The organism is Campylobacter sp. MIT 12-5580, from assembly GCF_005406235.1.
Lineage (GTDB): Bacteria > Campylobacterota > Campylobacteria > Campylobacterales > Campylobacteraceae > Campylobacter_D.
The window spans coordinates 55934-112585 of record NZ_NXLK01000002.1; the positions used below are offsets into that span (position 1 = coordinate 55934).

At 34.9% G+C, this 56652-nt stretch carries 58 protein-coding genes, 2 tRNA genes and 1 pseudogene (2 of these 61 only partly in view); 38 read left to right on the plus strand and 23 right to left on the minus strand.

All coding sequences use genetic code 11. The features are described 5' to 3' along the window. Window positions 1-359 carry the start of a DNA methyltransferase gene (locus CQA38_RS02180; protein WP_249355151.1) on the minus strand. It extends 1237 nt beyond the left edge of the window, so 359 of the gene's 1596 nt are visible here — the first part of the coding sequence; it begins with the start codon at window positions 357-359; its stop codon lies off the left edge, out of view. A 225-nt stretch (window positions 360-584) separates the two neighbouring features. Between CQA38_RS02180 and CQA38_RS02185 the strand changes: the two genes are divergently transcribed. The 7 genes from CQA38_RS02185 (at window position 585) to CQA38_RS02215 (ending at window position 6178) form a co-directional block, all read left to right on the plus strand. Beyond that, window positions 585-1505, plus strand: a complete 921-nt coding sequence (locus CQA38_RS02185) for an aldo/keto reductase (RefSeq protein ID WP_212741807.1) — start codon at window positions 585-587, stop codon at window positions 1503-1505. Window positions 1506-1587: 82 nt separating this feature from the next. Then, entirely contained in the window at window positions 1588-2064 is a 477-nt protein-coding gene (locus CQA38_RS02190; RefSeq protein ID WP_137632366.1) for a MerR family transcriptional regulator, read from the plus strand. A gap of 14 nt (window positions 2065-2078) precedes the next feature. After that, a complete protein-coding gene (locus CQA38_RS02195; RefSeq protein ID WP_137632367.1) occupies window positions 2079-2528 on the plus strand; it encodes a MerR family transcriptional regulator in 450 nt (149 codons plus the stop codon). Further along, window positions 2529-3428, plus strand: coding sequence for an AraC family transcriptional regulator (locus CQA38_RS02200; protein WP_137632368.1), 900 nt, complete (start codon window positions 2529-2531; stop codon window positions 3426-3428). It begins immediately after the preceding gene. A 148-nt stretch (window positions 3429-3576) separates the two neighbouring features. Next, complete coding sequence (locus tag CQA38_RS02205) at window positions 3577-4440, plus strand: ATP-binding protein (protein ID WP_137632369.1); 864 nt, start codon at window positions 3577-3579, stop codon at window positions 4438-4440. A 217-nt stretch (window positions 4441-4657) separates the two neighbouring features. Continuing rightward, on the plus strand, window positions 4658-5695 hold the full coding sequence (gene argC / locus CQA38_RS02210; RefSeq protein ID WP_137632370.1) for an N-acetyl-gamma-glutamyl-phosphate reductase: 1038 nt from the start codon (window positions 4658-4660) through the stop codon (window positions 5693-5695). Window positions 5696-5704: 9 nt separating this feature from the next. After that, window positions 5705-6178, plus strand: a complete 474-nt coding sequence (locus tag CQA38_RS02215) for an N-acetyltransferase (protein ID WP_137632371.1) — start codon at window positions 5705-5707, stop codon at window positions 6176-6178. Between the two features lie 72 nt (window positions 6179-6250). Here CQA38_RS02215 and fliI read toward each other — a convergent pair whose 3' ends face one another. Together fliI and folE are read right to left on the minus strand one after the other, a co-directional pair. Further along, a complete protein-coding gene (gene fliI, locus CQA38_RS02220) occupies window positions 6251-7627 on the minus strand; it encodes a flagellar protein export ATPase FliI (protein ID WP_137632372.1) in 1377 nt (458 codons plus the stop codon). After that, window positions 7627-8199, minus strand: a complete 573-nt coding sequence (folE, locus tag CQA38_RS02225; protein ID WP_137632373.1) for a GTP cyclohydrolase I FolE — start codon at window positions 8197-8199, stop codon at window positions 7627-7629. The genes fliI and folE overlap by 1 nt, the downstream gene beginning before the upstream one ends. 121 nt (window positions 8200-8320) lie before the next feature. On the opposite strand from folE, the gene tig reads away from it, so the two are divergent. The 6 genes from tig to CQA38_RS02255 all read left to right on the plus strand — a co-directional run bounded on the left by tig (window position 8321) and on the right by CQA38_RS02255 (window position 14634). Beyond that, complete coding sequence (tig, locus tag CQA38_RS02230; protein WP_137632374.1) at window positions 8321-9676, plus strand: trigger factor; 1356 nt, start codon at window positions 8321-8323, stop codon at window positions 9674-9676. Beyond that, on the plus strand, window positions 9676-10260 hold the full coding sequence (gene clpP / locus CQA38_RS02235; protein WP_142931045.1) for an ATP-dependent Clp endopeptidase proteolytic subunit ClpP: 585 nt from the start codon (window positions 9676-9678) through the stop codon (window positions 10258-10260). Before tig ends, clpP begins: the two co-directional genes overlap by 1 nt. Before the next feature lie 11 nt (window positions 10261-10271). Beyond that, the gene (locus CQA38_RS02240; protein WP_137632376.1) at window positions 10272-11297 is read left to right on the plus strand and encodes a diguanylate cyclase; all 1026 of its coding nucleotides are present in this window, start codon (window positions 10272-10274) and stop codon (window positions 11295-11297) included. A gap of 3 nt (window positions 11298-11300) precedes the next feature. Further along, a complete protein-coding gene (gene def / locus CQA38_RS02245; RefSeq protein WP_137632377.1) occupies window positions 11301-11855 on the plus strand; it encodes a peptide deformylase in 555 nt (184 codons plus the stop codon). Next, a complete protein-coding gene (locus CQA38_RS02250) occupies window positions 11827-13332 on the plus strand; it encodes a YifB family Mg chelatase-like AAA ATPase (RefSeq protein WP_137632378.1) in 1506 nt (501 codons plus the stop codon). Before def ends, CQA38_RS02250 begins: the two co-directional genes overlap by 29 nt. Window positions 13333-13470: 138 nt before the next feature. Next, entirely contained in the window at window positions 13471-14634 is a 1164-nt protein-coding gene (locus CQA38_RS02255) for a pyridoxal phosphate-dependent aminotransferase (protein ID WP_137632379.1), read from the plus strand. 38 nt (window positions 14635-14672) lie between these two features. On the opposite strand, the gene CQA38_RS02260 is transcribed toward CQA38_RS02255, so the two are convergent. Further along, window positions 14673-15473, minus strand: coding sequence for a hypothetical protein (locus CQA38_RS02260; protein WP_137632380.1), 801 nt, complete (start codon window positions 15471-15473; stop codon window positions 14673-14675). Between the two features lie 197 nt (window positions 15474-15670). Here CQA38_RS02260 and CQA38_RS02265 point away from each other — a divergent pair, with 197 nt between their 5' ends. The 3 genes from CQA38_RS02265 to CQA38_RS02275 all read left to right on the plus strand — a co-directional run bounded on the left by CQA38_RS02265 (window position 15671) and on the right by CQA38_RS02275 (window position 18022). Next, window positions 15671-16267, plus strand: coding sequence for an outer membrane beta-barrel protein (locus CQA38_RS02265; protein WP_137632381.1), 597 nt, complete (start codon window positions 15671-15673; stop codon window positions 16265-16267). Between the two features lie 244 nt (window positions 16268-16511). Further along, complete coding sequence (msrP, locus tag CQA38_RS02270; RefSeq protein WP_137632382.1) at window positions 16512-17402, plus strand: protein-methionine-sulfoxide reductase catalytic subunit MsrP; 891 nt, start codon at window positions 16512-16514, stop codon at window positions 17400-17402. A gap of 53 nt (window positions 17403-17455) precedes the next feature. Beyond that, complete coding sequence (locus CQA38_RS02275; RefSeq protein ID WP_137632624.1) at window positions 17456-18022, plus strand: sulfite oxidase heme-binding subunit YedZ; 567 nt, start codon at window positions 17456-17458, stop codon at window positions 18020-18022. A 10-nt stretch (window positions 18023-18032) separates the two neighbouring features. On the opposite strand, the gene CQA38_RS02280 is transcribed toward CQA38_RS02275, so the two are convergent. The 6 genes from CQA38_RS02280 to rsmA all read right to left on the minus strand — a co-directional run bounded on the left by CQA38_RS02280 (window position 18033) and on the right by rsmA (window position 25356). Beyond that, window positions 18033-18353 carry a DUF779 domain-containing protein gene (locus tag CQA38_RS02280; protein ID WP_137632383.1) on the minus strand — a complete coding sequence of 107 codons (321 nt, stop codon included), beginning with the start codon at window positions 18351-18353 and terminating at the stop codon, window positions 18033-18035. Between the two features lie 50 nt (window positions 18354-18403). Continuing rightward, on the minus strand, window positions 18404-19912 hold the full coding sequence (locus CQA38_RS02285; RefSeq protein WP_137632384.1) for an aldehyde dehydrogenase family protein: 1509 nt from the start codon (window positions 19910-19912) through the stop codon (window positions 18404-18406). 203 nt (window positions 19913-20115) lie between these two features. After that, complete coding sequence (locus CQA38_RS02290) at window positions 20116-20877, minus strand: pseudouridine synthase (RefSeq protein WP_137632385.1); 762 nt, start codon at window positions 20875-20877, stop codon at window positions 20116-20118. A 3-nt stretch (window positions 20878-20880) separates the two neighbouring features. Continuing rightward, the gene (locus tag CQA38_RS02295) at window positions 20881-22572 is read right to left on the minus strand and encodes a DUF262 domain-containing protein (RefSeq protein ID WP_137632386.1); all 1692 of its coding nucleotides are present in this window, start codon (window positions 22570-22572) and stop codon (window positions 20881-20883) included. Window positions 22573-22594: 22 nt separating this feature from the next. Further along, window positions 22595-24583, minus strand: coding sequence for a ribonuclease J (locus CQA38_RS02300; protein ID WP_137632387.1), 1989 nt, complete (start codon window positions 24581-24583; stop codon window positions 22595-22597). Beyond that, complete coding sequence (rsmA, locus tag CQA38_RS02305; protein ID WP_137632388.1) at window positions 24580-25356, minus strand: 16S rRNA (adenine(1518)-N(6)/adenine(1519)-N(6))-dimethyltransferase RsmA; 777 nt, start codon at window positions 25354-25356, stop codon at window positions 24580-24582. Before rsmA ends, CQA38_RS02300 begins: the two co-directional genes overlap by 4 nt. Before the next feature lie 103 nt (window positions 25357-25459). Between rsmA and CQA38_RS02310 the strand changes: the two genes are divergently transcribed. The 5 genes and pseudogenes from CQA38_RS02310 to traF all read left to right on the plus strand — a co-directional run bounded on the left by CQA38_RS02310 (window position 25460) and on the right by traF (window position 29368). Then, a complete protein-coding gene (locus CQA38_RS02310) occupies window positions 25460-26035 on the plus strand; it encodes a purine-nucleoside phosphorylase (RefSeq protein ID WP_137632625.1) in 576 nt (191 codons plus the stop codon). A gap of 9 nt (window positions 26036-26044) precedes the next feature. Further along, window positions 26045-27157 (plus strand): annotated as a pseudogene (gene rlmN, locus CQA38_RS02315) (23S rRNA (adenine(2503)-C(2))-methyltransferase RlmN); the annotation flags it as partial. A 323-nt stretch (window positions 27158-27480) separates the two neighbouring features. After that, window positions 27481-27579 carry a hypothetical protein gene (locus CQA38_RS09355; protein ID WP_231549678.1) on the plus strand — a complete coding sequence of 33 codons (99 nt, stop codon included), beginning with the start codon at window positions 27481-27483 and terminating at the stop codon, window positions 27577-27579. Between the two features lie 106 nt (window positions 27580-27685). Further along, a complete protein-coding gene (locus CQA38_RS02320; RefSeq protein WP_137632389.1) occupies window positions 27686-28120 on the plus strand; it encodes a trehalose-6-phosphate synthase in 435 nt (144 codons plus the stop codon). A gap of 108 nt (window positions 28121-28228) precedes the next feature. After that, entirely contained in the window at window positions 28229-29368 is a 1140-nt protein-coding gene (gene traF / locus CQA38_RS02325) for a conjugal transfer protein TraF (RefSeq protein WP_137632390.1), read from the plus strand. A gap of 28 nt (window positions 29369-29396) precedes the next feature. Here the strand turns inward: traF and CQA38_RS02330 are convergent, their stop codons facing one another. The 3 genes from CQA38_RS02330 to CQA38_RS02340 all read right to left on the minus strand — a co-directional run bounded on the left by CQA38_RS02330 (window position 29397) and on the right by CQA38_RS02340 (window position 31196). Then, window positions 29397-29684: a hypothetical protein gene (locus tag CQA38_RS02330; RefSeq protein ID WP_137632391.1), complete on the minus strand. Its 288-nt coding sequence runs from the start codon at window positions 29682-29684 to the stop codon at window positions 29397-29399. A 171-nt stretch (window positions 29685-29855) separates the two neighbouring features. Continuing rightward, entirely contained in the window at window positions 29856-30104 is a 249-nt protein-coding gene (locus CQA38_RS02335) for a hypothetical protein (protein ID WP_137632392.1), read from the minus strand. A gap of 168 nt (window positions 30105-30272) precedes the next feature. Beyond that, window positions 30273-31196: an RluA family pseudouridine synthase gene (locus CQA38_RS02340; RefSeq protein WP_137632393.1), complete on the minus strand. Its 924-nt coding sequence runs from the start codon at window positions 31194-31196 to the stop codon at window positions 30273-30275. Between the two features lie 83 nt (window positions 31197-31279). Here CQA38_RS02340 and purB point away from each other — a divergent pair, with 83 nt between their 5' ends. The 4 genes from purB to CQA38_RS02360 are packed head-to-tail and all read left to right on the plus strand — an operon-like array spanning window position 31280 to window position 36179. Beyond that, window positions 31280-32614, plus strand: a complete 1335-nt coding sequence (purB, locus tag CQA38_RS02345; protein WP_137632394.1) for an adenylosuccinate lyase — start codon at window positions 31280-31282, stop codon at window positions 32612-32614. A 24-nt stretch (window positions 32615-32638) separates the two neighbouring features. Beyond that, window positions 32639-35008, plus strand: coding sequence for a ribonucleoside-diphosphate reductase subunit alpha (locus CQA38_RS02350; protein WP_137632395.1), 2370 nt, complete (start codon window positions 32639-32641; stop codon window positions 35006-35008). A 33-nt stretch (window positions 35009-35041) separates the two neighbouring features. After that, window positions 35042-35461: a hypothetical protein gene (locus CQA38_RS02355; protein WP_137632396.1), complete on the plus strand. Its 420-nt coding sequence runs from the start codon at window positions 35042-35044 to the stop codon at window positions 35459-35461. Next, window positions 35433-36179, plus strand: a complete 747-nt coding sequence (locus tag CQA38_RS02360; protein ID WP_137632397.1) for a polysaccharide pyruvyl transferase family protein — start codon at window positions 35433-35435, stop codon at window positions 36177-36179. The genes CQA38_RS02355 and CQA38_RS02360 overlap by 29 nt, the downstream gene beginning before the upstream one ends. Window positions 36180-36182: 3 nt before the next feature. Here CQA38_RS02360 and CQA38_RS02365 read toward each other — a convergent pair whose 3' ends face one another. Next, window positions 36183-36572 carry a response regulator gene (locus tag CQA38_RS02365; RefSeq protein WP_137632398.1) on the minus strand — a complete coding sequence of 130 codons (390 nt, stop codon included), beginning with the start codon at window positions 36570-36572 and terminating at the stop codon, window positions 36183-36185. Between the two features lie 187 nt (window positions 36573-36759). Here CQA38_RS02365 and CQA38_RS02370 point away from each other — a divergent pair. Further along, window positions 36760-36835, plus strand: a tRNA-Ala gene (locus CQA38_RS02370). 14 nt (window positions 36836-36849) lie between these two features. Continuing rightward, window positions 36850-36925: transfer RNA gene (locus tag CQA38_RS02375), tRNA-Val, on the plus strand. A 7-nt stretch (window positions 36926-36932) separates the two neighbouring features. On the opposite strand, the gene CQA38_RS02380 is transcribed toward CQA38_RS02375, so the two are convergent. Next, window positions 36933-37535: a DUF305 domain-containing protein gene (locus CQA38_RS02380; protein ID WP_137632399.1), complete on the minus strand. Its 603-nt coding sequence runs from the start codon at window positions 37533-37535 to the stop codon at window positions 36933-36935. 105 nt (window positions 37536-37640) lie between these two features. On the opposite strand from CQA38_RS02380, the gene CQA38_RS02385 reads away from it, so the two are divergent. After that, window positions 37641-38270 carry a hypothetical protein gene (locus CQA38_RS02385; protein WP_137632400.1) on the plus strand — a complete coding sequence of 210 codons (630 nt, stop codon included), beginning with the start codon at window positions 37641-37643 and terminating at the stop codon, window positions 38268-38270. A gap of 107 nt (window positions 38271-38377) precedes the next feature. Here the strand turns inward: CQA38_RS02385 and ruvC are convergent, their stop codons facing one another. Then, window positions 38378-38857: a crossover junction endodeoxyribonuclease RuvC gene (gene ruvC, locus CQA38_RS02390; protein WP_137632401.1), complete on the minus strand. Its 480-nt coding sequence runs from the start codon at window positions 38855-38857 to the stop codon at window positions 38378-38380. 137 nt (window positions 38858-38994) lie between these two features. Here ruvC and dnaA point away from each other — a divergent pair, with 137 nt between their 5' ends. The 8 genes from dnaA (at window position 38995) to CQA38_RS02430 (ending at window position 48324) form a co-directional block, all read left to right on the plus strand. Next, on the plus strand, window positions 38995-40314 hold the full coding sequence (dnaA, locus tag CQA38_RS02395) for a chromosomal replication initiator protein DnaA (RefSeq protein WP_137632402.1): 1320 nt from the start codon (window positions 38995-38997) through the stop codon (window positions 40312-40314). A 138-nt stretch (window positions 40315-40452) separates the two neighbouring features. Continuing rightward, window positions 40453-41520: a DNA polymerase III subunit beta gene (gene dnaN, locus CQA38_RS02400; protein WP_137632403.1), complete on the plus strand. Its 1068-nt coding sequence runs from the start codon at window positions 40453-40455 to the stop codon at window positions 41518-41520. 9 nt (window positions 41521-41529) lie between these two features. Further along, a complete protein-coding gene (gene gyrB / locus CQA38_RS02405; RefSeq protein WP_137632404.1) occupies window positions 41530-43851 on the plus strand; it encodes a DNA topoisomerase (ATP-hydrolyzing) subunit B in 2322 nt (773 codons plus the stop codon). A gap of 140 nt (window positions 43852-43991) precedes the next feature. Further along, window positions 43992-44609, plus strand: a complete 618-nt coding sequence (gene thyX, locus CQA38_RS02410) for an FAD-dependent thymidylate synthase (RefSeq protein ID WP_137632405.1) — start codon at window positions 43992-43994, stop codon at window positions 44607-44609. Between the two features lie 213 nt (window positions 44610-44822). Further along, complete coding sequence (locus CQA38_RS02415) at window positions 44823-45602, plus strand: toxin (protein ID WP_137632406.1); 780 nt, start codon at window positions 44823-44825, stop codon at window positions 45600-45602. A gap of 2 nt (window positions 45603-45604) precedes the next feature. Next, the gene (locus tag CQA38_RS02420; protein ID WP_137632407.1) at window positions 45605-46405 is read left to right on the plus strand and encodes a cytolethal distending toxin subunit B family protein; all 801 of its coding nucleotides are present in this window, start codon (window positions 45605-45607) and stop codon (window positions 46403-46405) included. A gap of 15 nt (window positions 46406-46420) precedes the next feature. After that, window positions 46421-47050, plus strand: coding sequence for a toxin (locus tag CQA38_RS02425; RefSeq protein ID WP_137632408.1), 630 nt, complete (start codon window positions 46421-46423; stop codon window positions 47048-47050). Window positions 47051-47286: 236 nt separating this feature from the next. Next, window positions 47287-48324 carry an MBL fold metallo-hydrolase gene (locus CQA38_RS02430; RefSeq protein WP_137632409.1) on the plus strand — a complete coding sequence of 346 codons (1038 nt, stop codon included), beginning with the start codon at window positions 47287-47289 and terminating at the stop codon, window positions 48322-48324. Between the two features lie 21 nt (window positions 48325-48345). On the opposite strand, the gene CQA38_RS02435 is transcribed toward CQA38_RS02430, so the two are convergent. Continuing rightward, window positions 48346-48873, minus strand: a complete 528-nt coding sequence (locus CQA38_RS02435; RefSeq protein WP_137632410.1) for a MerR family transcriptional regulator — start codon at window positions 48871-48873, stop codon at window positions 48346-48348. 209 nt (window positions 48874-49082) lie between these two features. Between CQA38_RS02435 and CQA38_RS02440 the strand changes: the two genes are divergently transcribed. Continuing rightward, complete coding sequence (locus CQA38_RS02440) at window positions 49083-50333, plus strand: NAD(P)-dependent alcohol dehydrogenase (RefSeq protein ID WP_137632411.1); 1251 nt, start codon at window positions 49083-49085, stop codon at window positions 50331-50333. Between the two features lie 172 nt (window positions 50334-50505). Here the strand turns inward: CQA38_RS02440 and CQA38_RS02445 are convergent, their stop codons facing one another. The 6 genes from CQA38_RS02445 to CQA38_RS02470 form a co-directional block, all read right to left on the minus strand. After that, on the minus strand, window positions 50506-51648 hold the full coding sequence (locus CQA38_RS02445; protein ID WP_137632412.1) for a PatB family C-S lyase: 1143 nt from the start codon (window positions 51646-51648) through the stop codon (window positions 50506-50508). Then, window positions 51638-52510 (minus strand): DUF3737 family protein, encoded by an 873-nt coding sequence (locus CQA38_RS02450; RefSeq protein ID WP_137632413.1) that lies wholly within the window; start codon window positions 52508-52510, stop codon window positions 51638-51640. Before CQA38_RS02450 ends, CQA38_RS02445 begins: the two co-directional genes overlap by 11 nt. 25 nt (window positions 52511-52535) lie before the next feature. Further along, window positions 52536-53234 (minus strand): NAD(P)H-binding protein, encoded by a 699-nt coding sequence (locus CQA38_RS02455; protein ID WP_212741808.1) that lies wholly within the window; start codon window positions 53232-53234, stop codon window positions 52536-52538. A gap of 114 nt (window positions 53235-53348) precedes the next feature. Then, the gene (locus CQA38_RS02460) at window positions 53349-54203 is read right to left on the minus strand and encodes a carboxymuconolactone decarboxylase family protein (RefSeq protein ID WP_238386897.1); all 855 of its coding nucleotides are present in this window, start codon (window positions 54201-54203) and stop codon (window positions 53349-53351) included. Further along, window positions 54203-54619: a cyclophilin-like fold protein gene (locus CQA38_RS02465; protein WP_137632414.1), complete on the minus strand. Its 417-nt coding sequence runs from the start codon at window positions 54617-54619 to the stop codon at window positions 54203-54205. Before CQA38_RS02465 ends, CQA38_RS02460 begins: the two co-directional genes overlap by 1 nt. Window positions 54620-54630: 11 nt before the next feature. Then, window positions 54631-55752 (minus strand): aldo/keto reductase, encoded by a 1122-nt coding sequence (locus CQA38_RS02470; RefSeq protein WP_249355153.1) that lies wholly within the window; start codon window positions 55750-55752, stop codon window positions 54631-54633. Window positions 55753-55946: 194 nt separating this feature from the next. Here CQA38_RS02470 and CQA38_RS02475 point away from each other — a divergent pair, with 194 nt between their 5' ends. Then, window positions 55947-56652, plus strand: partial view of a DUF4198 domain-containing protein gene (locus CQA38_RS02475; RefSeq protein WP_137632415.1) — the 5' portion only. Its footprint extends 41 nt past the window's final position; only the first 706 of its 747 coding nucleotides appear in the window; its start codon is at window positions 55947-55949; its stop codon lies off the right edge, out of view.

The following is a 56652-nucleotide window of genomic DNA, read 5'->3' on the forward strand; positions in this document are numbered from 1 at the left end:
AGAAAATATTCCACAAGTTGAGGTATAAATTTGCCCTTGTATGGGTGCAAACGATGAATATGTTTTGTTGTCTGTGCCTCTTTGAAATTTGCAAATGAGAGTGGATGGGCTAAGTCCTGCTTTGATTTAATACTTGTATCATAATAAGCTTTTAGCTCGTTTTTATCAATGAGATTTTCTTTAGGATTTGTAGAATGATTGGCTATTTTTCCATAATTTAAAAGATAGATTATATTATTACTTGTAACATTTTTACCCAAATACTCACTTGCAAATGTAGCTGCTTGTTTTGGGGTTAGGAAGTCATTGCAATTTATTTTTTTATTTTTACTAAGATGAGCAACTTGCGTCATTTTCATTCCTAAAAATTTAATTATTTTCAAACAAGCTAAAAAAACAAAATTATACCCCAAACAAACTTATAAAATCGTTATTTATTAGAGTATTTTTTAAAATCCCCTTGACAGATACCAAGTATCATGTCTTATAATTTTATATGCAAAATCTATCATTTAGCAAAAAATGTAAAAATTATAAGGCTAAAAAAATTTTGCAATAATATTTAAAATCAAAAAGGAGTAAAAATGCAAAACAATCGTAGGGCATTTTTAAAAACTAGCCTTAAGGCTGGGGCAGTTTTGGGTTTTGGTGGGCTTTTAAGCGAGCTTGCGGCTCAAAGCTTAGATACAACTTCATCACAAGGAGCAAACATGATCATTTTAAACAATGGCGTGAAAATGCCGCTTTTGGGGCTTGGCACTTATGGGCTTAATGCGGCTGAGTGCGTCAATATCACAAGAGAAGCAGCCAAGCTAGGATATCGCTTGTTTGATACAGCGCAAATGTATGGCAATGAAAATGAGCTTGCCCAAGGCTTGCGTGAAAGTGGGGTGAGCAGAAATGAGCTTTTTATCACGACTAAGCTTTCAAGTGGTATGGATTATGAAAGCACTAAAAGGCATATAGAGCAGACTTTAAAGGATATGAAGCTTGAATACCTTGATCTGCTTTTGCTGCACCGCAATTTTAGCCAAAGAAGTGCTATGTATAAGGCTATGGAGGAGTTTTATGAAGAAGGACGGATCAAGGCTCTTGGGATTTCAAATTTTAGAGAGCAAGCCTATCTTGATTTTATCAAAACTTGCAAGATAGCCCCAGCTGTCAATCAAATGGAAACTCATGTATTTTTACAACACAAAAGCTATCAAGAACTTATGCAAAAAAATGGCAATTGTAAGCTTGAATCTTGGAGTCCTTTTGTATCTGGAAGAAATGGCATTTTTAACAATGAAGTGCTAAAGCAAATCGCTGTAAAACACAACAAAAGCATAGCTCAAGTGGTTTTAAGATGGTTGGTGCAAAGAGAAGTTATAGTCATTCCAAAGACTTCTAAAATAGAACGTCTTAAAGAAAATATAAATATATTTGACTTTAAACTTGATAGCACAGATTTAGCCCAAATTGCTAAGCTTGATACAGGCAAAAGCTCGGTAAGTTGGTGGTAAGCTCAGCTAAAAAAATGATCTTAAAATGTATTTATTTATCAAATTCTTTGTATAATTTACATTATTTTTTTAAGGAGAACTCATGGCTTATACCATAGCCCAAGTGGCAAAGCAAACCGGTATCACGCCCTATACGCTTCGTTTTTGGGTTACAAAGGGGCTTTTTCCTTTTGTAGAACGCGATCATAATGGGGTGAAGTATTTTTCCAAAAAAGATATAGAATGGGTGCTGTGGATAGAGTGTTTGCGTTCTATGGATATGAGTTTAGAGGATATTAAAGCTTATATTTATCTTACTACTAAAGGCGTAGCTTCTGCAAGTGCAAGAAAGAATTTGCTGACAAAGCAAAGAGCTAAGGTTGTTTCTCAGCTAGCAAAGCTTCAAAAAGGCTTGCAAAGGCTAGAAAAAAAGATCGTTGTGTATGAAAATATGGAGCTAACAGGCGAGGATTTGCTCGATCCAAATAACAAGCATTATCAAAGTGTAAGGGATTTTTACACTAGTGAAACTCAAGAAAAACTTGAGCTTAAAGAGCCCAAACAAAAAGCACACGCTTAATAAGGAGAAAAACTATGGCTTATACTATCATAGAGGTTGAAAGACAAACAGGCGTGCCCTCAACTACGCTTAAATTTTGGATCAAAAAGGGGCTTTTTCCAAATTTAGAACGTGATAAAAACAATGTGCGTTATTTTAGCAAAAGCGATGTTGAGTGGGTGAAGTGGATAGAGTATTTTCGCTTTACTAAGATGCCAATTGAACGCATTAAGCATTATATAGAGCTTTATTATAAGGGCGATAGCACCTTTGAAGAGCGTAAGCAAATGATTAAGGATCAAAAGGATTTTATCATCAAAGATATGGCTCAAACTAAGTTTATACTTGAAAAAATCGATGAAAAGCTTAAAATTTATGAAGAAACAAGTGGGAATTTATTTTGTGAGAAAAAAGTTGGCAACAAGATCAAAAAACTTCCTCCTTTTGAGCTTGGTAACAAGGCAAAAAAGCTAAAGATAAAATAAATGTTTTACCTACCAAAAGAGCTTAAAAGCATTCAAGATAAAAAGCAAAGCACTGAACTTAAAAGCGTTTCAAGCTGCGTCTTTGCGCGTTATAAACAAAGTGATAGCTCGCACAAGCTTTTTACTTGTATGCAAGAAAATGTGCTGATTTTTGTTAAAGAGGGCGAGAAAAAAGTGCATTTTCAAGATGAATTTGATGAAAAAGAGCTGATTTTAAAGGAAAATCAGGCTTTGCTTTTACCAGCTGGGGCGTATTTGCTCAGCAATATAGCTAAGCAAAATTATGAAGCCTATCTTTTCTTTTTTAACAACACCCTTTTAGCAAAGCTTGGCTTTAAGCACAAGGACTTATTTTTTACTCAAATGCAAAGGGTGGCTTCGGCGCATTTAACACAAAATACACCTTTAAAAGATGAGAACTTAAGCCAGATAATATCGGCTTTTGCGCCTTATTTTGAGCCAAACTCAGCCCATCTTGATCCTTTGATAGAGCTTAAATTTGAAGAGCTGTTTTTACATCTTGCTTTAAGCAAAAACTCCTTATTTTTAAGCTTTTTAAAAACTATCTTTACCACAAGTCGCTTAAGGCTTGATCAGCTTTTTGCGTATTGTGAGAGTGAGTTTTTAAGCGTAGCTGATATGGCTGAGTTTGCAGGGCTTGATAATGCTAGTTTTTCGCGTGAGTTTAAGCAGTATTTTAAAATTTCTCCTAAAAAATGGCTTGATGAAAAAAGACTTTTAAAGGCTAAATTTTTACTTCAATATGCTGATAAAAATGTAAATGAAATCTGCACTGATTGTGGTTTTAGCTCGCCAGCTTGGTTTATAGCCCGCTTTAAAGAGCAATTCAATCAAACCCCAAAGCAGTATCAAAAGACTTTGCAAAAAACTTCTTTTTAAAGAGCTGATGCTTTATAAAATCTTTCATAAATCAAACATTTTCTAGTAAAATCAAAAAACTTATATTTTTTTCCAAAAAACTTACACAAAAGATTTTTCACTTTTCATATACTTTGCCTTGTAATTTTTAATTTTTAAAGGAGAAAAAATGAAAACAAAGCTTTTCATCAGTGCCATTTTGGCTGTAAGTTTAGCTAATGAGGTGTTCGCAAGCGAGCTTAAACATGTGGATTTAGAAGGTTTTGCAAGTCCAGAAAGTGTATTTGTAGATAATGATTTTATCTATGTAAGCAACATAGGCACAAAGGCTGATCCTTTGGGAAAAGATGGTGATGGTTTTATCAGCAAACTTGATAAAAATGCCAAAGTTATAGATAAAAGTTTTGCTTCAAAGCTCAATGCTCCAAAAGGTATGGCAAGGCTTGATAATAGGCTTTTTGTGGTGGATATTGACACGCTTTATGCCTTTGATGTAAGAAACAAAAAAGAGCTTTTAAAGCTAAATATCAATGGAGCTGTCTTTTTAAATGATATAGCCGTTTTAGATGCAAATACCTTGCTAGTAAGCGACACAGGCACAGGGATAATCCATAGAATCAACCTTAGAAACAATACTATAAGCGAGTTTTATAAGCTTGATTTAAGTCAGTTTGGCGGAGCAAATGGACTAGCAATAGATACAAAAAATAATGCCCTTATCATAGCAGGCTACCACCCAGACGGCGTTAGCGGAGGCAAGGTTATAAGATTAAATTTAACAAATAAAAACATTGAAACCTTGATAGATACAAAAGGGGCATATGATGGCGTGGCTGTGCTTGAAAATGGCGATATTTTGGTAAGTTCATGGGGAGAGAATTTACAAGGCGTGATTTATAAGATAAGCAAAGGCAAGGTAAGCACCCTAGAGCTTCCTTATATGCAAGGACCAGCAGACTTTTTTGTAGATAAAAACACGCTTTATATCCCAAAAATGCTTGAAAATAAAGTGCTTAAGGTTGAGCTTAAGTAGGCTTTTTTAAATTTATCCCCTTGAAAAAAGGGGAAGAAATAGGTGGTTTTTCATCTTTATCGCTAAAGAATTTGATCTTGAAATCAGCGACTTGCTCCCTAAAAAATCCTAAATTTGCCTTAAAATGCCTAAATTTCTGAAATTTTGCTTGATTTTATGATTTTAAAACAAAAATTTGATTATAATCACAAATTTAAAGTAAAACTCTAGGATCATTATGGATAAAATCAAAATCGCCATCTTTGGCTCAAATGGCTACACAGGATACGAGCTTGTGCGTTTATTGCTAAGGCACCCAAAAGCAGAACTTTGCTATCTTGGCTCAAGAGCGTATAAAGATGAGCCTTATTTTAAAGTCTATCCTAACACCTTTAAAAAACTTCATTTGCTCTGCAAAGATGAGGATATCAACGAAGTGGCAAAAGAAGTTGATCTTATCTTTACAGCTACGCCTCAAGGCTTTTGTGCTGGAATGATGAATGAAAGCTTACTGCAACACTGCAAAATTATAGATTTAAGTGCTGATTTTCGCCTTAAAAATGCAAACATATATGAAAAATGGTATAAGCTTGAACACAAGGCAAAAAGCTTTTTAAGCGAGGCTGTGTATGGGCTTAGCGAGCTCAAACGAGAAGAGATTAAAAAAGCACGTCTCATCGCTAATCCGGGCTGTTATACCACGACTTCTATACTCGCACTTTATCCGCTTGTAAAGCATAAGCTTATTGACTTAAACTCTATCATAATAGACGCAAAAAGTGGAGCAAGTGGGGCTGGCAGGGGAGCAAAAGAAGAAAATCTTTTTTGTGAGATTAATGAAAATTTTAAAGCTTATGGCATAGCCACGCACCGCCACACACCAGAGATAGAACAAGAACTAAGTCTTGCAGCAAATGAAAATATCACACTTCAATTCACCCCGCACCTTGTGCCTATGCAAAGGGGGATTTTAGCAAGTATTTATACCAAATTTAAAGGCAAGGCAGATGAGCTAAGAAGTGTGTATGAAAATACTTATAAAGATGAGAATTTTATACGAATTTTACCTGTTGGCATTTTACCTCAAACGCGTTTTGTTAAGGGGACGAATTTTTTAGATATCAATTTTGTTTTTGATGAAAGAACACAAAACCTCATCATCATCGCAGCCCTTGATAATCTTTTAAAAGGAGCAGCCGGACAAGCTGTGCAAAATATGAACTTAGCTTTTGGTTTTGATGAGAGTTTGGGACTTGAAAATTTGGGGCTTTTATAAAGGAAAAAAATGAATATTAGAGCAATGAATGAAAAAGATTATGAAGCTGTTTTTAAACTTTGGTGTGAAATAAAAGGCTTTGGGATACGAAGCGTTGATGATAGTAAAGAAAATATCACAGCTTTTTTAAGGAGAAATGAGGGCTTAAGCGTAGTAGCTGAGCTAGCAGATGAAAAAAATGGCTATGCAAAAGGAAGCATAGTAGGAAGCATACTTTGCGGACATGATGGACGCACAGGAGGCTTTTATCATGTATGCGTGCATCAGGGCTTTAGAAAACTTGGCATAGCACATAAAATGACAGAGTTTTGCTTAGCTGCTTTAAAAAAAGAAAAGATTAACAAAATCGCTCTCATCGCCTTTAAAAATAACGACTTAGGCAATGAATTTTGGAAAAATTACGGCTTTACTCTAAGAGAGGACGCAAATTATTATGATCTTTCTTTAAACGAGCATAATTCTACGCATTTTGTTAAAAAATAAGCTTTTGCTTTAGTTTTTATGCCTAACTCAAATTTAAAGAAAAAAGCCCATTTTTGCACTTTGCATTGTATTTTACTGCGGTAAATTTGGGATTTGTAGGGAATTTGTGCTTTGTTGATTGTTTGGATTTGGAGCTTGCGTTTGGGTGTTGATGAGTTTTAAAATTTCAATTATATTATTAAACTCAAAACTTTCTTCTGGAGTTTGAGTAAGAAAATTTTGCATAAAATCTTTTTTAGCTATAGCCTCATCAAGCTCCTTATCGCTTCCTCTTTGATACGCACCTATGCGTAAAAGCACTTCATTTTCTTTTAAAAGCGAGTTTAAACGTTTAAATTTACGCGCGGCGAGCTTGTGTTCTGGCGTGATGATATCATTCATCACACGAGAGGCTGAGTTTTGGATATTTATAGGTGGATATATACCAAAATCAGTGAGTTCTCTACTTAAAACTATGTGTCCATCAAGTATAGAGCGGCTTTGATCAGCTATAGGATCGCTCATATCATCTCCATCAACAAGCACGGTAAAAAAGGCTGTGATCGTGCCTTTACCCTCTTCTTTTCCTGTGCGTTCCATGAGCTGGGGTAAAAGACTTAAAACACTTGGCGGATAGCCCTTGGTAGTAGGTGGCTCACCAAGAGCCAAGCCTATCTCTCTTTGAGCCATAGCAAAACGCGTTACACTATCCATGATAAAAAGCACATCTTTGCCCTGTTCTTTAAAATACTCAGCCACGCTCATAGCACAAAAAGCACCATATTTGCGCATCAAAGCACTATCATCACTTGTGGCGACGATGATAACTGTATCATCAAGCTTTCCGCCTAAGTTTTTTTCTATAAACTCTGGAATTTCACGCCCTCTTTCGCCTATGAGAGCAACAACTTTTATAGGAGCTTTTGAATTTTTTACTATCATACCCATAAGAGTTGATTTACCCACGCCAGAGCCTGCAAAAATGCCAAGTTTTTGTCCTACTCCACAAGTTAAAAGCCCATCAATAGTCTTTACACCTACTGGAAAAACTTCATTGATAAGTCCTCTTTTCATCGCATCAATAGGCGCACGCATGATGGGCATAAGCTTATCTACCTCAATAGCACCTTTACCATCTTTTGGATTCATAAAAGGATCAACCACGCGTCCTAAAAGGGCATTGCTTACGCCTATATGCATACCAGCATCGCTAAGATAAGCCCTATCGCCTATCTTAAAGCCTTCTATGAAAGAAAAAGGACTAAGATAAGAAAACTCAGCCTTTACTTCAACCACCATAGCTAAAGTTTGCAAGTCTTTGTTTTCATTTGAAATTAAACGCACTATATCGCCAACCCCTGTTTTTAGCCCCTTAATTTCTATGCTTGTAGCTGAAATTTTGGTAATTTCTCCAAAAAGGGATTTTAAATCCTCACTGCCTAGCTTTGCTCTTAACTTTGAAAGACTCATCAAAAACGAACCTGTTTTGAGGAATTAATGAGCGAGAAAAACTCTCTTCTGGTATTGTCATTTTTTAAAAAACAGCCTCTTAGTGCTGAAGTGCTTGTGGTTGAATTTGCCTTTTGCACGCCCCTCATCTCAACACACAAATGCCTTGCTTCTATAACTACGCCAACGCCTTTTGCACCGACATTTTCCATTAAAGCTTCTGCAATTTGCTCGGTAAGTTGCTCTTGAATTTGAAGCCTACGCGCAAAAACCTCAACAAGGCGAGGAATTTTACTTAAGCCAACCACTTTTTTATCAGGGATATAAGCAACATGCACGCGCCCAAAAAAAGGCAAAAGATGATGCTCGCAAAGGCTGTAAAACTCTATATCACGCACCAAAACCATTTCATTGTTTGAGCTGGCAAATAAAGCATCATTTAAGATTTGTTTTGGATCTTGTTTATAACCTTGAGTGAGAAATTCAAAACTTTTTGCTACTCTGGCTGGAGTTTTTAAGAGCCCTTCTCTTTGGGGATTTTCGCCTATTAAATTTAAGATATTTGTAACTGATTTTTCAAATTCTTCTTGCATAATGCTTTTTCCTTGAAATTTAATTTTAGGATTTTATCATAAATAACTTTAATTTTTATCTAACTAAAAGGCAAAATTTGATATAGTGGCGAGTAAAATTTATTTTTTAAGGAAAAATGAAATGGAAGTAAAAGCGACGCAGCTTGATAAAGTCAATGCAAATATAAGCGTAAAAATTGACGCAAAAAGCTTAGAAGATGAAGTGCAAAAGCTTGCTCAAAAAACAGCAAAAACCATAAAAATGGACGGATTTAGACCCGGAAAAGTGCCTGCAAGTGCGGTATTAAAACGATATGGCGAGCAGTTAAAAGCCGATGCACAACAAGAGCTTTTAAAACAAGCGATGAATACCGGTTTAAAAGAGCTTAAAAAAGAAAGCAAAGATATAGTCGGCGAGCCGTATTTTGAAAAATTTGACAACAAAGAAGGTGCGGTAGAAGCTGAGCTGATGATCTCCTTTAAACCAGAAATCAAGCTTGATGGATATGAAGAACTAATCCCAAAACAAAGCACTCCAAAAATCACTAAAAAAGAAATAGAAAGCAAAAAAGAAGAAATACTCAAAAACTTCGCCACTCACGAAGCGATTAAAGAAAAAAGAGGTTTAAAAGAAGGGGATTTTGCGAAATTTGACTTTGAAGGCTTTGTTGATGATAAGGCTTTTGAGGGTGGTAAGGCTGAAAATTTCACTCTTGAGATAGGCTCAAAGCAGTTTATCCCGGGCTTTGAAGAAGCTATGGTGGGTATGAAATCTGGCGAAGAAAAAGATATAAAAGTAACTTTTCCAAAAGATTATGGTGCTTCCAATTTAGCTGGAAAAGAAGCGGTATTTAAGATCAAACTTCATGAAATTTTAAAAGCTGTGCCAGCTAAGATCGATGAAGAGCTTTTGAAAAAACTTTTACCAAATGAAAAAGAATTAAGCGAAGAAAAGCTTGATGAAAAGCTCAAAAAGCAGCTTGAGCAAGAAAAGCTTTATACTCTCATTAACGAGGAGTTAAAACCGGCTCTAGCTGAAGCTTTAGTGAAAAAATATACTTTTGATTTGCCAAAGGGCGTTGTCGAACAAGAAATTGACTTACAACTTAGAAATTCACTCTCAAGCCTCAGTCAAGATGAGATTAAAGCCTTGCAAGAAGATAAAGATAAGCTAAAGGCTAAAAGAGAGGAATTTAAAGATGAGGCTCAAAAAAGTGTCAAACTTACCTTCATCATCAATGAACTTGCCTTGCTTAGAAAGATAGGTGTAAGCGATCAAGAAGTTATGCAAGCTGTGTATTTTGAAGCTTATAGAAGTGGGATTGATCCAAGAGCGCTTTTGCAAAACTATCAGCAACAAGGTATTTTACCAGCCGTAAAAATGGCTTTAGTTGAAGAAAAACTTTTCAACGATATCTTTATGCCAAAAGATGAAAAGAAAGAGCCTAAAAAAGAGAAAAAAGAAAGCAAAAAAGACAAAAGCGAGGGAGAAAAATAATGTATATCCCTTATGTCATCGAGCGCACAAGTAGAGGGGAGCGAAGTTATGATATATACTCCCGTCTTTTAAAAGATCGCATTGTAATGCTAAGTGGCGAGATCAATGATGATGTGGCAGCTTCTGTGGTGGCTCAATTTTTATTTTTAGAGGCTGAGGATCCAGACAAGGACATTTACCTTTATATCAACTCACCCGGTGGGGTTATCACAAGTGGCTTTAGCATTTATGATACGATGAATTATATCAAACCAAGCGTTTGCACTATCTGTATAGGACAAGCTGCTTCTATGGGAGCATTTTTGCTTAGTTGTGGCGAAAAAGGCAAACGTTTTGCTCTGCCAAATTCACGCATTATGATTCATCAGCCCTTAGGTGGAGCTAGAGGACAGGCAACTGATATAGAAATTCAAGCTAAAGAAATTTTAAGACTTAAAAGCATTTTAAATGAAATCTTAGCTGCAAACACAAATCAAAAGCTTACCAAAATCGCAAAAGATACCGAAAGAGACTTTTTCATGAGCGCAAATGAAGCTAAGGAATATGGGCTAATCGACAAGGTTTTGCAAAAAAGCTTTAAATAAAGGACTAGGTTATGGAAGATGATTTTTTAGCTGGTTTTGGTGCAAATTTTGGCTCAAGCTCAGAAAGAGAAACTCAAAAAATTCAAAAAATCAGCGGTGGCGAATTTGATAAATTCTCAAAATCAGTTCTTGAAGCTCTTGTGAAAGATAATGTGCCGCCTATACCAACGAATTATCGAATTTATTTTGAAAAAATGCTTGATTCTCAAACGATGACTTTTAAAAAAAGAATTACCGAGATGATGGAGCTTGACGGCAAGCAAGAAGGTAAGCAAGTCGTGATCGAAAAAAAGGTTAAGAAAAGCTTTTCTGCCTTAAATATCTTGCTTCAAGATATGGCGATGATTTACAAAAACACCGAAGTAATTAAGGAGCTAATCGCAAAAAGAATGTCAGAACTTTCCATAAATTCAGGCAACCTCGCTCTTAATGCTACCTTAGGTGCGATGCAAATAGATATTGATCGATACCTAGCCTTGCTTTCTCGATATACTTATGATATCAAAGAGAAATTCGAAGAGGTAAGCCACACTTATAAAAGCATAGAAGAGCAGAGTGATTTTGATCCTATCTTTGAAATTTATAACAAAAAATTCCTCCTTCACACCCTTGAACTTTGCAAAGAAGGCTATGAAAAGTATAATTATCAAAATACCATAGTTTTGTTTAGGATAAAAGATTCAGTTTTAAGCAAACTTGCAGACACAAAAGACAAAAATATCTTACTTAAAAATATCGCTAAAATTATCAGCAAAAACATAGGCAAAGGCGATATACTCGCACATTATCAAGACGGTATTTTCGTGCTTTTATTACAACACTGCAATATCCAAAACGCTCAAAAAATCATAGAAGGACTAATCGATCGTATCTACAACACAAACTTTTTCATCTCTTCAGTTGAAGTGGATATGAATTTAGAAGTCGTGATGAGCTTAATCAAAGATGATTTAAGCATTGATAAACTGCTTGACAAGATGATTAAGATGCTAAATACTACCGGCAAAGATAGCCAAAATTTCGCTGTTTTGGACTAGGATATGCAAAGAAAGATCATCACTTATCCAAGCAAGAGATTATATCTTAACTCCGAGCCTATACGCAGCTTTAATGAGGACTTGCATACTTTGCTTGATGATATGTATGAAACTATGATATCAGGACAAGGGGTTGGCTTAGCTGCCATTCAAGTTAATGTGCCGGTGCGTGTTTTTTTAGCTAATATACCCGATGAAAATGAGGAGCAAAAAAAAGAAAATTTACTTGAGATTATCAATCCAGAGCTTGAGTTTATAAATGATGAAAAGATACTTTTTACGGAGGGTTGTTTAAGCATACCGGGCTTTTATGAAGAGGTTGAGCGTTATAAAAACGTGGCTTTGCATTATCAAGATCGCTTTGGCAAAAAGTATAGTCTTGAGGCAAGTGATTTTTTAGCTGTGGTGTTTCAGCATGAATTTGATCATCTTAATGGGCATTTATTTATAGAAAAATTATCATATTCTCAAAGGCAGAAATTTCAAAAAGAGTTTAAAGAAGCTCAAAAACTTGCCAAAAAAGTCAAAAATGAAAAAGCTCAAATGTCTAAGCCTTAGTGATGAAATTGATATTATAGAGGTAGAAAGCACTTTTACAAGGGGCTTACCCGGTTTTTCTATAGTAGGGCTAGCTAATACTGCGATCAAAGAAAGCACCGAGCGGATTAAGGCTTGTTTGATGAGTAAAAACTTTGCCTTTCCAGCCCAAAAAATCACCATAAATCTTAGCCCAAGTGGTATCCCTAAACAAGGCTCACACTTTGACTTAGCCATTGCCATCTTAATACTTTTGCAAAAACAAGACTTCAAAGAATGCTTCGTCTTTGGTGAACTTGGACTTGATGGCAGCGTAAAAAGCACAAATGAGCTTTTTTCTTTGCTCTTATTTTTAAGCACCAAACTTGAAAAAGCTGAGGTTTTAGTGCCTTTTAGCCTAGCTGCAAAGGCTTCAATGATACCAAATTTAAAGGTATATGCAGTAAATAATCTTGATGAAGCCTTAGAATTTTTTACAAGCGAGCAAAGAGAAAAATTCCTCTACTCAAGTACCCACCCACTCTTTGCAAATCCTATATTTATCAAAGAAAAAGCCTATATCCAAAACACAGATTTTGCCTTTGATTTTAAGGATATTAAAGGACAAGAAAATGCTAAATTTGCTTGCCTTATCGCCGCTTTAGGCATGCATAATATACTTTTTGAAGGAAGTCCTGGAAGTGGAAAAAGCATGTGTGCAAAAAGACTGGTTTATATCATGCCACCTCAAAGTCTAAATGAAATCCTAGCTGCTAATGCTTATGAGAGCTTAAACTCAAAAGAATGCGAGTTTTCAAGCCAAAGAGCCTTTAGAAATCCTCATCACACAAGCACAAGAGCAAGCATTTTTGGAGGCGGCACAAGAGGAGCTAAGATAGGAGAAGTCGCACTTGCAAATGGGGGAGTGCTCTTTTTTGACGAATTTCCGCATTTTAGTAAAAATGTCATAGAAAGCCTAAGAGAGCCTTTAGAGGATAATCAAATCCTCATCTCAAGGGTAAATTCAAAGGTAAGATATGAAACTAAGTTTATCTTTGTAGCCGCGCAAAATCCTTGTCCTTATGGGAATTTATTTTCTCACAAACTTAATTGTAAATGTAGCGAACTTGAGATCAAACGCTACAAAAACCGCATTTCAGCAGCGATTTTAGATAGAATTGATTTATATGTAGCTATGGATGAAGTAAGAAGCGAGGATAAAAGCTCTTTTAGCTCAAAAGAGCTAAGTGATAGAGTTTTGCAAGGCTTTATCTTTCAAAAACAAAGAGGACAAACTGAGTTTAATGCCAAGCTTAAAGATGAGGATTTAAAACATTTTTGCGTGCTTTCAAAAGAAGCTTCAAACACTCTTGAACTTGCCATAGCTCGTTTTAAACTTTCTCAAAGAGCCATTAATAAAAGCTTAAAGGTAGCTCGAACTTGTGCTGATTTAAAACAAAGTGAAATTATAGAAAAAGAGCATTTACTTGAAGCTTTAAGCTTTAGAATCAAAGCGTAAAAACACATTTTACCAATATAAATTTTTCAATTTGCCAAAACAAAAGAACAAAAGCAATGAATTTGTAAATTTCAAGCCCCTTTTTGTGATATTTTCGATACAATATTTTCAAATTTATCAACAAAAAAGGAAAAAAGTATGCAAGCTTTAAGCCTAAGAACGGCTGATTTTACAGAATCAATCATACGAAAAATGACACGCATTTGTCTTCAGTACAACGCCATCAATCTTTCTCAAGGTTTTCCAGACTTTGATCCACCTATAGAGCTTCAAGAAGCTTTAGCCAAGGTAGCTACCAAAGGACCTCATCAATACGCCATCACAAGTGGAGCGACGAATTTCAAGCAAGCTTTAGCTAGAAAAGCTTCTCATTTTATGGGGCTTGAAATCAATGCTGAAGAAAATGTGCTTGTTACTTGTGGCAGCACTGAAGCGATGATGGCAACTATGCTTGCTTTGGTAAATCCGGGTGAAAAAGTGATCGTGTTTTCGCCTTTTTATGAAAACTATGGAGCTGATGCTATTTTAAGCGGAGCTGAGCCTATTTTTGTGCCTTTAAATCCGCCTGAATTTAACTTTGATAAAGACGCGCTTGAGCAAGCCTTTAAGCAAAAACCAAAGGCAATCATACTTTGCAATCCAAGCAACCCTTGCGGTAAAGTCTTTAGCCTTGAAGAGCTTGAATTTATAGCTGATTTGGCGATTAAATATGATGTGTATGTCATCACTGATGAGGTGTATGAGCATATCATTTTTGCTCCTTTTAAGCACCATTATATGGCTGCACTGCCAAAGATGTTTGAACGCACTATATCATGCTCTAGTCTTTCAAAGACTTATTCTATCACTGGTTGGCGACTTGGGTATTTAATCGCTTCAAAAGAGATTATCCAAAGAGCACATAAGGTGCATGATTTCTTAACCGTTGGAGCAGCTGCACCCTTACAAGAAGCAGCGATTGTAGGATTAAATTTCAATCAAAGCTATTACACAGACTTGCAAAACAAATACACACTGATGAAAGATACTTTTTTAAACGGCTTAAAAGCCTTAGATATAAAACATAGCACGCCTCAAGGGGCGTATTTTGTGCTGGTTGATATCAGCGAATTTGGCTATGAAAGCGATACTGAATTTTGTCAAAAGTTGATCGAAAAGGTTGGCGTTGCGGCGGTGCCGGGTTCAAGCTTTTTTAAAGATGGCACAAATACTTACATACGATTTCATTTTGCCAAAAAACTTGAAACCTTACACGAAGCCTTAAACCGCCTAGAAAAGATGAAAACTCTTATGCGAAAATAAATCCTAGCTCATCATAAAAAGTGATGAGCTAGAAAAGCTCACTGCATATTTGCTTCTAAGCCTTTTTCAGGGGCTTTTATCTCTTTAAATTTAAGCCAAGCGATGATTTCTAAAACCACAGCTACGATAGCGACTAAATACCCTAGCCAAAATAACGCATTTTGTGGAATTTGAAGCAAAGACGCCACAACCAAAGCGATAAAAGCATATATGAAAAAAGGCTCGTTTGTGACATTTGCAAGCATTTTGTAGTAAAAAAACTTTAACACCAAGCCCGCGATGATGAAAAGCACGCCGAGTATAAACATAAACATAACTCCACCAGCGATGGTTCCAAAAGCCAAAGCAAAAAATAAAGCTGTATAAGTATAAGCTACGCCCAAAGCTCCAAAGAAAAGTAAAACAGCCGAAGCGATATAAAAAATAAGGAGTTTTTTATCTTGAGTAAGCTTGCATACTGAAAGTATAGCTAAGATCATAAACACAATGCCAGCGATTGAGAAGAGCCAACCCACAAAAGGTATTACAGAAAAGATCCCACACACTATACCTAAAATCGCACGAAATTTCACTGCATTAATATCATCAGAGCTGATAAAACTGCCATTAATCGCTTTCATATCAAAGTTAGCAAAATCCAAATTCACACCAGCTAAAAGAGCAGATTGTGTGATAAAAATAGCCTTTGCCTCGTCATTTTCGATCTCAAAATCCACAACAGCACCGACAAGCTGTTCCTCGCTCTTGCCATTAAGATTTTTCACTTCCTCAAGTTTGAAACTATATCGCTTGCCATCATCGCCCCTGATAGCACCAGCTCCTAAAATTTTACCTTGCATTGCTTTTTGCTCCTTTGTATTGAAATGCTTTTTCAAAAATTCATATTATATAACAAAATTTGATATTTTCAAACAAACTTAATCTTTTTTTAAAAAAATTCTCATTTTTTTGTAAGTTTTGGAGCTATTTAAGTTTATATTAAGGGGGGGGGGGGGTAGAATATCCATTCTTATTTTATCTTAATGAAAGGTTTAACATGAAAAAAGTTTTAACAAGCTTTGCTCTCGTTTCAGCTCTAGCTTCTTCAGCAGCTTTAGCAGAACAATCAGGTGCTTTTGTCGGTATTGACGGAGGTTATGCTTCACTTACTGTGAAAAATCCCAATAACGAGGGTAATGAAAAAATGAGCGGCTTTAACGGCTTTCGTTATGGTTTAGTTGGTGGTTATAAATACTTCCTTGATGACAATTTAGGTTTTAGAGGTTATGCGAGATTTACTCACGGAACTAAGAACACAAAAGGAAGCAATAACCCACAACTTCAAAGATATGATCTAGGTGTCAATGCTGATGTGCTTTATAACTTCTTACAAAGTGGCGATCTTGAGTATGGTGCTTTTGGTGGTTTAAGCCTTGATTATGCAAATAACAAGATGATCCAAAAAAATAGTGAAGATGGTGATGGAAAAGTAAGTGGTTTTGATCTTGGTATCAATCTTGGTTTAAGAATGAACTATACTCAAACTCATGGTTTTGAGCTTTGGAGTAGATTTGGTGTAGTTGGTCCTAAAAAAGATGATGTAAAAGTTACTCAACCTTACTCTGTAGGACTTCGCTATACTTTCAATTTCTAAAACAAGCTTTTTATAAACTTGTTTGAAAACTTTCAAAGTGTGATATACAAAACTTAACTTTCTAAAATCTCCTAAAACTACCCTAGCTTAATTGATCTAGGGTAGTTTATGCTGATAGTAGCTTTTAATCAAAAGCGGGCTAAAAATTTAAATAAAAGAGAAAAAATCATAACAGATAATTTTTATTTATTAGCTTTTTTATGCTTAAATTTGTTCTTTCAAAAATACAAATTTAAGGAAAAATATGCAAATCACGCCTGAAAAATTATTTCAAAAAAGAAGGGAATTTATCAAGCTTGGAGTCGGCTCTTTAGTAAGTTCAAGTCTTTTAGCAAGCACTTTAAGCGCGCTTGATTTTAAAGAGGATTTAAACAAGGAGCTAGAATTAAGCCCAGAAGAGCTTGCTACAAATCATGTGAATTTTTATGAGTTTTCAGTCAATAAAGCAAAAGCGGTGCGTTTAGCTGAAAATTTTCACACCAAAGACTGGAAAATAGAAGTAAGCGGAGCGGTAAATAAGCCTCAAACCTTGACTATGGAGGATATACTAGCCTTTAAGCTTGAAGAGAGGATTTATCGCTTTCGTTGTGTGGAGGCTTGGAGTATGGTGGTGCCTTGGGTTGGTTTTGAACTAAGAGCTTTAATAGAAAAGCTTGAACCAACGAGTGAGGCTAAATTTATCAAATTTACCACGCTTTTTGATAAAGAAAGATTTGCTGATCAAGCAGCCTTTTTTCCAACCCTTGATTATCCTTATGTAGAAGGACTTAGAATGGATGAGGCTATGCATCCACTGACTTTAATGGCTGTTGGTATGTATAAAAAGCCTTTAAAAGCACAAAATGGAGCCCCACTTCGCCTTGTTGTGCCTTGGAAATATGGCTTTAAAAGCATTAAATCCATAGTCAAAATCGAGTTTTTAAAAGAGCAACCAAAAACGACTTGGGAGCTAGCAAATCCTAGAGAATATGGCTTTTATGCTAATGTCAATCCAAAAGTCGATCATCCAAGATGGTCTCAAGCAAGCGAACGCCCTTTGGGTAAGTTTTTTAATCAAGATACCTTGCTTTTTAATGGCTATGAAAAAGAAGTTGGGCATTTGTATGCAGGTATGGATTTAAGGAAGTATTTTTGAGTGCTATCAATACCAATGAGTCACAAAGCACCCATAAAACAAGTCCTAAGTCTATTTTAAGTGTAAAAAATTTAAGACTTCTTGCTTATGCAAGTTTTGCAATAAGTGTTATTTATACAGCAGTGCAGGCTATTTTTAATGTTATGTATAGCTTTGATCTTATCTCAGAGCTTTATTTTTATACTGGAATTTTTGCCTTAAGCTTTACCTTTATAAGTGCTTTTTTCTCACTTTTTCAGTTTAAAAAGACTAAAATTTATCCGCGTTTGTTTGGAATTTATGCTGGTTTTTGGGCTTTGGCTCATTTTGGAGTATATTTTGTTTTTTCAAAAAATTTAAGCCTTATAAAGCTTTATAATGACATTTCAAAAAGAATTTTTGAAGCAAGTGGCTTTGTAGCTTTTGTGCTTATGTTTTTTATGCTTTTAAGTTCTTTTGAATGGGGTAAAAGACTTGAAAAGATAAGAAAGCTTGGTTATCTTTGTCTTTTTGTGGCAAGTTATCATTATTTTTTATCGGCTAAAATCCCTGAATTTTGGCATTATCTTGCACTTATTATGGCAGGGCTATTTTTTGTGTATCGCTATACAAAGGGCATTTTTAAAAAAAAGAGGCTTTAAGCTTGTGCTTTTAAATTTCACAAAGCTCACTATGTAGCAAAAAATGCTCATTTAACTCATAATCAAGTGAAAACTCACTTCCCCTGCCCCTAGTGGCGTCAAGTTCTAAATTTTTTCCTTCTAAATAAGCTTTATAGTGTTTTATATGCACAAAGATGCCTATATTTTCAATTTCTCCTAGTTTATAATCATTTTCGCCTAATTTAAAATCATCATACACCATCAAAGCCGAGCCATCACAACAGCCTCCTGAAACATAGATTATAAAATTTGGATATAAGGCTTTGAGTTTTTCGATTAAATCAAGGGCATTTTTGCTTGCTTTAAGCATTAGTTTTCCTTTATGAGTTTAGAGTGATTAAAAAATCACTCTTATTTTGCTTAGAAAAAGCCAAGTTTTTTAGGACTATAGCTTACTAGTAAATTCTTAGTTTGTTGATAATGTTCTAACATCATCTTATGTGTTTCTCTGCCTATACCGCTTTGCTTATAGCCTCCAAAGGCAGCATGGGCTGGATAAGCATGATAGCAATTGGTCCAAACCCTGCCAGCTTCTATACCTCGCCCAACCCTATAAGCTCTATTAATATCCCTAGTCCAAACTCCTGCTCCTAGTCCATAAAGGGTATCATTAGCGATTTCTAGGGCTTCTTTTTCATCTTTAAAGGTAGTTACACTTAAAACTGGTCCAAAAATTTCTTCTTGGAAAATTCTCATTTTATTATGCCCTTTAAAGATAGTAGGTTTGATATAAAAGCCATCTTTAAGCTCGCCTTCAAGTATGTTTTGTTCTCCACCTATCAAGCATTGTGCGCCTTCATCTTTGCCTATTTTGATATAATTTAAAATAGTATTGATTTGTTCTTGACTTACTTGAGCACCCATCATAGTGCTAGGATCAAGAGGATTGCCAGCCTTGATAGCTTTTACCCTTTCAAGCACCTTGGCTATAAATTTATCATATATGCTTTCTTGGATTAAAGCCCTACTTGGGCAAGTGCAAACCTCGCCTTGATTGAAAGCAAAAAGTACAAGTCCTTCTACAGCTTTATCTAAGAAATCATCATCTTCAGCCATAATATCCTCAAAGAAAATATTTGGGCTTTTTCCGCCAAGTTCTAGGGTAACTGGTATGATATTTTCAGTAGCAAACTGCATGATCTGTCTGCCTACAGCTGTTGAGCCTGTAAAGGCTACCTTTGCTATCTTTGGACTGGTTGCAAGGGCTTTACCTATCTTGCCTCCGCTTCCATTGACTATATTTAAAACACCTTTTGGAAGCAAATCTTTGATCAAATCAATAAGCACCAAAATACTAGCAGGAGTAGCACTAGCTGGCTTTAAAACTATACAATTACCTGCTGCTAAAGCTGGCGCTATCTTCCAAGCTGCCATTAAAAGTGGAAAATTCCAAGGTATGATTTGTCCAACCACACCCAAAGGCTCGTGAAAATGATACGCCACTGTGTTTTCATCTATCTCACTAATACCGCCTTCTTGAGCCCTAATGCAGCCTGCAAAATAGCGAAAATGATCTATGCTTAAAGGCACATCAGCATTTAAAGTCTCTCTTATAGGCTTGCCATTATCCCAAGTTTCAGCATAGGCTAAAAGCTCTAAATTTGCTTCTAAGCGATCGGCGATTTTAAGCAAAATGTCAGCCCTTGTAGCTGGAGGAGTTTTAGCCCAAGACTTTTTAGCTGCACTTGCTGCATCTAAGGCTGCATTAATATCAGCATCATTTGACAAAGGCACCTTAGTGATAGGCTTGCCAGAAATTGGGGTGATATTTTCACTATATTGCCCACTTTGAGGGGCTTGCCATTCTCCATTGATGAAATTTTCATACTGAGCTTTAAACACCTTAGTATGATCTAAATACGCACTCATTGTTGCTCCTTTTTATTTGAAATTATATGTAGTTTAATTATAATAGGACTTTTTTTATATTTTTTAAATAAGATAAAAATTATTTTATATTTTTATAAAGATGATTACTTTTTGTAACATTATACTTTGAGATGATGATTTTAACTGGGTATTTTTATTATTTTTTTATACAAGGAAGTATTTTTGTAGCATTTTAAAACTTTTTAATACCTTATCTGCTTACTTTTCAAAAAATCACGCAATTTATCATACTCGCCTTGAGTGAGATAGCGGTATTTGCCTTCTTTTAAAAGTCCAAGTTCTAGCGCACCAAAAGCTACTCTTTTAAGGTCCATCACCTCTAAGTCAAAATGTCCAAAAAAGCGACGTAATTCTCTGTTTTTGCCCTCATTAATGATAACTTTTAGCTTAGTATAGCCCCCACTTGAGCCAAAAATTTCCCAGCCTAAAAATGGGGCAAAGCTCATTGAAGTGATCTTAGTTTTTGCGTGAGCGCCTTTTTTTTCATTTTGCACTTCAAGTCCATTTTGCATAGCTTCTATGACTTTTGGGCTAATTTGTCCTTTGATTTTTAGATAATATTCTCTTTCTAAATCACTATGCATTAAAGCATCAGCTATCACAGGAGCATCGGTAAGTAAAAGTAAGCCCTCGCTAGCAAAATCAAGCCTGCCAACACTAAGCCAAGAAGCAAAACTTTTTGGCAGGCTTTGATAAATCACCCTTCTACCCCTATCATCTTTTTTACTCACTAGCTCGCCCTTTGGCTTATGATAGATGATGACAGAAAATTGCTTTTTCTTATAAACTCGCTTGCCCTTTATGCTTATCTTACTTTCTTCACCCACTTGATCGTTTAAAGTGGCGATTTTTGAGCCTATTTTTACAAGTTTAGCTTTGATAAGCTCATCAGCTTCTCTGCGTGAATAAGTTGTGTTGTGAGAGATGAATTGGTTAATTCTCATTGTTTATTTAAAACTCCAAGTTTCTAGCACAAATTTTTCTAAAGCTTCACATCTTTTATCAATAGCTTTTTTATCCCAAATATTTTTTGTAATAATAAAGGTTTCTATTTGTGCTTGCTGGATAAGTGAATTATTTTTAAAACTTTGAAGTTTATCAACAAATGGCTTGTTTCCAATAGATGCATTATGGGACTTTGAAATAAGCACAAGATTGCCTATAGAATGTAAATAAGAATCAATAAATTCTTCATCATATTTACAATATCCACTTGCCAATTTCTCTTTATCTTCTTTTTGTGGGGCAATATGCTCAATTTCTGGTTTCTCTATATCATTTAAACTAAACCTATACGCTTTTTTAGTAGTATCTTTTTGGCGTAAATAATTTTCATAACGCATAAATAAATACTGTAGCACTTTACTATCTACCCAATACCGAGTCGCGCGAGAAAGATCATCTAAAGCTTCATCACTCCAATACTTTTCCTTCTCGCTACAAACAGCTTTTAAGCTCTCAACTAAATTTTCAGGACTATGAAATTCTTTTAAAACCTTACTTAAACGAGAAGCAAGATTTGCTTTTGTGCCTACAAATTTATCCCTAAAAGCAATAATTTCTAAAGACTTAAATACCTGTTCCAGCTTGGTTGCATCAGTCCTAAAAAGCCTATATGCCTTGATAACAAAGGGATAAACCTCCGACACATCAAGCCATTCTAAATATTCTTTATATATACTACTTGAGTTTTCAAAACTCTTAAAATCAACAAAGGCATTTTTAAGCTCACACATATATCCATTGATCCATTTTATTTTTTGATCAGCCTCATCTATTTGTTTAAGCTCTTTTTTGTAATTAAGCGAATTATCATTTTCGCGGTAAGAAAAATCTGTGCGAGAAATATTAAACCAACTAAGTATAGAATCCTCACCTTTTTTTATGTCTTTAATTAAACGATAAATTTCCTCAAAAATCTTTGAAATTTCTTTTAACTTAGCTTCTGGATCATTTGAATAAGTATAAATTTGATAGGCAAGGTAAGATTTAAGTTTTTCCATATTAGTTAAATCTTTTCCACGGTTATTTTGCAATTCAAACATTAACACAGAATCTTTTTTATTACTAAAAGGAATGCTTAAAATTTCGGCACTTTGCATAACTTCAAAAATTTTGAGCATATCCTCTACTGTTAGCTTCTTAAGCTCTTTAACAAAAAAATCTTTTGCTTTTTTAATTCTCTCTTGGCTTGGAGTTTGTGGCTCATGTTTATTTGTTACACCTTTGATAATAAAATCATCAAAATAATCTCTATCATATTCTACCGCCTGAAGCTTTGCCTTATCACGATATATAAGATAATCCTCTTGTATACGATGCAAAAACTCATCTTTGGAAATGTCAGAATCTGGTATATTCATTTGTGCTAACACTTCAATGCAAGCCCTAATAAAAATTGCTATAGTGCTAAGGCGTTGCTGTCCATCAATAATATCATACCTAAAATCAGAATCCAACTCTTCTAACAATACATTACCAAAAAAATAAGAATTTTCACCTTTTTGTGCTTCTTTTAAATCCTCCAAAAAGGCTTGCCATTGAGACTGTTCCCAAGAATATGCCCTTTGATATACGGGAATAAAAAATTCTTTTTCTGCACTAAAGAATTTTTTAATACTTTCCTTACTTACATCCATTTTCCCTCCTTAAAAATTAAACTCACATCATAAAAATGCTTGGCACTATGGTTGGGTATTTTTTAAGCTTTCTAAAGATATGTTTTCTTAGCACTTGGCGGATTTGTCCTTCTATGAAGCGATTATCATCTAAAACCTCATCTTTTAAATTCGCAAAAAATACAGAAAGCACCTCGCCAAGCTCCTTAGCAAAGGCTGCATCTTGCTTGTTTGCGACTACCCCATAGCTTAGCACCCTTGGTTTGTGAATGAGGGTTTTGCTTGATTTTTCAACTTGAGCGATGATGACTACTACGCCATTATCAGCTAGATTTTGTCTGTCTATAACTACATCATCAGCGATTTGCTTGTTGATTTGATTATCGACAAAAACCTTGCCTGTTTTTACTGTGCGTACTCTTTTGATGTATTTTTGGCAAAGTTCTACCTGATCGCCATTACTCATAAGATAGATATTTCTTTCATCTACTCCGCATTTTATAGCCGTTTGCTTGTGCTTTAGGATATGATTGTATTCACCATGCACTGGTAGAAAAAACTTTGGTTTGACAAGGTTAAGCATGAGTTTTTGCTCTTCCATATTAGCATGTCCACTTACATGAATTTCACTAAATTCTTGATAGGCTACTTTTGCACCAGCCTTAAGTAAATAATCAAGCACAGCATTAATGCTGCCTTCATTACCAGGAATGGCTTTAGCTGAGATGATGATTTGATCTGTAGGCTTGATTTTGATGAATTTATGCTCATCAGTTGCCATTCTATATAAGGCACTCATGGTTTCACCTTGGCTTCCTGTGGTGACGATTAAAACCTCATTATCCTTATACTTACTTACCTCATCAGCGTCAATGAAAATCTTTCTATCAAGCTCTATATATCCTAGCTCCATGGTGGTGTATAAATTTCTTTCCATAGAACGTCCTATCACACAGACTTTGCGTCCGTATTTTAGTCCATAAGTGATGGCTTGATAAATTCTATGCACATTTGAACTAAAAGTGCTCATTATCACGCGTCCTTTTGCCTTTGAAAAGAGCAGATCAAAGGTATCGCCAACTGAGCCTTCGCTTTTGGTTGAGCCTTCTTTATAGGAGTTTGTGCTATCACTTAACAAGCAAAGCACGCCCTTATCGCCATAATAAGCTATGCGATTTAAATCGCTTGGATAATTATCAATGGGTGTATAATCAATCTTAAAATCTCCAGTATGCAAAAGCGTGCCAGCTTTGGTGATGATAGCAAGGGCTGAAGCATCGATGACTGAGTGGGTAATATGTATCCATTCTATCTCAAATTCGCCTATTTCATAGACTTTGCGTTTTTCTACAGGGCGGAAAAGATTTCTTTGAGACTTTAGCCCATGCTCTTCAAATTTGTTTGAGATCATGCCAAGTGCTAGAGGCGTAGCATAAAGTGGGAAGGCAAATTCTTTATAAAAATACGGCACCGCACCTATATGATCTTCATGTGCATGCGTGATGATAACAGCCTTAACCTTATCCTTAATCTTTCTTATATAATCAAAATCAGGGATAACAATATCCACCCCATGCATAGCAGAATCAGGAAATGATAGCCCCACATCAATGATAATGGCATCATTATCTGTTTCTATCACTGTCATATTGCCACCTATTTCGCCAAGTCCCCCTATAGGGGTGATCTTGAGCTTATGCTCGCTTGAATTGCTGAATTTAAGCGGTTTTAAGCGGTTTTCATGGATAGCTTTGTTTGCCTCAATCACTCTTTGCATTTCAAGCTGCCAAGGTTCATTGCCGGTGAGCTTGGTTGGGAGATTGCGATTTTTTTTCTTTTTCTTGCCTTCTGGGGCTTGATTTTCGCCATTTTCATCGCTTGAGTTTTGGGTGTTTTGATTTTTTTCATTTGCATTGATTGAATTTGCAAGGGATTTTTTCTTGCGTTTGTATTTGTAACGCTTGTTGCTTTTTACACTAGAATCGCTATTTTCAGCGTTTTGCTCTAAATTTTTATTTTCTTCGCTCATTATTTGTCCTTTAAGTCTGTAAAAATTTTAAGATAGGACTTGACGCAAAGCTCGCTTGCTCTGATATTTTCTTTTAATCCAAGCTCATTTAAGCTTTTTAAAAGCTCTTTTTTATGGGCTTTGAGATTGTTTGCAAGCTGTTTTCTAGGAGCACAAAAGCACTGCCTTAAAAAAGCTTTAAAAGCTTGTATATCAACGATCTCATCGTAATTTGCTTTGCGTTTTAAAGATATAACCGCTGAATCAACTTTTGGAGCGGGCTCAAAACTCTCTGGCTTAAGCTCAAAAAGTAATTCTCGCTCACAAATCAAGCCTGCAAGCACGCTTAAAGCACAAAAATCGCTTTGTCCCTCAGTCGCACAGAATTTCAAAGCCAGCTCTTTTTGTATCATCACTATAAGCTGCTTGCAGTTTTTGTCCTCTAAGGCTTGTAAGATAAGATGTGTTGATACATAATAAGGCAAATTCGCCACCAAAACATACTCATCATTATGCAAGCTTGGCGTAAAAGCCTTACATGCATCTAAATTCAGCAAAGTTAAACTCGCATTTTTAAGCTCTTGATGAAATTTTTTTTCAAGCAGTGGTATAAGCTCATCGTCTATTTCTATGGCTTTTACCTTGCAAATTCCTAAAAGCTTTTGCGTCAAATCACCTAAGCCAGGTCCAATCTCAACGATAAAAGGCGTTTCTTTGGATATGGCTTGAGTGATTTTTTCTAAGGCACTTTGATCTTTTAAAAAATTTTGTCCAAAATGTTTTTTTGCTTTTATCATAGAGCATTTTACCTTAAATTCATTAAGATTGTGTTACAAGTTTAAATTTTTTAGCTAGAATTTATCTTTTGATGAAGGCAAAGAAAGGAAAAAGGTGCAAACTTTGATACTCTGTGCAGGAGGAAATGAAAATTTTAGCTTTGCAAAAAGTATAGGCATAGGACTGATAGAACCCTGTTTGAAACTGCCTTTGCTTTTGCAAGAATTTAAGCCCTCAAAGCTTGTTTTTATAGGCACTTGTGGTTTATATGATGAAAAAGATGAACTTTTGCAAATTTATCAAAGTCAGCATGCTTTTAATGTAGAGTTTTCAAAGCTTTCAAATGCCTTTTACTCGCCAGCTCAATGTGAAATAAGCTGGCATAAAAAGCTAGAAAAAAAAGAGTCTAATGAAACTTTGGCTGAATTTGTTTCACAAGAAACATTCAAAAGCAATTCTTCAAATTATATTTGTGCGGATAAAAAAGCAGCAGCTGAGTTTTTAAAACTTGGTTTAAGGCTTGAAAATATGGAAATTTTCTCTCTTTTAAGCGTAGCAAAATTTTATGATATAGAACTTTCTTGCTTTTTGTGTGCGAGTAATTATTGTGATGAAAAAGCACACCAAAGCTTTTTGGCTCATCATACTAAGGCAAAAGCTAAACTAGAGGCTTTTTTGCAAGAGAGAAATTATATTTAGGATAGAATTTTGTTAGTTTTAGATGAAAGAAAAAATGATGTAAAAGAGAGTAAAAAGCAAGATAAAATTAATTTGCTTGATTATACCAGTATAGAGCTTCAAAAGGATTTTCCCCAAAAATTCCGCATAAAGCAAATTTTTCAGTGGATTTATCAAAAATACGCTGATAATTTCAAAGAGATGAGTTCCCTACCCTTAACCTTAAGAGAAGAACTTGAAAACAAATACCATTTCAAGCCCTTAGAATGCGTAAAATTTGAGCAAAGCACTGATAAAAGCGTAAAATATCTTTTCCGCTTAAATGATGGCTATTTTATAGAAAGCGTTTTATTGCCTATGAAAGAAGAAGCTTTTAATGAAGAGGGTAAGAGATTGCACCATACTCGCTATACTATATGTATAAGCTCACAAGTAGGCTGTAAATCAGGCTGTTCTTTTTGTCTCACAGCCAAAGGTGGCTTAAAACGCAATCTCAGTGCTGGCGAGATAGTCGCTCAAGTGCTATGGATCAAAAAGCACAATCATATCCCTTATGAAAGAAGGGTAAATATAGTTTTTATGGGTATGGGCGAACCTTTGGATAATCTTAAAAATGTCTCAAAGGCTGTGCAAATTTTAAGCGAAAATGACGGACTTGCCATCAGCCCTCGCAGACAAACCATAAGCACAAGCGGACTTGCCAAGCAGATCAAAGAGCTAGGAGAGATGAATTTGGGCGTTTTGCTAGCCATTTCCTTGCACGCTGTTAATGATGAGCTAAGAACTGAGCTTATGCCTATTAATAAAGCTTATAATATAGCCTCTATCATGCAAGCTGTGCGTGAATTTCCAGTAGATGCACGAAAAAGGGTAATGTTTGAATATCTTTTGATAAAGGGTATTAATGATAAATTAGAGCACGCCAAAGAGCTAGTCAAGCTTTTAAATGGCATAAAAGCTAAGGTTAATTTACTGCTTTTCAACCCTCACGAAGGCAGCCCTTACAAACGCCCAAACCTAGAAGATGCTGTGAAATTTCAAGACTTTTTGAGCGCTAAAGGACTAACTTGCACCATAAGACAAAGCAAAGGACTTGACATATCAGCAGCTTGCGGACAGCTTAAAGAAAGAAAAGAACAAGAGCTTAAAATACGCTCAAACAATGATGAAAACTCAAAAAATAAAAATCCTATAAAGCCGATTTTATCAAGTGTTAAACACACAAAACAAAACGCACAAAGCTTGAAAAAACAAAATTTGCAAGAGCAAAATTTTAAAGATCAAAGTCCTAAAAAGCAAGTTTTAAAAGAAAAAAATACAAAAAAGCAAGACTTTAAAAATCATAAGCTAACAAATCAAAATTCAAACAAAGCCAGCTTTACAAACAAAACTTCGAAAAATCAAACCCCAAAAACAAATTTACACACTGCCTCGCACTCAAAAATAGAACTAAAAGGAAAAATAAAATGACTTTTTTAGATATAGCTGAATTAATTTTCATCTCTATAGTTGTAATTGTAGGCGTTGTGGGGATAGTTTTGGTGCTGAAAAATGAAAAAAGATAAACTCTCAAAGCTTGAAAAATACAAAAATTTAACCTATATCAAGAATGAGAGCCAAAAATAAAGCTAAGATAAGTTTAAAATTTGAAATTAAATCTTGGGGCAAAAAATGTTTTACACTCTTGTTAAAATCATTCATCTGCTGTGTGCTTGCGTGGTGATAGGGTATTTAATCTATGATGTTTTTATCTTTTCTCATTTTAAGAAAAACCGCAGCGAAGTAGAATTTATCAAGCTTAAGAGAGAGCTTTTAAAGCCAAGTGCTTTGATCTTGGGACTCGCTTTTTTACTTTTGCTTTGTAGTGGAGCTTATCTTGCAAGTTTTTATCTAGGAGGAGAGCTTGGCTGGCTTGAAAGCTCTTTTCAGCAAATTTTGGTTCTTAAGATAAGCGTGGTTGGCTTACTTTTCGTTTTTACGCCTATTTCATTTTTTTATATACTTGTGCTTAAAAAAAGCGATCCTATGCGGAAATTTTATCATCATCTTGCTCTACTCATCTGCCTTATCGCTTTAATCTTTGCAAAATTGATGTTTTTGTTCTAAAAAGTTTCTCGTGAAACAAAAAATTTGAGTTTCTTTTTAGCAAATTTAAGCTAAAATAACGAAGTTTTTATATTTAGAAATCACTTTGATATATAAAAGGAAAATGAGATGAAAAAAATATGCGGTTTTACTCTTATATCACTTATTGCGATAAACTCACTTGAGGCTTTAGAATTTAATGAAGTCGGACACAAGGCAATGGGTATGGGTGGAGTTGGTGTAGCATTGAAAAGCAATCCCTACGCTATCTTTTACAATCCAGCCCTCATCGCTGCAAATGACGCTACGCGTATGGGTTATGGTATAAGCGTGGAAGCTGAGCATAAAAATTTACTCGAAGCATTTAATTTTGATTTTAACAATATTCAAGATGTTTCGTATTTTAACAACTTGCTTAAAGAAAACTTTGCTCGTGTAAAAATACAAGGCACTTGGGCTTTTAAAGCTCCTGATATTTTACCTTTAGGCGATGTTGCTTTGGGTTACTCGCAAAGCATTTATGCTGTAGCTGGATTTTCGGGGCAATTGCCTACTAATGTTACAGATATCGGCGATAATGTAGATTTTCACTTGAGACGTTTAAGTGTTATGGAATTACCACTTTCTTATGCATTTTCTTTGGATTCTACGCTTGGTAAATTAAGCTGGGGTGCAGCAGTAAAATTTATGCACTTAAGCAGCACTCAAACTTCTCGAAAGCTCTTAACTACGGATTCTAAGGGCGATATACAAGATGATATTATCGATACGATCAAAGGAAACGATGCAAATAGCGACAATAACTTTGGTATCGATCTTGGCTTTAGCTACTCGCCTGCTTATGCACCTGATTTTACTTTCGCTCTTGTAGGAAAAAATCTCAACACGCCTAAATTTGACTTTAAAAACAATGGCAAACTTACCATTTATCCTCAAGCAAGACTTGGCTTAGCCTACGATCTTAGCGATCATCTTAGCCTCGCAGCTGATGCGGATTTAACAGAAAATCTAATGCTTACTCCAGCAGGTATGCCAAAGCAAAAAAGCCAAAAAATCGGTATTGGTGTAGATGCGCATGCCATGTTTTTTGACGCAAGGGCTGGCATTGCTAAGGACTTAAGACAGGATAATGGAGCAATTGTCAGTTTTGGTATGGGCTTTGGCTTTTTGGACTTGGGCGTAGCTGTTGCGACTGAAAGGGTAAAGGTTGAGGGGACGAATTATCCAAGGTATTTTTCAGTGCAACTTGGTGGAAGCTTTGAGTTTTAAGCACTCAAAGCCTTTAAAGTCTAAAAATTTAAACCTTAAGTCTTTCTTCTTTCTTATGCCTTATCCTTACTCTTAGAATTTGTATCCAAATATAAATAAGGCTTAAATAAGCTAAAGTTCCAAAAAAATAACTTGAAAAAGCAAAAGCAAATACAAGGCTGATTAAAAATAAAAACAATACTCCGGTTGCATATCTCGCCTCCTTTAAAAGCTTAAAATAAGATATGATATAAGTCGTGATAAGAAAAAAGCTGATCTCATAAAAAGCCATCAATACATCGCTAAACTCTATAAAATTATTTGTTGAAAATGACACTTTATCCCTTTCTTTTTTATAATAAATTTTCTTTTCTTGGTTTTATTATCAAACGAAAAATCATAAATCTAATGCGAATAAAAAGAAACAAAATATGATAGTAAATATTATAATATACCCATATTTAAATAAAGCTGAAAATATAATTTTTACAAAAACGATACGCTTGATTTACTCTCTAGCTTTTAGCTTCACTCTTATAATCATCATAAAAAGACACAATATACTTAAAATACCTAAAGTTACACTAAGATGACTCGTATAAGCAAAGGCAAAAAAGATAAAAATAAAGCTGAAAAAGAGTGCTGCTAAGCCGTATTTTGCTTGCTTAAGAGAGCTAATATTTGTCAAAACATAAAGCTCGATTAAACTAAAGATAAAAGCTAGAATTTGGATTATTACCATACTTGATTCAGACATATTGCTCCTTATTTTTAAGCCCAAGATAAACAAAATTTCTCAAAACTAAATATAAAAATTTAAAAACACACAAACATAAATTTTATAAATACAAAAAATTAGCTCATTTAGCTCAAAAATTATTTCAATATTTATTGAAAATTAATATTATAATATATCAAAACAAACTTAAGCCAAAGCATTTAAAAACTCTGTTTTTATATCTTTTTGTGAATAAAAGTCAAATTCCTCATTTTCAAATTTAAATTTTAAACGATACGAATGAAGGCACAATCTACTAGCCCCACAAAGTTTTTGAAGCTCTTGCAAGCTTAGTTTTTCATCAAGTATGTTTTCAATCTCTGGTTTTGAAAGTCCATACAAAGTTTCACCTAAAATACTATGTTTCACATGGAACAAGTGCAAGCGAAGCTGGTGCTGTCTGCCCGTTTTAGGCTTACATAAGAGTAAAGAAGCGTTATATGTTTGAAAAAACTCAAGCCTTTCAAATTCACTTTTTGCTTCTTTTCCACCTTCGCTCATGGGACAAATTTGCATTCTTGTTTTGATATCATCATACTCTTTGCTTAAAGCCAAAGGTGCATTGACGCTAAAATTTAAAGCTGTTTTGCCACGCACAAGAGCGAGGTATTCTTTGTGAATTTCTTTATTTTCAAACATTTTTTTAAGCTTTTTTGCCACAAATTGATTTTTTGCCACGAGTATAAGTCCGCTTGTTTGTTTATCAAGTCTATGAGCTACACAAGCTTGCTTGCCCCATAAATACCAAATTTCATCGCACAAACTATACTTACAATGCCTTCCATTTGGGTGGGTTAAAACTCCACTTTCTTTATCAAAAAGAGCAAAATTTTCATTCTCAAAAACAGGCTTAATCCCACGCGGTTTGCTCTCATACTCCACGAGCTCGATTAAACCTTGAATTCGAGCATTTTTTTGCTTGATGATTTGCCCATTACATAGGACTTTGTTTGTATCTATAAGTCTTTGAGCTTCGTTCATAGAGATATTTAAGGTATTCATAAGCACTCTAAATATGGGTAATTCATTATTTGAAGCTAAATTTACTAATTTAATTTTCGTGTAAGCCAAGTTTAACCTTTTTTAAAATTATGTTTGGTTAAAATACCACTTTTTATTTCAAAAATTATAACATAACTCAAGGAACAAAGAAAATGGTAGAACGATACAGCAGAAAAGAAATGACGAGCAAATGGGACTTAAACGCAAAATATAATGCTTGGCTAAAAGTTGAACTTGCTGCGGTTAAGGCTTGGAATAAGCTTGGTTTTATCAGCGATGAGGATTGCGAAAAAATCCTTAAAAATGCCAAATTTAACATACAAAGAATTGATGAGATTGAAAAAGAAACAAAGCATGATGTTATCGCTTTTTTAACCTCGGTAAGTGAGAGTTTGGGCGAGGAAAGTCGTTTTGTGCATTTTGGTATGACAAGCTCTGATTGTATAGATACAGCTGTGGCTTTACAGATCAAAGAAAGCTTAGAGCTTATATTAAAGGACTTAGATGAGCTTTTAGCTAGTATCAAAACAAGGGCTTTGGAGCATAAATTTACGCTTATGGTAGGTAGAAGTCATGGAATTCATGGTGAGCCTATTACTTTTGGCTTAAGTTTGGGCGTGTTTTATGATGAGTTAAAACACTCAAAAAGCCTACTTGAACAAGCTCAAGAAATGATTTCTTATGGTAAGATAAGCGGAGCAATGGGAAATTTTGCTCATGCTCCACTCAAGCTAGAAGAAGAAGTATGCAAAGAACTTGGCTTAAAACCAGCCCCAATCTCAAATCAAATCATTCAAAGAGATCGTTATGCTGCTGTGATTTCAGCCCTTGCTATACTTGCTGCAAGTTGTGAAAAAATCGCTGTAAATATAAGACATTTACAAAGAACAGAAGTTTATGAGGCTGAGGAGTTTTTCTCTAAAGGACAAAAAGGCAGCTCAGCCATGCCTCACAAAAGAAATCCAGTTTTAAGTGAAAATATCACTGGACTTTGTAGGATTATTCGCTCTTTTGTTACTCCAGCCTTAGAAAATGTGGCTTTGTGGCATGAAAGAGATATAAGTCATTCAAGTGTAGAGCGATTTATCTTGCCAGATGCCTTTATCACAGCTGATTTTATGCTTGTTCGCTTAACAAATTTAATTAAAAATTTACTCGTATATCCAGAAAATATGATGAAAAATTTAAACCTTACAGGCGGACTTGTCTTTTCTCAATGCGTGCTTTTAGAGCTTCCATTTAAGGGCGTAAGCAGAGAAAATGCCTATAAAATCGTGCAAAGAAATGCCATGAAAGTGTGGCAGGACTTGCAAAATGGCAAAAGCGCTTTAAATGAAAAGGGCGAGAGCTTGTTTTTGCAAAGCTTGCTTGAAGATGAAGAGCTAAGACAAAAGCTTGATGAAGCAAGCATTAGAGCCTGTTTTGATTATAGCTACTACACTAAAAATGTTGAAGCTATTTTAAAACGCGTATTTGATGAAAAATAAATTACAATAAAGAAAGGTTTGGCTATGAAAGTAATTAAAAGAAACGGACGCACAGAAGAACTTGACATCTCAAAGATCAAAAAATGCACTGGTGATGCGGTAAAAGGACTTGATGGAGTCAATGTCAGCGAACTTGAACTTGATGCAAAAATTCAGTTTCGAGACGGCATAAGCACAGATGAAATTCAAAAAACCTTGATTAAAACAGCGGTTGAAAAGATAGATGTGGATTGTCCTAATTATAGCTTTGTTGCGGCTCGTTTGTTTTTATATAGCTTATATAAAAAAGTAAGTGGGATTAACCGCTACAATCACTTGCGTGAATACTTTGAAAAAGGTGAAGCAGCTGGACGCATTTTACTTGGGCTCAAAGAAAAATACGACCTGGACGATTTAAATGATTATATCAAGCCAGAACGAGATATGCAATTTACCTATCTTGGCATAAAAACCCTTTATGATCGCTATTTGATAAAAGACAGCAAAGGCGAGCCTATAGAACTGCCTCAACATATGTTTATGGGTATAGCGATGTTTTTGGCTCAAAATGAGTTTAATCCTCAAGAATGGGCAAAGAAATTTTATGATTTAATCTCTAAATTTGAAGTTATGCTTGCTACTCCAACCCTTTCAAATGCTCGCACTACAAGGCATCAACTCAGCTCATGCTACATAGGAAGCACACCTGATAATATAGAAGGCATTTTTGATAGTTATAAAGAGATGGCATTGCTTTCTAAATTTGGTGGCGGTATAGGCTGGGATTGGAGCAAGGTGCGTGCTATGGGTGGAAGTATTGATGGACACAAAAACGCAGCTGGTGGCATAATCCCTTTTCTTAAAATCACTAATGATATAGCCGTAGCCGTAGATCAGCTTGGCACAAGAAAAGGAGCCATTGCTGTATATATAGAAACTTGGCATATGGATATCAATGATTTTATTGATTTGCGTAAAAACTCTGGTGAAGAAAGAAGAAGGGCACATGAGCTTTTTCCGGCTTTGTGGATCAATGATTTGTTTATGAAAAGAGTAAAAGAAAATGATAAATGGACGCTTTTTGATCCAGCTGATACACCTGATTTGTGCGAACTTTATGGAGCTGAGTTTGAAAAACGTTATGAAGAATACGAAAAAGACGCAAGTATAAGCAAAGAAATCGTCGATGCAAAAGAGCTTTGGAAGAAGATATTACTGAACTATTTTGAAAGCGGTATGCCATTTTTATGCTTTAAAGACACAGCAAATCGCACTAATCCAAATTCACATACCGGTATCATCAGAAGCTCAAATTTATGCACGGAAATTTTTCAAAATACCCAGCCAAATTATTATCAAATCAAAATCGTATTTGATGATAAAAGCGAACTTCACCTAGATGAAAATGAAGAAGTCAAGATCGATGGAGGTATCACTAAACTTGCAAAAAAAGTTTCTACTCTTGATTATATGGGTGGTAAAAAAGTCTATATAGTTGAAAAATTCAAAAACGACGGCAAAACCGCTGTTTGCAATCTAGCAAGCATAAATTTAAGCAAAATCCACAAAAAAGAAGATATTCAAAGAGTTGTTCCAACAGCTGTTCGAATGCTTGATAATGTTATTGATCTTAATTTTTATCCGCACGCTAAAGTAAAAGACACAAATTTAAAATCCCGCTCTATAGGACTTGGCGTAATGGGAGAAGCACAAATGCTTGCTGAAGCACAAATTCACTGGGGCAGTGAGGAACATTTTGAAAAGATTGACAAGATCATGGAAATAATCAGTTTTGAAGCTATACAAGCAAGCTCAAATTTGGCTCTTGAAAAAGGAGCGTATCCAGACTTTAAAGGCAGTAGCTGGAGTAGGGGGATTTTCCCGATTGACACAGCAAGTGATAAAGCCAAAGCACTTACTTTAAGAGAGGGGCTTTTTAATCAAAGTGAATGTGATTGGGATAAGCTTAAAGAAAAGGTTAAAAAAGATGGTATGAGAAATGGCTATTTAATGGCGATCGCACCAACTTCAAGCATATCCATACTTGTAGGTACTACCCAAACTATAGAGCCTATTTATAAACGCAAATGGTTTGAGCAAAACTTAAGCGGAATGATTCCTGTTGTGGTGCCAAATTTAAGCCTTGATACTTGGCAATACTACACCTCAGCTTATGAAATCGATCAAAGATTACTCGTTAAAGCTGCAGCCGTGCGTGGCAAATGGATCGATCAAGGACAAAGTTTAAATATCTTTATGAGCTTAGATAAAGCAAGTGGGGGCTATCTTAATGAAATTTACACGCTTGCTCATGAACTTGGGGTAAAATCGACTTATTATTTAAGAAGCGAAAGTCCAGACAGCGAAAAAGTAAGCGTGGCTGATCGTAGCATAGAATGCGAAGGTTGTCAGTAAAAAAAGAAAAAAAAAGGGGGGGGGGGGCTTAAAATGATAAATTTTATCAAAGAAAGTAAGGAAAAAATTGATAGATTTTTAAGAAAAAAACGACAAAAAAGGCTTAAAAATCAAGTAAAAACTTTAAGAGAAAGTTTTGAGACTTTTAAAGAAGAAATTCGATTCGGTGAAATGAAAAATTCTTTATACCGGTATGAAAGAAACTTTGAAAATAGCCCTACAAAGACTTTAAAAGAAAATTTGCCCTTTATAATCTTTCATTACGCAAGTCATGGCGTTTATAATTCAAGAAATTTAGGCGATTATATCCAAAGCATAGCCACGCAAAAAGCGATAACGCAAGGCTTTGAAAATGTAAATTTTAAATACTTTGATAGAAATGCTTTAAACTTTTATCCTCAACAGGGGGGGGGGGATTGTGCTTATGCAAGGTTGGTTTGCACAAGGTTTTGACTTCCTGCCAAATGCAAATTTAACAAGTGTTTTTATAGGCGCGCATTTTACACAAGAAACACAAAATTTTTTAAAATGCTTTATCGCTCATTTTCCTCATTATTTTGAAAATAAAGAAATAGGCTGCAGAGATACTTTTACGCTTGAGTTCTTGCAAAATCTTGGGCTAAAAGCGTATTTTTCAAGATGTTTAACCAGCACTTTGCCAAAACGAGAGCCTAAAGCTACACAAACAAAAGTCTTTTTTGTGGGTTTTGATAAAAAACTACTTGCTTATGTGCCAAAAAATTTGAAAGAAAATGGCGAATTTATCGAACAACAATGGGTTGAGCTTATCAACTCTAGCGAAGAGCATTGTTTTAAGCTCACGCAAAACTTGCTTAAACGTTATGAAAATGAAGCAAAGCTCATCATCACTTCGGCTTTACATTGTGCTTCACCGGCTACAGCTTTGGCAATTCCTGTCGTTTTTATCCGCACAAGCGAGGAGCAAAAAACGCGCTTTAGTACTTTAAGGGGCATTATCCCTATCTATAGCGTTGAGGATTTAAAACAAGGCAAAGTTGATTTCAATCCCAAAGCACCTGATATAGAAGCCTTAAAAGAAGCTATGCTTGAAAATGCAAGACTTAGCATTCTTAAAGAAAAAGGTGAAAATATCGATGAAGCAAAGCTTAAGACATTGAGGGAATTTATCGCTAAATTTCAAGCAAATTAAGCTTTATCCAACACTTGCAAGCCTTTTGCGTTTGTGAAAAATGACTAAATCAATGATATGTTTTTTCAACACACTTAAGTTAAAAGGCTTTTTCACATAATCATCACAACCACTTTCAAAGCCTTCTTTAACATCATCTCCTGAATTTAAAGAAGTTAAAAAAATCGCTGGTGTCCTTTTACCCAAAGCCCTTAAATCCTTAAGCAAAGAAAAACCATCGCCCATAGGCACCTTAACATCGAAAATATAAAGATCAAATTCCTCTTTTTGTGCGAGCTCAAATGCTTCTTGAGCATCACTTGCAAGAATAGTGTCAAAACCTTCTTCTATGAGGTATTCAAGCACGATTTCGCTCAAACACATATCATCTTCAAGCAAAAGAATTTTTTTCATCTTTCACACCTTTTTAGAAATTTTTATGAAAGGATAAAATAAAAAAGTGAATTTTTTGTGAAATGCAAAAAACAGATCATATTTTTATCAAAAAACATTTTACTCTGCGTTAAACTACATAATACAGCTTAAAAAAATATTTTTTTAAGCAAAGTTAAGGCATAATTTCATTTCTTAATGCAAATTTGGGGCATTAGCTCAGCTGGGAGAGCGCGACGCTGGCAGCGTCGAGGTCAGCGGTTCGATCCCGCTATGCTCCACCATTTAACTTTTAAGAGGTTCCGTAGCTCAGTTGGTAGAGCACCACCTTGACATGGTGGTGGTCGTTGGTTCAAGTCCAATCGGAGCCACCATTTAAGCTCAGTGAAGAGTTTTTAATAAAGCTTTAAATTCTAATATTTCTTTTTCTTGATCTTTTATGATTTTACTTGCTATGGCACGAATTTTTGTATCTTTTGAATACTTAAGAAAATTTTTAGCACTCATTATAGCACCTTGATGATGAGCGATCATAGCCTCTATATACGCTTTTTGCACATTAGCTTCTTGGGTGTTGTGCATAGCATGCATCATTGTTTGGGTATTTTCTTTTTCTTTGTTGATAAAATCAAGATATTCTTTTTGACTGAGCTTACTTTTGATATAATTTTTGTTTTCAAGTATGCTTTTAAATTCTTTAATTTCTTGTTCTTGAGTTTTGATAATATTTTGAGCAAGTTGTTTTAAGTTTTTATCAAGTTCAAAATGAAGCAAAAGCTTTGAAGAATCAACAGCACCTTGATGATGGGGCATCATATTGGCTAAAAAATCATATTCTAAATCCCCACTTTGAGAAAAAGCATTTTCCATCATAGGTGCATGCATAGCAGTGAGTATGTTTTGATCGATTTGTGAATGTTCATCACCGGCGTGAGCGTATAAGCTTAGAGCGCAAATAAAAGCAAAGATAAATGTCTTTTTCATTAATTTTTCCTTTTAAAATAGAGCAATTTAATGAGAATTTAAACAAAAATTCGTAAATATTTCATAAGCATATTTGATTTAAGAGTGAAATTTAAGGACTAATGAATGCTAAAAGAACTACTTGATATTAAAAAAGAAATGGAACCTATCATACACGATGCTTCTGTGAAGCTTAATGTTATAGCTAGAGAGGTTATCACAAGGATCAAAGAATATGAAATTTATGGTCCTATGATAGATCGAATTTATCTTGATAATGCTATTTATGTCAAGGTTATGTCAAGTAGTAGAGATGCTAAAAGTCAGCAAGTTGATATCAAAAATGGCTTTTATATGGTTTTTGTTGCTCCTGAAAAAGGCACAACCCAAGATATCAAAAATCGCTTAAAAGTCGCTTATGAAAGCTTTGATGATAAATTTATAAAGGATTTGATCCGCTTGTATCAACGTTTTAAAGAAATTATTTCTAAAACTCAAGCTACACTTGCTAAGGCTTCGCAGATGAATGTTCAAATTGAAACCAATCTTGGCGAAGCAAGTGCAGCTTTTAAATTTAACATTAATATCAAGTATTTTAAAGAAGGACAAAAACTTGATAAAAATAATATCAAATCAGCTGGAAGTTTTAGAGATACCAAAACGCATATCAATCTTATCGTTGATAAGTCTTTAGACTCTAAAATTTGTGAAAAGCTCCTTGATGATGTAGAAAAATATTTCATCGGCTCACATTAAACTTTATTGATTTTAATTTATATTTGTGAAACTAGTGATTTAAATCAATTTAAAGCTAGAATTTTTTAAGTAAAATTTTATGCAAATTACATAAAAACTTTTTAAAATCAAGTCTTTTTAAATCTCATATTTGCAGCATGTGTTAAAGCTACAGCTATGGCATCAGTAATATCAAGAGGTTTGATCTCTTTTTGTATGCCAAGAAGCCTTTTTACCATAAAAGCCACTTGTTCTTTTGTCGCTTTTGCCTTTCCTGTAACGCTTTTTTTCACTTGTAAGGGTGTGTATTCGCTAAATTCGCCGTGAGTTTGTAAGATTTTCAAGCTTAAAGCCCCACGAAATTGGGCGAGCTTAAGCACTGTTTTTGGATTATACGCAAAGAAAATATCTTCAATCGCCACCTCATCAAAGCTATGACTTTTAAAAATCAAATCAAGCCCCTCGCACAACTCTGTGATTTGATACTGTAGTGAAGCTGGTTTGATCTTGATAAGTCCAGCCTCGATGAGTGTGTTTTTACCAGCTTTCATTTCAATGATAGCATATCCACAAAAACGCGAGCCCGGATCTATGCCTAAAATTTTCACATTTTACCTTTTTGCAATCAAAATCTTTCACTAGAGTGAATTTTATTTTCACAAGCTGTGAAATTTCTATGAATTTTAACCTTTTTTTATAAAATTTTAGATAAAATAACAAGTTAAAAATCAATTTAAGGGTGTGAATGGACGCGGCTGATATACTCAAATGCTTTGAAAAAGAAATTTCTCGTAATGAATTTGAAAATTTTATCACGCCCTTAGTATTAAACGAAAAAGCTAGCAAAGCTGATCAACTCATTTTCAATGCGCCAAATGAACTTATGGCTAAATTTATACAAACAAAATATGCCGATAGAATCTCACATTTTTATGAAGTGCAAAGTGGCAACAAAGCTAAAGTATTGATCCAAAGTATCTCGCTTAAAAATGGTTCAAAACATAGCCTAAAAACCCCCATTAAACACGGCACAAGCACGATTTTGAATCCATCTTACACCTTCGAAAGCTTTGTTGTAGGGGATTCTAACCAATATGCTTATGCAACCTGCAAAGCAGCAAGCGCTAAAGATAAGCTTGGCAAGCTATATAATCCTGTTTTTATTTATGGACCAACCGGACTTGGTAAAACGCATTTGCTTCAAGCTGTAGGGAATGCGTGTTTAGAGCTTGGTAAGATTGTGATTTACGCCACAAGTGAAAATTTTATTAATGACTTTAGATCACATTTGATAAATAAAAGCATGGATAAATTTCATGAAAAATACCGCAATTGTGATGTTTTACTTATCGATGATGTGCAATTTTTAGGAAAAACTGATAAAATTCAAGAAGAATTTTTCTTCACTTTTAATGAAGTCAAGGAAAAATTCGGACAAATCATCATGACTTCAGATACCCCGCCAAATATGCTTAAAGGTATCACAGAACGTTTAAAATCTCGCTTTGCAAATGGAGCTATTGCTGATATTACTCCACCTGAACTTGACACTAAAATGGCAATTATCCGCAAAAAATGCGAATTTAATGGAGTGAGTTTAAATAATGAAATTATCTCTTATATCGCCACTTCAATGGGAGATAATATAAGAGAAATTGAAGGAATGATTACTAATTTAAACGCATATTCAAGACTAATCAACCAAGAAATCACTCTTGACATAGCAAAAAGCTTTATGAAAGATCATATCAAAGAACAAAAAGAAAGCATTGATATAGATGATATCTTAAGCGTAGTATGCAAAGACTTTAATATCAAAGCAAATGATATAAAATCAAACAAAAAAACACAAAATATAGTTACAGCAAGAAGAGTAGTGATCTTTTTGGCAAGAGAGCTTACAAGTATGTCTATGCCTCAACTTGCGAAATTTTTTGAGATGAAAGATCATACTGCTATTTCGCACAATATCAAAAAGATCAATGAGCTTATAGAAGAGAAAAATGATTTAAAAGATAAAATAAATGAACTAAAAAATAAAATTTTAACAAAAATTCAAAGTTAGCCTGTGAAAAAATGTGAAAAAATACTTCTTAAAACTCATACAACAGATCAAGTTAAAATAGGAGTTCAAAAAGGAATTTCACATTTTCAACATGCCTATTATTATGAATAAATTTAAATTAAAAACAAAGGGGAAAAAATGAAACTCAGCATAAACAAAAATACACTCGAATCCGCAATATCACTTTGCAACGCTTATGTGGATAAAAAAGATTCTAGTGCAATCACTTCACATTTACTTTTTGAAGCAAATGATGATAAACTTATAATCAAAGCAAGTGATTATGAATTTGGACTAAGTTATAAAATCAAAAAGATCAAAATAGAAACAAGTGGCTTTGCTACAGCAAATGCAAAACAAATTTCTGATATGATTAAAAACCTTAATAATGAAGATGTGATCTTAGAAACCATTGATAATTCTTTATTTATTCGCCAAAAAAGTACAAAATACAAACTTGCTATGTTTAACTATGAAGATTTTCCAAATTTCCCAAATATCGAAGAAAAATCAAAATTTGATTTAGACTCAAGTGACTTAAGCAGAAGCCTTAAAAAAATCCTCCCAGCTATAGACACAAATAACCCAAAATACTCTTTAAATGGAGCTTTGCTTGATATTAAAACAGATAAAATCAACTTTGTAGGCACAGATACAAAAAGACTTGCTATATTTACTTTATTTAAACACAATGATAAAGAATTTTCAATCAGCATTCCTAAAAAAGCCATCGCTGAAATGCAAAAACTTTTTTATGAAAAAATTGAACTTTTTTATGATGAAAATATACTTATCGCTAAGAATGATAATTTTGAATTTTTCACCAAGCTCATTAATGATAAATTCCCAGATTATGAAAAAGTAGTGCCAAAACAAATCAATCAAGTCTTTAACTTTAAAACTGAAGATTTCATCGAAAGCCTCAAAAAAATAAGTGTTGTTGCTGAAAAAATGAAACTCCATTTTCAAAACAACAAACTTATATTTGAAGGTATTAGCTTAGATAATGTCGAAGCAAAAACAGAACTTGAATGCGAACTTAACATACAAGAAAGCTTTTCTTTAAATATAAAAATCAAATATTTATTTGACTTTTTACATTCTATAGAAACTGAAGAATTTGAACTAAAGATTAATGAACCAAATTTAGCCTTTATCGTTGCTTCAAAAGAGCTTGAAACGGTAATTATGCCTGTGATTTTATAAGGAAATTTAATGCAAACTCAAAATTATGGCGAAAGCAATATCAAAGTCCTTAAAGGTTTAGAAGCAGTTAGAAAACGTCCTGGTATGTATATAGGCGATACCAATGTTAGTGGGCTTCATCATATGATTTATGAAGTAGTGGATAATTCTATAGATGAAGCTATGGCTGGGTATTGTGATACTATAGATATAGAAATCACCACTGAGGGAAGTTGTATAGTGCGTGATAATGGACGTGGCATACCAGTTGGCATCCATCCTACTGAAAATATCCCTACTTTAACTGTTGTTTTAACCGTGCTTCATGCAGGTGGTAAATTTGATCAAGATACTTATAAAGTCTCTGGTGGGCTTCATGGTGTGGGTGTTTCAGTTGTAAATGCACTTTCAAAAAAACTTGTGGCTACGGTTGAAAGAGACGGACATATCTACCGCCAAGAATTTGCAAAAGGTATCCCAACAAGTGAATTTGAAATCATAGGAAAAAGTTCAAAAACCGGCACTACAATCGAATTTTGGGTTGATGATAGTATCTTTGAAGTCAAAGACTTTGATTATGAAATTTTAGCTAAAAGATTTCGTGAGCTTGCGTATTTAAATCCTAAAATCACCATAAATTTTAAAGACAATCGTATCGGCAAAGAAGAAAATTTCCATTTTGAAGGTGGGATTACTGAATTTGTAAATGATATAAACAAAAAACAAGCCTTAACAAAGATAATGAATTTTAGTGTAACTGAAGAAAATGTTGAAGTTGATATAGCTTTAATGTATAATGACAGCTACAGCGAAACCTTACTTTCTTTTGTAAATAATATCAAAACCCCAGATGGAGGCACACATGAAGCTGGCTTTAGAATGGGGCTAACAAGAGTTATCACAAATTATGTTGAAGCAAATGCTGCAGCTAGGGAAAAAGATAGCAAAATAACAGGTGAAGATGTGCGTGAAGGACTTGTGGCTATAGTTTCAGTAAAAGTGCCTGATCCACAATTTGAAGGACAAACTAAAGGCAAACTTGGCTCAACTTATGTGCGTCCAATAGTCAATAAAGCTACTTTTGAGTTCTTAAGCAAATATTTTGAAGAAAATCCTATAGAAGCAAAAGCCATAATGAATAAAGCTTTAATGGCAGCAAGAGGTAGAGAAGCTGCTAAAAAAGCAAGAGAACTTACTCGCAAAAAAGAGGGCTTAAGTGTTGGGACACTGCCCGGAAAATTAGCTGATTGTCAAAGTAAGGATCCAAGTGAATGTGAAATTTATCTTGTTGAGGGCGATTCAGCTGGAGGTTCTGCAAAACAAGGTAGAGAAAGGGCTTTTCAAGCGATTTTGCCTTTAAGAGGAAAAATTTTAAATGTTGAAAAATCCCGCCTTGATAAAATTTTAAAATCAGATGAGATTAAAAATATGATCACAGCCTTTGGGTGTGGGGTGGGAGATGAGTTTGATTTAAGTCGTTTAAGGTATCATAAGATCATCATTATGACAGATGCTGATGTTGATGGCTCGCATATTCAAACCTTGCTTTTAACCTTTTTCTTTCGTTTTATGAATGATCTTGTGGCAAACGGACATGTTTATCTTGCCCAACCTCCACTTTATCGCTATAAAAAAGGACAGAAAAAAGAAATTTATCTTAAAGATGAAAAAGCCTTAAATGAATACCTCATAGAAACAGGCATAGAAAACTCAAGCTTTGAAGGCGTTGGGCTTAATGATTTAAAAGACTTTTTAAAGCTAGTGGCTGCTTATAGAAGTGTGCTTAAAGAGCTTGAAAAACGCTTTTCTATCATCAGTGTTATCAGGCATTTAATAGAAAATCCAGATTTGATAAAAAAAGACAACAAGGCTTTATTTGAAGATATAAAAAGCTTTCTTGAAAAAGAAAAATACAATATCTTAAATTCTTATATCAATGAAAATGAAATTCGCATTTTTGTGCAAACTCAAAACGGACTTGAAGAGCTTTTAATCAATGATGATTTATTTACCAACCCTTTATATGAAGAAGCAGTATATATCTCACAAAAGATCAAAGAAAGAGACTTAGAAGCTGTATTTGATAAAGACATTTTAGCTGTGCTTAAAGACATAGAAGAAAGTGCTAAAAAAGGAGCTTATATACAAAGATATAAAGGCTTAGGTGAGATGAATCCAGATCAGCTTTGGGATACAACCATGGACCCACAAAACCGCCGCTTACTTCAAATTTCAATTGAAGATGCACAAAGTGCTAGCGATACTTTTAATCTTTTCATGGGCGATGAGGTAGAGCCAAGAAGGGATTATATACAAAAACACGCTAAAGATGTGAAACATTTAGATGTGTAAAAGTGTCAATTTAAGGGCTATAGTTGCCCTTAAAGTTTTTTATTTAATAAAAGCTAGATCATAGTATCTACTTTTTTATTTAACTTCATTTTTATCTAAATTTCGTTACAATTTTTGCTTAAAATTTATAAGGATTATCTATGCAAATCACCTTACTTTCTTATACTGCTCTTGAAATTTGTTCTCACGCTATACGCACTTGCTGGCAAAGCTTTGAAAAAGGCGACAAAGGTGGTAAAATCGATAAAGAACTTATCGATAGAGTCGGCAATAAATTCAAACACGCTTCAACCTTAGAACATTTAAATTATACTTTTTATATACAAGGTATTTCAAGAGCTCTTTTGCAAGAGCTTGCTAGACATCGCCACGCAAGTTTAAGCGTAAAAAGCACGCGTTATACCTTAAAAGAATTGCGAAACGAGCAAGCTTTTAAAGAATTTGACTTTAAGCATGCAAGTAAATATCTTGTGCTAACAGAAAATGAAAAAGTTGATAATGCAAGTATTAAAGCTCTTGAAAATTTGCGTTTAATCTTACAAGAAAGTATTAGCCTTGATATAGCTAAATATTGCTTGCCAGAAAGTTATAAAACAGAGCTTACTTGGAGTATCAATGCAAGAGCCTTGCAAAATTTTCTTCATCTTAGAAGCTCAAAATCAGCCCTTTGGGAGATCAGAGAGCTTGCAAAAGCTATTTTTAACGCCCTGCCAAGCGAACATCAATTTATCTTTGAAGAAAGCGTGCTTTTAGATTAGTTTTTTATTTAAGAGCTTAAAATCAAGCTTTTTAGTTTTATTTTAATTATCTCAATCTAAGTTTTATATTAAGATTCTTTTTCATTATTTATTTTTAAAATGAGAATTTTAAGAAAAACCAGCTTAAGGCTCAAGTTAAAACCAAAGCCTTAAAGTTTAAATTTATACTTTTTATTATAGACTATTAATTCGTATTTTACTAAAGGAGTTTCTATGAAAAAACACCTTAAATTCTACTTTCTCATAGGCTTTTTAACTTGTTTTTTACTAGCATGTTCTGCTAAAGAAATCAATCCTCTTTCTACTTTTGGTGATAAAAACGATAGCGATCCTTTAAAGATAGGCAAAAGCCCTACTTTACCAGCTAAGCAAGATACACCTAGCTTACTTGTAGGGCAAATTTTTATGCCAGAAGAAAAAAATAAAAATTTTGATAAGCTCTTGCGAAATAATGAGCTTCAAAACACGATGAAAATAGATAAAAAGCCTTTGCTTCAAGCTCTTGGCTCAAGTCCTAGCATGGCTGATAGTTCTGATTGGTTTTCTTTGATGGCTGCAAATGGGGCAGTGCTTACGGTTTGGGCTTTAGCTCAGGGAAATTGGCTTTGGGGTTATACTCTTATTGATAGTGTGAGTTTTGGAGACGCTAGAGTGTGGAAATTTAGGCTTTTTGCTAATAATGAGGTTTTAATTCAAAATGCCAAAACAAATACTTGCGTAAATACCTATGGCAATGGAGTCATTCATTCAGCTTGCGATGAAAGCAATGTATATCAACGCTTTAAGCTTATCCCTATGAGCAATGAAGCCTTTATGCTTCAAAATACCGGCACAAAACGTTGCTTACAAGTGCCAATTGGGGATATATTTTATGATTTTCACCGCGTTTCAGGCATTTATTTAAGCACTTGCAACGCAGGAGATAATCTTGATCAGCAATTTTACATCATACCACCACCTTTTTTAATCCGCCCGCTTTATGATAGGAGATAAAAATGAAAAAATACATTGTGATCTTAATATTTAGCTTTTTAGCCCTTTTTGCTAAGGATATGGATGATTATAAGGTAGCTTCTTGGAATTTACAAGGCTCATCGGCAAACACTGAGAGCAAGTGGAGCGTAAGCATTCGCCAGCTTATAAGTGGGGATAATGCAGCTGATATTTTAGCGGTGCAAGAAGCAGGAAGCTTGCCTCATACTGCTACGCCAACAGGCAGGGAGCAAAACTTAAGCGATATTATCGTTCGTGAGTATAACTGGGATTTAGGCTCAAGATCGCGTCCAGATGGCGTTTTTGTGTATTATACTCGCATTGATACTGGAGCAAACCGCGTAAATTTAGCCATAGTTTCAAGAACTAGAGCTGATGAGATCATCATTTTACCGCCTCCCACTGTTGCTTCTCGTCCAGTTATTGGCATACGCATAGACAATAACGCCTTTTTTAGCGTGCATGCACTTGCAAATGGGGGTTCTGATTCTGTAGCTATAGTCAATTCAGTATTTGAGCATTTTAGAGATCGCCCTGATCTTACTTGGATGATAGCAGGGGATTTTAACCGTAATCCTGAAAATTTGCGTTTTGAGCTGAATTTAGAACGTAGGGTAAGAACCACCATCATCGCTCCAGATGCGCCCACTCAAAGAAGTGGAGGCACGCTTGATTATGCTATAGTTGGAAGCTCAAGTGGCTCAGTAACTCGCACAGCCTTAGTGGCTCTTTTAATGCTGAGCAATTTTAGAACCCAGCTCGTTTCTGATCATTTTCCAGTCAATTTTAGACGCTTTCGCTAGTTTTAAGGAGAAAAAATGATAAAAAATATAGTTTTAATGCTTTTATGTTTAAGCTTTGCTTTAGCTGATGAAGCTGAAAATATCATCAACAATGCAGGACTTTCAAGCACAAACTCACCTACTCCAAGAAAAGATGATTTTGAAAATGTAACTAATCCAGTGCAAATTCGCAATTTACGCACCGGCATAGCTATAAATTTAACAAGAAAAGGGGATTTAAACACGCAAAACTGGCTCATACGCCAAATAGAGCTTAGCGATGTGCTAGTAAAAAGAGATAAACTCCGCTTTAAATGGGACTTTGGTTATGTGCAATTTGTCCGCCCTGAAAATTCTGATGCTTGTTTAGCCATAGGAGAAGATGGCTTTTTACATGTTAAATCTTGCAAGCAAGACTTAAAGCTTTCAAAGCTAGAAACTGTCTTTTCCATAATCCCAACTTCAAGTTCAGCTGTGCAAATTCGCTCTTTGGTTTTGGACGCAAATGAATGCTTATTTGTCTTTGACAATCCAAGCGTAGCCATACAAGATCGCGTAGGTATAGGACCTTGCTCGCTTGATTATAATTTCTTAATCGACACCACAGAACTTTTTTTCTTTACCCCAGCTCTTGTTAAAGCTAGGGCTTTGTTGCCTTTAAAGTGATAAATTTTAAGTAAAAAAGCCAAATTAGGGCTTTTAAAGCCCTAAAACTTAGTTAGCCTTTGCACTCAAAGTCCTCCTCATTTTCAAATACTCTTGCCTTTTACTTAAAAAAGCTTAGCCTTATTATCCTTCCAAAAATTTTAAACAAGTGTAGAAAAAATGGAAACAAAAAGACTATGAGTTTTTAAATTTACCCTTTTATTATAAACTTTTTTCGTTTTTAAAAAGGAGCAAAGGTGAAAGAGCTTAAAGATACGCAACTTCGTATAAAGCATTCACTTCATTTTATTAATGACAAGGCAAGAAACAAAGACATAAATGAAAAAATTCATTCCGTCAAACCAGCAAATTTAGCCAAAATCGCTTATGAGTTCTTTTTAAAGCCTCAAAAAAATCCTTGCATTCAAGCTATAAAAAGTGATTTAAGAAAGCATTTTGATCCAAAGCTCAGTAACGAGGATAAGCTTGTGTGGTTTGGGCATTCTTCTTATATGCTTTATTTTCAAGGTAAAAGTGTGCTTGTTGATCCTGTCTTGCTTGGCAATGCCGCTCCTTTGCCTTTTGCTTTTAGGGCATTTCATGGCACAAATATTTATAAAGCAGATGATTTTAATGAGCTTGATTATCTCATCATCACACACAATCATTACGATCATTTAAGCAAGAAAACCATTAAAAACTTTAAACACCTTATCAAAAAAGCTATTGTGCCTTTAGGCGTTGGCAAATACCTTAAAGCGTGGGGCATAAGTGAGGAAAATATCACCCAGATGGATTGGGGCGAGAGCCTTGATCTTGATGAAAATTTAAGGCTTCATTGTCTTGAAACCAAGCATTTTTCTGGGCGCAATGCTAATGATTCAGCGCGCTCACTTTGGGCTTCTTTTGTGCTTGAGGGTAAGGATAAAAAGATTTATATAGGTGGAGATAGTGGCTATGCACCGCATTTTAAACGCATAGGCGAGCGTTTTAAAAGCATTGATCTAGCCTTGCTAGAAAATGGACAATACAGCCAAAATTGGCCTGATATACATATGTTTCCACACGAAACTTTGCAAGCGTGCAAAGACTTAAACGCAAAAGCACTTATGCCCTGTCATAACAGCAAATTTAAGCTTTCTTTTCATAGCTGGGACGAACCGCTTGAAAAAATCTATACTTTGCATAAAGCTTTGGGATATGAGTTTGATTTGCTTACTCCACAAATTGGCGAGATTTTACCCCTTTGGCAAAAAACTCAAACTCAAACTTGGTGGAGAGAGCTTAAGTCTTAAGCTTAAAAACTTTGCTTAAACTTAAGCTTGCAAAGTCTTTTTTACTAACTTTTTCTTACTGGCTTTTTGTTGCGGTTTTTCATCTCTAAAATGAATTTGAGCCTTTTCAACCTGCCTTAAAAAAGCCCTGCATTTTGTAGGATCAGGCATTTTATAGTTTTTATCTTGAGGATTGGCTATATCCTTGCCCTGCCTTAAAAGCGCGTCATAATAATCCATCTTCATCTTAAGCAAATCTAAAGTCTCATCAAGCCTTAGCCTCTCAGCTTCGATTAAATTTTTTTGCTCCTCTATCATCTTTTTTCGCTCTTTAGCGCTTTTTACCCCATATCTTGAAAGCTCAATATACTCTTTAATCTTTTCTATACTCATACCTATGCTTCTATAAAATGAGATCCAAAGTGCCCATTCAAGGTCTTTTTGAGAAAAATACCGCACCCCATTTTTATCCGTTTCTACAAAGGGAAAAAGCCCCTTACTCGCCCAAAATCTTAAGGTCCTAGATGAAATTGCTGTGCGTTTTTCAACTTCTATGATCGTATAAGCCATGTTTTTTGCCTTTCTTTTGCAAATATAAGTAAAAAGTATAGCAAAAGTATTTTTCTGTATTCTTTATAAAAAAATAGAAATTTTGAAAAAAATTTACAAAAATTTTAAATTTAGTCTTGACAGACACTAGGTGTCGGGTTTTATAATTTTACTCATAAAAAAGCTTTGCTTTAAAGCAAAGCTTTTTAAATTTAATATAAAGGAAAACTATGCAAAATGAAGATAGAAGAGAGTTTTTAAAAAGCTCAGCAAAACTTGGTGGCGTGGCTTTAGCAAGTGTGGCTGGGCTTGGGATTTTTTCAAATGCAAGCGCAAAAAGCTTAAGCCTTGCAAATGGCATAAAAATCGATGATAGCCTTGAAGCTAGCACTCAAGAAGCCATTAAAAATGGAGCAAGGATTGAATCAAAAGGCTTTGCAGCAAGCTCAAAAGAGTGGAAATTTAAGCCTTTTAGCTTTTCACGCCACCCAATAGGAGCAAATGATATATTAATCGATATTTTATATGCTGGAATTTGCCATAGTGATTTGCATGCTATAAATGGAGATTTTAAGGCTACAACTTATCCTATAGTGCCAGGACATGAGATCGCTGGTAGAGTAGTCGCTGTTGGCTCAAAGGTGAGTAAATTTAAGGTTGGGGACTTAGCTGGTATAGGTTGTATGGTGAATTCTTGCGGAGAATGCGAGGCTTGCAAAAGAAGCGAGGAGCAATTTTGTATGAATGCAAAAACGGTTTTTACTTATGATAGCAAAGATGTATTTCATGGAGGTGAAAACACTTATGGAGGCTATGCAAATAATTATGTAGTGAGTGAAAAATTTGCTCTTAAAATCCCAAATCATGCCGAGCTTGAAAAAGTAGCACCTTTGCTATGTGCTGGAATTACGACTTATTCGCCCATTCGTTACTCAAAGGTTAAAAAAGGCGATAAAGTCGCAGTTGCTGGAGTTGGTGGCTTAGGGCATATGGCGGTGCAGTATATGGTGGCTTTAGGAGCTGAAGTTACAGCTTTTGATCGCGTAGCAAGTAAAAAAGATGCGGTTTTAGCACTTGGAGCTAAACGTTTTGTTGATGTAAATAACAAGGCTGAGTTTGAAAGCATAAAAAATGAGTTTGATTTTATCATCTCAACCATACCTTATCATTATGATATAAACGCTTATCAGGCTATGCTAAAGCTACACGGCGAAATGGCAATCGTTGGCTTACCAGCTAACAAGGATAATCCAAGCTTTAATGCAAATGCTTTTATCTGGAACTTTAGACGTAAAATTTATAGCTCACTTATAGGAGGCATTAAAGAAACTCAAGAAATGCTTGATTATTCGGTAAAAAATAAAATTTATCCAAAAGTTGAGCTTATTACAGCAGATAAACTTGATGAAGCATATCAAAAAGTGGCACGAGGGGAGGCTGATTTTAGGATAGTTATTGATATGAAAAAGAGCTTGAGCTAAGATTTAGTTTTAAGGCTCAAAAGCTTATGAAAGCCAGCTTAAATTTAAAATAGGCTGGCTCATTTTAAATTTTAAATCAAAGCAAGGTATTAGAATGTAAAAACAAATTTAATCTCATATTCAAAGCAAGGATAGAAAAGAAGTTATACTTTTATCCTTGCTTTATATCTTTTCACCTAGCTTCCCAAAGCTCTAAGCCAAGTTCAAGTCGTTTTAGGGCTTTTTTAAGTGTTTTTCTTGTTGTGGCTAAGTTTAGGCGTAAAAACTTAGCTCCATTGCCTTTAAATTCGCTTCCACAGCTTAGGATTAAGCCTACTTCTTCTTGTAAAAACTCATGTAAATCCTTGCTATTTTCCTCCTTTTTAAGTAAGGCTGAACAATCAAGCCAAAGCATATAAGTAGCCTCGCTTTGCACTACCTTAAGCTTGGTTTTACTCTCTAAAAACTGAGTTGTAAATTCTTTTGCTTTGTTGATAAAGATATTAAGCTTATCAAGCCAGGCTTCACACTCATTAAAAGCTGTTATAGTAGCTAGGCAGGCAAAGGAATTTGCCTCATTGATCTCATCTTTGCTAAAGCCTTGCAAAGCTCTTGCTCTAAGCTTTTCATCAGCACACAGCATACAAGCTGCATGTATGCCAGCTAGGTTAAAAGCCTTACTTGCACTGATGAGTGTAATGGCTTTTTGACTTAGCCTTGCTATAGGCGTATAAGGTTTGCTTGTAAGATCACAATGTATCTCATCGCTGATGAGTAAAACCTCATATTTTTCACAAAGTTTTATGATCTTTTTAAGTTCTGCTTCAGTGTAAATTTTGCCTATGGGATTGTGGGGATTACAAAGTATCATTATTTTGGTATTTTCATCTTTTAGCTTTGCTTCTAAGTCCTTAAAATCAATGCTGTATTTGAAATTTTTATATTCAAGCTCACATTCTATAGCTTTTCTAGCGTTATTAATTATGCTTGAAAAAAACACCCCATACACCGGACTTAGCACCAAAACCCCCTCATTTTCTTTGCTAAAAGAGCGAATGAGAGAGGATAAGGCTGGCACAACCCCACTTACAAATAAACAATGCTCTTTTTTAAAACTCACATCATGCTTTTTTTGCCACCATTTTATAAAGCTTTCATAAAAGGCTTCAGGGATCACTTCATAGCCAAAAACCCCGTTTTTTGCTCTAGCTATAAGTGCTTCACGCACCGCCTTAGGTGCTTTAAAGTCCATATCAGCCACCCATAGGGCAAGCTCGTTTTCTTTGACATTCCATTTAAGTGAATTTATCCTTTTAGCTTGTTTTTTAAATGGCATGTTCTTTTCCGATTTGCTCTTTGTGTAAAAGCGTGATATGTGTTTTGCTTGTATCAACTTTGCTTTGATCTAAGATGATCTCATCTATATCAAAGGCTGAAATTTCAGCTTCAAGGGGGTTGATGATACTTTTTATATTTGAGTTTATATTTGCTTTTACGCTTGAGTATTCAAAAGCTAGGCTGGTGTTGATGAGTTTGCAATTTTCAAGTTTTAAATTTTTTATATAACAAAGCCCTTGCAAGCTTTCTATGGTGCAGTTTTTAAAAGTGATATTTTTTGAGTTCCAGCCAAGGTATTCCCCACTGATAAAGCTATCTTCAAGCTCTACATTTTCACAATTCCAAAAGGCGTCTTTACTTAAAATTTTAGCATTTTTAACAAAGACATTTTTACAAGAATCAAAGCAGTAATTTCCTTGTATATTAAAGTCTTCTAGCCTTAAGTTTTCGCTATGAAAAGCAAAATAATCGCCCCTAACACTGACTTTTTGCAAATTCACATCTTTACAATCCCAAAAACTCTCAAGTGCATTTGGCATATCAACATTAAAAAGCTTTATCTTGCTTGCTTTGCGAAAGCTTTTTGGTGCAGCTATGAAAGAGTTTTTAAGGCTTAAATTCTCTATATACCAAAGCCCACTTCTTGCATTTTCAAGCAAGCAAATATGCTCAGCCTCAATATCTTTTGCATACCAAAGTGGGTATTTATACGCAAAGCTTGTTCCAGTTAAAACTATGTTTTTAGCATGTTTTAGAGGGGATTCTCCCTTATCAAAAGAGCAGTTTTTAAGCCTTGCATGCTCTAAGTCAAATAAAGCTCTCTCACTCTCAAAATATAAATCCGAAATGACTTTTAACATGATTTTTCCTTGTTTCAAGCCTTTTTTAAGGCTTATGTATGCCAAGACTTGCTCTTATATAAAGCTTAGGATCAAGGCAAATTTTTACTATAAGATCAGCTACGCTTGCTCTTGAGATGTATTTTTCAGGATTGATGAAATCTTGTCCTTTTTGAGTAAGGGCGTAGTTTATGCTGTTTTCATTACTTAGCCAGCCCGGACGGATTATAGTGTAATCAAGCTTTGAAGCCTCTATAAGCTCTACGCTTTTTTTATGCTCACCTAGCCAAGGACTTAGCCTTCTTAGCTCGTATTCACTGACTTCATTATACACGCCTACTGAGCTTATCCAGATGAGACGTTTGGTGTTTGTATTTTGCATGGTTGTGATGATATTTTGCGCGTAAAGCTCAAGATCGCCACTTAAGTTTGCATAGACTATATCTACTCCTTGCATAGCTTGTTCTAAAGCCTTTTCATCGCTTGCATCGCCTTCAAAGAGTTCTACTCTAGCACTTTTTAGCTCATTTAGCCTAGAGGCTTTGCGTAAGAATAAACGCAAATTTACCTTACTTTCTTTAAGCAAGCGATCACTTACTAGCCTTGCTATGCGTCCATTTGCTCCAAGTATGAGTATGGTTTTTGCTTCATTTAAATTTGCAAAAAGCTTTGTGCTTCCTAAGCTAGCAAAAGCACCTAAGGCTAGCATTTTTCCCAAAAATTTTCTTCTTGAACTCTCTTTCATTTTCTTTCCTTATTAAAAATATTTTTAGCATTATAAGGCCAGATACTTAGTATCTGTCAAGAGTGATGATAAAGAATTTGCAAATTTTTTAACTTGCAAATTCTTTTTTTTAACTTAAATTTCAATCAAAGCCAAAGCATTTAAGCTTCTTGGATAGCCTATATAAGGAATAAGTGCTGTTATGGTAGCGATTAACACGCTTTTATCATTGCCTATGTTAAGATTGCCTGCAATGTGAGCTTTTACCTGAGCATCTGCTCCTCCAAGAGCTGTTACAAAAACAAAGGTTAAAAGCTCTCTAAATTTAAGCTCAAGCCCCTTTCTTGTGTAAAAATCCCCAAAACAATGCGCACTTAAAAAAGTTCTTATGTGTTTTACTTCAGCAGGAGCAGCGGCATTTCCTTTATCAATGGCTTCACCAAAAAATTTTCTTTGAATTTCAAGCCCTTTTTGAGCTCTATTTTCCCTTGTGGTGGTGCTTGCTGCAGCTAAGGGCATAGCGATATTTTCAGCCTTAAAAAGTTCATTTGTAGCAAGGATAAACTCTAAAGCCTTACCTATGCCTACATAAGGCGTGCTTTGATAGAGTATTTCTTTAATCTCAGCTGGGCTTATGCCTTGTTTGAGGCTGGCTTTGAGTATGATTTTGTATTCGCTTAAGCCTCCTGAAGCTATTAAAGCACCAAGTATAAGCATGAGCTGTTCTTTTTGGCTAAGCTTAGTGTGAGCTTGCACCTCATCAAAGGCAAAATTGATATAAGCACTAAAAAATTCTGGATCGGTTTTAGCTAGCTCTGGAGTTTCTTTTCCAAAGAGTTTTTCAAAATTTTGTTTTGCAAGTTGTGTTAAGTTCATAAGTTTTCCTTTTAGATTTTGATATGAGTTGGCTAATAATGAGCCTGAAAAGCTCAAAGCAAAGAGACTTAAGCCAAATTTAGCTGAATTTGATAAAAATGATCTTCTTTTCATCACAGCACCTTTTTAATACGCACTTTAAAATCGCCCTTTTGAGCCTGAAATTTCTTATAGTCTTTGATTTTTGCTAAAAAGACTAAGCCACTATGAAAGGGCTGTTTTTCATAAAATACCCCCAAATTTCCCCAAGGCGCAAAATAAAAAAAGTCCCCAACACTTGGATCATAACCCTTTAAACCGCTAGTATTTAGCCTTTCTTTAAGAGCAGGGCTAATCTTTTCTTTACCCACATAATCACTAAATTCAAGCTCTAAGGGCAACATCTCATAAAAATGCCTTGCAGCAACATTATCATCAAGCTCTGTGATGATAAGCTCATCATTAAATTCAAAAGAAATTTTCATATCCTCTCCTTGTGCAAAAACAAACAAGCCGCATATTAATAAGCCTATTTGAATGATTTTTTTCATCTTTTCTCCTTTTATAAGCCAACACTTTTAGCCGCATCACTTCCTGGAGCAAAGCGTTCGCCAACTATGACTATCTTTCTTACTTCCTCATCGATTTTTGCAAGCTCATCTTGAGTAAAGCTAAACTCCACCGCTTTTAAATTCTCAATCAAATGCTTAGGATTTGTCGTTTCTGGTATAGGCACTATAAAATCATCTTGAGCCAAAAGCCAAGCAAGGGCAGTTTGAGTGATAGTAGCTCCTTTTTGCTTGCCAATACTGGCTACAAAATTAACTATAGCTTGATTTGCCTTTAAAGCCTGTGGGGTGTATCTTGGAAAAGCTAGACGCATATCCCCAGCAGCAAAGCGGTAGTTTTCATTCATCAGCCCTGTTAAAAGCCCTCTATCAAGTGGAGAATACGCCACAAAGCCTATGCCAAGCCTTTTGCAAGTTGGTATCACCCCATCTTCTTCATGCTCTCTAAAGCTGATAGAATACTGACTTTGTACGCTTGCAGGGGCAAATACCTTGTGTGCTCGCTCTATGGTTTTAGCTCCAGCCTCGCTTAAGCCCCAAGCCCTTATCTTTCCTTGCTTGACAAGCTCTTGCATGGTATCAGCTACTTCCTCAATAGGCGTATCAGTATCAACACGGTGCTGGGTGTAAATGTCTATATAATCAGTTTGCAAACGTTTTAAACTCGCGTCAATTGCTCTTATAATAGACTTTTTAGATGAATCTTGCATTTGCTTACCAAAAGGATAATAAAGCCCAAATTTAGTGCCTATGACAACCTTATCTCTAATAGGCTTTAAAGCAGGTCCAACAAGTTCTTCATTAGTATGTGGTCCATAAATTTCAGCCGTATCAAAAAAAGTAACGCCTAAATCATAAGCCTGCCTGATAAGCTTAGTCATCTCTTTAATATCACGAGCCGGACCATGTCCATGACTCATACCCATACAACCAAGCCCAAGTGCAGAAACTTCGATTTTACCTCCCAAAATGCGTTTAGGCAGGCTTTTTGAAGGATTTTTAATCCTTGCTTGTGAATTTGCTTTCTTATCATTAGCCAAAGCCAAGCTCGCATTTAACATACTCAAAGCCAAGCCAGCCTTTAAACCGCGTTCCAAAAATGCTCTTCTTTGCATTTCATCTCCTTTTTAAAAAATATTTCATAATTATAAAAGATGATAGCTACTATCAGTCAAGAGTAAATTCAAAGAATTTGCAAATTTTTTTCAAAAGTTTGAAAAATATTGAAAAAATAAGGGGGAGGGGGGGCTTGTGGTGGGTGAAATTTTCCACTACAATGTATTATCTATAAGAAAATAAAGGAGAAAAGATGAAAAAAATAGCCCTTGTTTTAATGGCTTTGTTGTTTGGCTCTGAAGCCTTTGCTCATTTTGGAGTGGTAAAAACTTCAAATTCTGTTGTTGAGGAGGCAAAAGATGCCAAAATTATTGTTGATTTTGAATTTACCCATCCTTTTATGCAAGCATTTATGAATCTTGAAAAGCCTGAAGAAACTGGAGTTTTTATCAATGGCAAAAAAGAGCTTTTTACAAATTTGCAAGTGCATAAAAAAGGCGGATTAGATACTTATCAAGCAAATTATGAGCTTAAAGAGCCTGCAATGTATAGTTTTTATATGATTCCTAAGCCTTATTTTGAACCAGCTGAAAATAAATTTATAAGACATATAACAAAGACTATAGTTAATGCTTATGGTTATGGAGAAGGTTGGGATAAACCTTTAAGCTTAAAGGCTGAAATACTTCCCCTTACTCGCCCTTATGCACTTTACAAAGGAAGCGTATTTAGTGGCGTGGTGTATTATAAAGGCAAAAGAGCTAAAAATATCATCGTTGAGGTAGAATACTACAATACTCAAGGCTTAAAAGCACCAAATGAAGACTTTATCACTCAAGAAGTTAAGACAAATGAAAATGGCGAATTTAGCTTTGCCTTACCTTTTGCTGGCTGGTGGGGTTTTGCGGCTTTAATTGATGATGATGAAACAATCAAAAAAGACAACAAAACTTATCCTG

Excerpts from the sequence above, each read along its gene's own strand:
- CQA38_RS02185 (WP_212741807.1), top strand. The coding sequence starts at position 585 with ATGCAAAACAATCGTAGGGCATTTTTAAAAACTAGCCTTAAGGCTGGG.
- CQA38_RS02190 (WP_137632366.1), top strand. The coding sequence starts at position 1,588 with ATGGCTTATACCATAGCCCAAGTGGCAAAGCAAACCGGTATCACGCCC.
- CQA38_RS02195 (WP_137632367.1), top strand. The coding sequence starts at position 2,079 with ATGGCTTATACTATCATAGAGGTTGAAAGACAAACAGGCGTGCCCTCA.
- CQA38_RS02200 (WP_137632368.1), top strand. The coding sequence starts at position 2,529 with ATGTTTTACCTACCAAAAGAGCTTAAAAGCATTCAAGATAAAAAGCAA.
- CQA38_RS02205 (WP_137632369.1), top strand. The coding sequence starts at position 3,577 with ATGAAAACAAAGCTTTTCATCAGTGCCATTTTGGCTGTAAGTTTAGCT.
- argC (WP_137632370.1), top strand. The coding sequence starts at position 4,658 with ATGGATAAAATCAAAATCGCCATCTTTGGCTCAAATGGCTACACAGGA.
- CQA38_RS02215 (WP_137632371.1), top strand. The coding sequence starts at position 5,705 with ATGAATATTAGAGCAATGAATGAAAAAGATTATGAAGCTGTTTTTAAA.
- fliI (WP_137632372.1), bottom strand. The coding sequence starts at position 7,627 with ATGAGTCTTTCAAAGTTAAGAGCAAAGCTAGGCAGTGAGGATTTAAAA.
- folE (WP_137632373.1), bottom strand. The coding sequence starts at position 8,199 with ATGCAAGAAGAATTTGAAAAATCAGTTACAAATATCTTAAATTTAATA.
- tig (WP_137632374.1), top strand. The coding sequence starts at position 8,321 with ATGGAAGTAAAAGCGACGCAGCTTGATAAAGTCAATGCAAATATAAGC.
- clpP (WP_142931045.1), top strand. The coding sequence starts at position 9,676 with ATGTATATCCCTTATGTCATCGAGCGCACAAGTAGAGGGGAGCGAAGT.
- CQA38_RS02240 (WP_137632376.1), top strand. The coding sequence starts at position 10,272 with ATGGAAGATGATTTTTTAGCTGGTTTTGGTGCAAATTTTGGCTCAAGC.
- def (WP_137632377.1), top strand. The coding sequence starts at position 11,301 with ATGCAAAGAAAGATCATCACTTATCCAAGCAAGAGATTATATCTTAAC.
- CQA38_RS02250 (WP_137632378.1), top strand. The coding sequence starts at position 11,827 with ATGAAAAAGCTCAAATGTCTAAGCCTTAGTGATGAAATTGATATTATA.
- CQA38_RS02255 (WP_137632379.1), top strand. The coding sequence starts at position 13,471 with ATGCAAGCTTTAAGCCTAAGAACGGCTGATTTTACAGAATCAATCATA.
- CQA38_RS02260 (WP_137632380.1), bottom strand. The coding sequence starts at position 15,473 with ATGCAAGGTAAAATTTTAGGAGCTGGTGCTATCAGGGGCGATGATGGC.
- CQA38_RS02265 (WP_137632381.1), top strand. The coding sequence starts at position 15,671 with ATGAAAAAAGTTTTAACAAGCTTTGCTCTCGTTTCAGCTCTAGCTTCT.
- msrP (WP_137632382.1), top strand. The coding sequence starts at position 16,512 with ATGCAAATCACGCCTGAAAAATTATTTCAAAAAAGAAGGGAATTTATC.
- CQA38_RS02280 (WP_137632383.1), bottom strand. The coding sequence starts at position 18,353 with ATGCTTAAAGCAAGCAAAAATGCCCTTGATTTAATCGAAAAACTCAAA.
- CQA38_RS02285 (WP_137632384.1), bottom strand. The coding sequence starts at position 19,912 with ATGAGTGCGTATTTAGATCATACTAAGGTGTTTAAAGCTCAGTATGAA.
- CQA38_RS02290 (WP_137632385.1), bottom strand. The coding sequence starts at position 20,877 with ATGAGAATTAACCAATTCATCTCTCACAACACAACTTATTCACGCAGA.
- CQA38_RS02295 (WP_137632386.1), bottom strand. The coding sequence starts at position 22,572 with ATGGATGTAAGTAAGGAAAGTATTAAAAAATTCTTTAGTGCAGAAAAA.
- rsmA (WP_137632388.1), bottom strand. The coding sequence starts at position 25,356 with ATGATAAAAGCAAAAAAACATTTTGGACAAAATTTTTTAAAAGATCAA.
- CQA38_RS09355 (WP_231549678.1), top strand. The coding sequence starts at position 27,481 with ATGACTTTTTTAGATATAGCTGAATTAATTTTCATCTCTATAGTTGTA.
- CQA38_RS02320 (WP_137632389.1), top strand. The coding sequence starts at position 27,686 with ATGTTTTACACTCTTGTTAAAATCATTCATCTGCTGTGTGCTTGCGTG.
- traF (WP_137632390.1), top strand. The coding sequence starts at position 28,229 with ATGAAAAAAATATGCGGTTTTACTCTTATATCACTTATTGCGATAAAC.
- CQA38_RS02335 (WP_137632392.1), bottom strand. The coding sequence starts at position 30,104 with ATGTCTGAATCAAGTATGGTAATAATCCAAATTCTAGCTTTTATCTTT.
- purB (WP_137632394.1), top strand. The coding sequence starts at position 31,280 with ATGGTAGAACGATACAGCAGAAAAGAAATGACGAGCAAATGGGACTTA.
- CQA38_RS02350 (WP_137632395.1), top strand. The coding sequence starts at position 32,639 with ATGAAAGTAATTAAAAGAAACGGACGCACAGAAGAACTTGACATCTCA.
- CQA38_RS02355 (WP_137632396.1), top strand. The coding sequence starts at position 35,042 with ATGATAAATTTTATCAAAGAAAGTAAGGAAAAAATTGATAGATTTTTA.
- CQA38_RS02360 (WP_137632397.1), top strand. The coding sequence starts at position 35,433 with ATGCAAGGTTGGTTTGCACAAGGTTTTGACTTCCTGCCAAATGCAAAT.
- CQA38_RS02365 (WP_137632398.1), bottom strand. The coding sequence starts at position 36,572 with ATGAAAAAAATTCTTTTGCTTGAAGATGATATGTGTTTGAGCGAAATC.
- CQA38_RS02380 (WP_137632399.1), bottom strand. The coding sequence starts at position 37,535 with ATGAAAAAGACATTTATCTTTGCTTTTATTTGCGCTCTAAGCTTATAC.
- CQA38_RS02385 (WP_137632400.1), top strand. The coding sequence starts at position 37,641 with ATGCTAAAAGAACTACTTGATATTAAAAAAGAAATGGAACCTATCATA.
- dnaA (WP_137632402.1), top strand. The coding sequence starts at position 38,995 with ATGGACGCGGCTGATATACTCAAATGCTTTGAAAAAGAAATTTCTCGT.
- dnaN (WP_137632403.1), top strand. The coding sequence starts at position 40,453 with ATGAAACTCAGCATAAACAAAAATACACTCGAATCCGCAATATCACTT.
- gyrB (WP_137632404.1), top strand. The coding sequence starts at position 41,530 with ATGCAAACTCAAAATTATGGCGAAAGCAATATCAAAGTCCTTAAAGGT.
- thyX (WP_137632405.1), top strand. The coding sequence starts at position 43,992 with ATGCAAATCACCTTACTTTCTTATACTGCTCTTGAAATTTGTTCTCAC.
- CQA38_RS02415 (WP_137632406.1), top strand. The coding sequence starts at position 44,823 with ATGAAAAAACACCTTAAATTCTACTTTCTCATAGGCTTTTTAACTTGT.
- CQA38_RS02420 (WP_137632407.1), top strand. The coding sequence starts at position 45,605 with ATGAAAAAATACATTGTGATCTTAATATTTAGCTTTTTAGCCCTTTTT.
- CQA38_RS02425 (WP_137632408.1), top strand. The coding sequence starts at position 46,421 with ATGATAAAAAATATAGTTTTAATGCTTTTATGTTTAAGCTTTGCTTTA.
- CQA38_RS02435 (WP_137632410.1), bottom strand. The coding sequence starts at position 48,873 with ATGGCTTATACGATCATAGAAGTTGAAAAACGCACAGCAATTTCATCT.
- CQA38_RS02440 (WP_137632411.1), top strand. The coding sequence starts at position 49,083 with ATGCAAAATGAAGATAGAAGAGAGTTTTTAAAAAGCTCAGCAAAACTT.
- CQA38_RS02445 (WP_137632412.1), bottom strand. The coding sequence starts at position 51,648 with ATGCCATTTAAAAAACAAGCTAAAAGGATAAATTCACTTAAATGGAAT.
- CQA38_RS02450 (WP_137632413.1), bottom strand. The coding sequence starts at position 52,510 with ATGTTAAAAGTCATTTCGGATTTATATTTTGAGAGTGAGAGAGCTTTA.
- CQA38_RS02455 (WP_212741808.1), bottom strand. The coding sequence starts at position 53,234 with ATGAAAGAGAGTTCAAGAAGAAAATTTTTGGGAAAAATGCTAGCCTTA.
- CQA38_RS02460 (WP_238386897.1), bottom strand. The coding sequence starts at position 54,203 with ATGAAAAGAAGATCATTTTTATCAAATTCAGCTAAATTTGGCTTAAGT.
- CQA38_RS02465 (WP_137632414.1), bottom strand. The coding sequence starts at position 54,619 with ATGAAAAAAATCATTCAAATAGGCTTATTAATATGCGGCTTGTTTGTT.
- CQA38_RS02470 (WP_249355153.1), bottom strand. The coding sequence starts at position 55,752 with ATGCAAAGAAGAGCATTTTTGGAACGCGGTTTAAAGGCTGGCTTGGCT.